Source organism: Pollutimonas bauzanensis, assembly GCF_040393045.1.
Taxonomy (GTDB): Bacteria; Pseudomonadota; Gammaproteobacteria; order Burkholderiales; family Burkholderiaceae_B; genus Pollutimonas; species Pollutimonas bauzanensis_A.
Genome location: NZ_JBEBUX010000012.1, coordinates 1 through 51,402 on the forward strand (window position 1 = coordinate 1; position 51,402 = coordinate 51,402).

Genomic DNA, 51,402 nt, shown 5'->3' on the forward strand with positions numbered 1-51,402 from the left:
GCAAACAGGCAGGCGGCGTGCTTCTTCCCATTGGCAGAGTCAAACTAAGCGCATTATTTAGTTGAATAGCCGCTTCACAATAGCGGCCGCTTTCTCTTCAGATGCCTTTTGCTGCTGAGCAATATCCGCCGGGCTGGCTGCCGCATTACTACATGCTTGCGCCAGTCTTGCAAATTTACGCTTACACTCCTCCGCCCGCTGCTTCGCAGCGCTCCATCCTCGCGTTTGACCATAGAAGCCAATAGCCTGCGGCCATGCATCGGGTGCATTTCCAAAATGGCTCAGACCCATATCGATGACTTTGGCAGCCTCGGATTTACGGTTCTGCGCCAGTAACTGCGTTGCATACTCCGCATAACTGAACCAGGAGCGATCAGGTTCGGCTACCATGTTTCGTTGCAGGACGTCGCCCACCCGACCTGACGCACGCCCGCCCTTTTTGCTTCCCGCCCGTGCCAGCTGAGCCTTGAACAACGCATGCAAGGGCAAAGTATGCCTTGCTGTGGGTCCAGATGCCGCTTTCGTGGCCAGGCCCATGGCGGCCGGGCTTTCCAAATTCTGAAGTGCCTGAATCGCCGATTGATAATTCTTCAGTGTCTGCGCCGTTCTGCGTTCTCCCTGCGCTTTCAGCCATGGTGTCGTGGTCGCGTCTTCCTTGACCTCTTCTGGAGGCAGCAAGTCGACGGCGGCGGTCAGACGATCCAGTCGCGCCAAGGTCTCGGGATGTTTGCTGGTCGTGCTCTTCCATATATCGCTCACTCCGTCACTTCCCAATTGCAGAGCACTGGTAAGAGCAAAATTCAGATGAATGACTGGCACCGACAACGCCGCATCCAGAGACGTCTTAGCTTTTTCTGCGGCGGCGGCGCCCCCTTGCTCGGCTTCCTGCTTCAATGCCTGGCGCATCTGTTCGCGCATAACGGCTGCCTGCTTTTCGTTTTCCTCTTCCCAGGTAGCTAGTCGTTCGAGCATGGTTTTGTAGCCAGCCCCATACGAATAACCGCGCTTAAGGCTAATAGAGAGTCCGAACAGGTCGGCCGCGGACTCTTGTGACCTGCCCCATGCCGCCGCGGCAAGTTCGCGACCCAGCATATATGCAGACGTAACACTATCGACGTGCGTCCAGCCACTAACGGCCGCCGCATTTGTGGCGATTCCGACGCCCATCGCAACCCAGGTTGCCACCTGATTGCTATGATCCAGAGCCGTATCGAGCTCATGATAGTGCAGGTAGATATGTCCGAACTCGTGGGACAACAGCGCCACAATTTCATCTTCGCTTTCCGCGGAGGACAGCCAACTTTGCGAAATGTAGATATTACCGGCAGCAGTGGCATAGGCATCCAGTCCGGACGAAGCCAGCACATGCACGGAACCCGGCCAATCAGGCACGCCCGCCTGTTTCTTGATTTGGGCTAACAGGCCGTCAAGATATCGCTGCATCGTCGGCATATGCACCAAGCCATAGCCTGTCGCACGTTGATTGATGATATCGTCCCGCCGATCTGCCCACTGACGGGGCTCGGGTGCCGCGTAATCAGATCGCAGTGTTTCAGCGTCGCCCTTGCTATTGCCCAGCAACGACCACGAAGAACCAGACATTGTCTGGCAGCCCGCCAATGACGCTGCGCATGCAATAAGCATGCAAAGACGAAAAAGAGTGCGAGCCGCCGGGCGCGCCAGAATAGTCGTTTGCATCATTGACCTATTTGCAAGAGCCAGAACCGATGCCAGGCATCGAGTTGGTAAGTTCGCTACGTACAGCCATGGCAACGCAGTCCGCGGTAGAGCCTTTCTTGACACGAACATGGATGTTGCGCACCCAATAGTTCTCACCCTTGATCTGCACAGCCAGGTATCCTGATTTTTTCTCTTTCACCGGCAAAGGCCAGCCAATTTCATTCACATTGATCTCGCGCACGGGTGCCGTCCCGCCTGCTTGACTGTATAGTTCCAGCGCCTTGCGCGACTTGCTGCTCGCGCCGACGATCTCGTCCTGCGCCGCGGCATACAAAGGCAGACACAGCACCAATGCGGTCGCTACTATTTTCGTGACAGATTTCATTCCCAAGTCCCCCTTCTGGTTTTTCCCATAAAAAACGTGCGTAGCTTTTCCGTGTAGTTCAAGCCTTCGGCCAGAATGGTCATACCGACCAGTTCTATCACCGGCAACATTCCGATTCGAAACCACATCTGCAGCAAGACGATCAAGATCATCGCGAGGACAGTCTGTGCCGCCGTGCGCGTCAGCCATACCACCACGCGCGCCGGCGCATTAAGAAGGCGCCAGCCTAAGCTTGTGTCCCGGCCATACCAGTGCTGGCGGTGTTTCCGCCTGAACAACCTCTGACGCAGCGCGGCGAAAGCCTCGTGCACAACAAAGACGGCAAAGATCGCGGCGAGACCAGATATGAATAGCTCCGATGAAGGCGGAATATCCCATTCGCTGTTTTGCTTGTATTCGCCCTTGAATGCCAATAGGTTATCCAGGGCCATGGCATGCACATAAGGCCCTGGAATCAACCCATGAACGGGAGATCTGGCCATGTCGTTGTAGCCCTCCACCGCTGCACCGACAATAAGATAGCGATTGCGGGCGTATTCGCCGAATGAGGCGTCGTCCATCGATGCAACTTGCGCCATGGACAGCGTCGGGTGATACGGACAAATCGGTTTTTGTTCAGAAATACCAAAAACCTGTCGTAGAACGTGCGGAACGGCGCGAGTCCATTCAACCTTGCCTCCATGGCAATATCGCAGCAATTGCGGTGGGTGCTCTATCGTGGGCGGAGTTGCTCCCCAAATCAGCGCAAGCGGTGAGGTCTCTTCACCCAGATCAATGCCTTCCACATCCTGCGCCATAGCCATGGCCGCACTGCGGAAAGCTGGCATATCGGGACTCGGTGGCGTTCCCGAGACCCAGCCTTGCCCATTCGCATACGTGGTCAAGGGGTAATTCCAAGTCATGTTATCGACGGAATCGGGAGTATGACGAACACCAACCAACTCGAAGCACGATGCGCCGTCCGGCGCCACGGTCTGTTCTAGATCTTTTCGTAGATGAAGCCGGCCATCTTCCCTAGAGTGCAGTCCAGCCAGAAACACGGGAATGCCACGCTCGTGCCGAATGGTGCACAACGCCTCCTGCAGCTCTGGCAAAGAGGGATCATCACGCTGTTGTCCAAAAGTGATGTCCAGAAATAACGCCCGGGGGCGCGCATCGGGATCCTCGGTAAGCCGCAATAGCCACCCAGCATGGTCGCTGTATGAAATCGGCCATGCGCTGTTTGCGTCTTTAAGGAATTCGTCGTCATACATGACGACCGTAATGGCGTCGCGCTGATCGTTTGGGTAAAACAGGCCGATCAACGGCGCCTGCCCGGTCGCCATGTAGCGAGTCAGCACCATGCCTTGCGTACTCAGCCGGTCGCCTAACCAAAGCATGGAAAAGGAGACGATCGCGAACAGCAGGAACGTTCGGAGAAAACGAAACATATAAATCTTGGCCACCGCACGAGTACTCAACAAAGACCGTTTAACGCTTAATGAAACTATAGGTAACTGAAGTTGCGTAATGTATCACGCTCCGTAGTTTGCATACGCATGTAATGAAAGAGACGGACCAGGCAAAGATTGCGTTGACACGGTTATGAGCCTTTATTAATATACGGAAAGCCAGATATCCGGACAATAAGAATCAAATCTACATTTAACACTAGGAGACAAGCATGGTGACGCAGGCTAGGGCTTTGCCCCCATTGGTCGCAAGAAATGAAGCGACCGAGCTTATTCAACATTTTCACCGCGAAGACGAACGTCGCTGGGTGCCGCTTATGGAAGGCGCCTCTTTTTACCCCTTCTCCTTTGACGTCCAGCATAGCGCCTGGCATGGAGTATTCCGAGTACAGCCGGGCGCAAATATACCGGCGCACTATCACGGCGGCAGAGTGGTGGGATGCACACTACGTGGACGCTGGCGTTATCGCGGACGGGACTGGGTTCATGCCCCCGGCTCCTATTTGCTGGAAGTGCCAGGCGACATGCATACTTTCGAGGTAGTAGGCGACGAAGTGGTTGAGCTCTTTGTCATGAACGAGGGTTCCCTGCTCGCTGTAGACGAGGCCGGTGCTGTCACCGCCATTGCCGATGTAATTGTCCGGCTGGAGCAGACCCGAAAGCATTACTCGGAACAGGGCTTCGAGCCGGAGGTAATCGAAGCATTGATTCGATAAATAATTTCTTCGTGTTATCAGGCTTAGCCTGCAAGGGAATCGGACATGACAAATTTAAAAAAGAAACTAAGCGAAGGGCACTGCATCACCATAATCGGGAATAGTGTCGCCAATAGCTATGCCTCAGAACTCGTCGCATCATCGGGTTTCGACGCTGTAATGATCGACCTCCAGCACTCCGCCATTGCACTCGCTGACGTCAATGACTTGGCAAGAGCGGTACGCGCCCAAGGTGCCACTCCCATTGTTAGGGTCACCAGCAATAATGCACCCGAGATCACCAAAGTGCTTGATGGCGGCGTGTCAGCTGTGATTGCGCCCATGGTCAACGATGCGCAGTCGTGCAGACAATTCGTCGAGTCGTGCCTTTATTCCCCGCTAGGGCAGCGCAGTTTTGGCCCCTATCTAGGTCAGGTGATTGAACAGAAAGGTATTGAGCAGTACTACAACGAAACCACAGAGCGTACGTTGCCGATCGCTATGATAGAAACCGACGAGGGCGTCGAAAATGCCGAAGGCATCTTCAGCGTCCCGCACTTGGGCGCGGTCTATGTCGGCGCTAGCGATTTATCCATTTCCCTCGGACTGGGCTGTATTCCTGACTACAGCAACCCTGCGCTGCTTGAACGTGTCGTCCATCTTTTCGAGATAGGCCGCAAGCATGGGGTAGCGGTAGGAGCCTATGCACCTACGCTGGAAGATACGATAAAGCTGAAAAAGCTGGGCGCCCGTCTTCTGTGGGTCGGCTCCGATCAAGGATTCATTAAAGAAGGTGTCATCAGGCGAACCGCCGCCTATCAAAAGGCACTCGAAGCATTCTAGCCCTGCTGCAAATCACTTCCTGGAGGTGTTCATGAGCAACCATCATCTTACTTATTCGGTGCACCGTAACCTGCCATGCAGAACCTGGATGACCGCAACCGCACTGCTGTTCAGCATCGTCCTTTTCTCGGCACATGCCACGGCAGTCGAATATCCTACCCGACCCATCACATTGGTGCTGCCAGCGACGGCCGGCGGCTCGACCGATATTGCGGGCCGCCTAATCGCAGAAGGATTAAGCAAGGAGCTAGGCCAACCTGTGGTAGCGGAGAACAAGGCAGGTGCTGGCGGGATCGTCGCTTCGTCGTATGTGTTGGACAAGCCTGCCGATGGATACACGCTGCTGCTGGCGATTTCCAGCAAAACGGTAATGAAGGCGCTTCAGGAAAAGCCGCTCTACGATGCCTTGAAAGACTTTCGTACAGTCTCCTTGATTGCCCAAGTACCCACTGTCCTTGTCGCACCAGCAAGCCTGGGAGTGAAAAACTTTGCAGATTTAAAAAACTATGTGCGTGATCACCCCGGCCAAGTGATGTGGGCCATTCCGGGAATTGGCACTGCCCCACATCTAACAGGGTATGTTCTCACTCGGGCAATGGGCGCCGACGTCACCGAGGTCCAATATCGCGGCAGTGCGCCCATGCATATTGACGTGATTGCCGGACGCGTCAACGTCACCACCGATAGTTATATCTCCCTTCAGCCTCACATCGATTCTGGCGCCGTTGTGCCACTGGCTGTCATCGGTCATACGCGCTTGCAACAGCTGCCCAACGTGCCGACGTTGACTGAGCTGGGCTACGCTGACTTCAGCGAAACCCTTTTTGACGGCTGGAATGCCATCGACGTTCGCGCCGGTACCCCAGAGCCGATCATCCAGCGTCTGAACGAGGCGCTGGGCAAGTTCATCGCCGACCCAGCAGTAAAGCAGCGAATAGAATCCATGGGCCTGGTTCTATTCGATCCCCAAACATCTGGTGAAGCGCAAAAATTCGTCGAAGAAACCTCCGCCAAGCTTGAACCATTGGCGCGCTCACTGAATCAAAAAGGCCGCTAACATGCCGAGCGACAAAGCGCTTGAGTGAAATGCGGTGGGTTACAATCGGGGCACCGTTCCTGTTTACGCGCTATAGCAGCGTTTCCTCTTTGATACGCCGACCATGAACCCAATCGCTGGAACGCTTGCGCTACCGCCGGAAGCGAGTGACGCGCCCGCTGAGGGCGCTCCCCCCCTGTTGTACTGGACTATCTATCAAACCTTGCTCAAGCAAATCCTGGGCGACCAGCACGCGATAGGCAAGGATCTGCCCATAGAGCGGTTGCTCGCCGAACATTTCGGCGTCAGCCGTTTTACCGTGCGACAAGCCCTCGATTTACTAGAGAAAGACGGGTATATCAGGAAGCAGCGCGCGAAACCAGCCCGGGTCGTCAGCCGTAGCGCCTCTATTCCTGCCGAACGGCCTTTGCGCTCACTGTCCGATATTCTGAGACCGCTTGCCATACAACAAACCCGGGTCGAGTCGTATGAAACCACTCATAATGCCCACGCAGCCCGCCTACTGGCACAATCCGAAGACGCGCCGCTCTATCTGCTACGCCTCTTTCACGGGAACAACGAGCGCCAAATCGGGTTCAGCGAAATCTACTTTCCTCAATCGATTGGTGCCCTACTCACGCGTGCAAATTTCGATGAAGCCGCCAGTGCGGGACCACTTTTCGTCTACCCCGTCGTTGAAGCGCGTAGCGGCTTAAAGATCGATCACGCCAAGGTCACCGTAGGGGCAGACCCGGCAAGCAAAGCACTGCACACCGGCTTGGCGCCCTTATTGGGCAACCATCCGCTTGTGCGTGTCCAGTATGTTTTCTTTTCCCAAGATAAGCCCATCCAGGTCAGCATCAACTGGCTGGATTCACGTGTATATAGCGTAGGCTACGAGCTGAGCATATAAACGCGCCCGGTAGTGGCGATAAAATTTAAGACTTCTGAATGACCTCAATGACGAATGATTCGTGGGCAACACTATTAAGTGGACGCAATGGTTTGCGCTCAATTGCTTTGGCTGGCGGTGTGTCGGTCCATGCTATCAATGTCTACTTAGTCACCACCATCTTGCCTTCCGTGGTCCAAGATATTGGTGGGCTGGAGTATTACGCGTGGAACATGACGTTATTTGTCATGGCTTCCATTCTCGGCTCTGCGCTTTCTCCTAAATTCATACAGTCTTTTGGCTTACGCAACGCCTTCATCATCGCTATGGTGGTGTTTATGGTGGGTACCGCCTGCTGCGCCATAGCGCCATCCATGCTTGCCATGTTGGTGGGCAGGACCATACAAGGGCTGGGAGGAGGCTTTCTGCTGGGCTTGAGCTATTCCGCCGTCCGAATTGTGTTCGAAAAAGCATTGTGGCCGCGAGCCATGGTGTTGATATCCAGTATGTGGGGGATTGCAACCCTAATTGGCCCCACAATTGGGGGCATTTTTGCACAGTCGGGTCACTGGCGACTGGCATTTTGGTCAGTGATACCTGTCGTTCTGCTTCTGATGCTATTAGTGTGCACACAAATCGAGCCGGCACAATCTGGCGGTGAAAAGAACGTAAAAGTACCGGCAGGGAAAATCGCTGTGTTGGGTTTGTCGGTATTCCTTCTGTCTTACGCGAGCCTATCGGATCAGTGGACAATTAACGCATTAGGATTAGCAGCGGCGCTGGTCCTGACCTTATTAGTCGGTCGTGCGGATAATGGTTCAACCGCCAACTTATTGCCGCACGGCACATATCGTTTCGGCGGTACCCTTGCCGTGCATTACTTATGTGTGGCTTTTTTAAGTTTGGCGATAGCCATTGAAATTTTTATCCCCTACTTTTTACAAACCATACATGAACAACGTCCTCTGGTTGCGGGATATTTCATGGCGTCGCTTTCTTTTGGCTGGACGACCGGTTCATTTATCAGTGCAGGCCGCTCGCCCAAGGCTACCCAGCGTTATGTGCAGTTCGGCCCTCTCGTTTCGGCGCTTGCACTGATCCTGTTAGCCGTACTCATGCCCCTGGATTTAAAGCAGTACGTTGGGGGGGCATATTGGTTGCTTGTGCCTCTGGTCTGCGTTGGCGGAGGTATAGGCGTATGTTGGTCTCATTTGTTAACACGCGTATTTCACGCGGCCCCTGCCGGCCAAGAGAATATTGCATCCGCCGCTATCATTACCGTGCAGTTGTATGCCCTCGCCCTTGGGGGCGCCTTGGCTGGAATGCTGACCAACCTTTCGGGGTTTGTTAGTCCTGGCGGCGCAGTGGGCGCCAAATCCGCATCGGCGGTGTTGTTTTTAGTGATGTCGACAGGACCATTTTTAGCAACATGGCTGATTTACAGCAAGAGAAAAGTAAGCCGTAATACCGTTGAGTAAATTGGCAACTTTCTGAGCAACGCTAAGAGCCTGTACCCTGAACCAGCTACAGTAAAATCAGTCCATGCTCAATACCGCACTAAAATACTTTCTTGCCGTCGTTAACGCGGGCTCTTTGACTGTGGCGGCGCAAAAGCTGCATGTCGCCCCCTCTGCGGTCAGCCGCATGATCAAAAAGCTCGAAGACAAGCATCAGACCTCGCTGTTTGATCGCCATGCACGCGGTATGGTGTTGACCGAGGCGGGCGAATTATTGGCCGCTTACGCCAGGCGCGCCTATCTGGAATCAGAACGCGCCCACGCCGAGATCCGGGATCTCAGCTATATCGGTCAAAAGTTGATCAAACTATCTGCTAATCAGGCATTTGGCCGTGAACTGCTGCCGCGTGCTATCGGTGAATTCCGGAAGATTGAACCGCAGGTAAGCTTTGAGCTCAACGTGTTGCAATCGTCCGAAATCAACCGCCGGGTCCGAAAAGGCGAAGACGACATCGGTTTGAGCTATAACCTGTCGCCACCGGAAGGCGTGCATATTCAGTATGCCCGCCGCATGCCAGTCTTCGCGGTGATGTCGCCCGACCATGCGCTGGCCACGAGGCCGACCTTATCCATGCGCGATATCGCCGATTGGCCGGTAGCGTTAATGGGGCCTGGCAGCACCATACGCTTCATTGTCGACCTGTGCTGCATGCATGAAAAAATCAAGCTGAATATTGCTTTGACAAGCAATAATCAGGGCGCCATTCAAAACTTCTGCCGCGATTGGGGCATCATCAGTTTTTCCGGCGACCTGACCGTGCTCGAGTCACTGGAAAGCGACAAATTAGTTGCCATCCCCATGACCAACGATGAACTACGCCAGCGCACTCTGCATATTCAGACGCTGTCAGGACGCGAACTCCCCTTGAGCGCCGAACGTTTCGTTCAGCGGGTCATTCATCACATCGATACTTCGTATGAAGGGAAAAGGCTGCAACAGCTAGCCTGGCCGCTAGCGAACGACCCCTCAAGTTAACCAGTGTTGACTGCCCAGTCGGGTTCCACCCAGACGGCTTCATCGTCAATGGGCCACACCGGCCGCGGCAAACGCTTGAACGCAATCTGTTTCAGGTTGGGCGTCGTCAGCCCCGAACTGTCGACGTCATAGATGGCGTCATCCGGGAAGAACTCATCGAAGCCAGCGCGATAGTGGCCGCGGCTCTTGACGATAACGCATCGGGCTTTCGAGATATCTATTCCATGCATTTCGAGCATCACAGGCTCGGCCAGTTGGCGACGCAAAGTGCCTACCACCACCTGTAGTCCCGAATCGACCATTTCCAGCAACGCACTGGCGCCCATGGAAAACTTGCGGCCGCTCATGATGCCGCGGCGTCCCACACCTTCGCCGTCAGAAATTTTCAGTACCCGCGCCCGTGCCGTGTATCGGCGTGAATAGTCACTTTCGACACGATTAAAAACCGCGTCGAACTCGGCGCCCACGCCCAGATCATGCGCTTGGGCAGCAAGATCTGGTGCGACAAACACCCCCAGCACCACGCCTGGAATACGCGCCTCGTTGAACGCTTGCAGCAACCAGGTGGTATTGCCTCGCCCACCTCCACCAGGATTATCAGCAACGTCGGCGAACAACAAGGGGCGGCTGGCATCCCGTGCCAGTTCAACTGCCTTGGCCGCATCAATGGTGTCGGCCACGTAGCGACCGCGATCAGCCCAGGCGGCACGCGCTACCTGCAAAGCGGTGCGCCGTGCAGCTGCCAGGTCGTCACGCGCCGTTACTGTAATCGTCATTCCACATTTTGGCAGGTCGGTAAACACGAATCCAGCCGCAACCGAAACATTCGCGATAGGACCCTCGCCCGGCGTTTGCATCAGCGAGGTACCCAGCTTTATCAGATCGGCATAAGGCCCCTTGGCGGATGACAACGTCACAGAGGGCGGCGTGATAGGTAGACGGATATAAGCCGTCACCGGTTTCATTCCTTGACGGATTTCATGTAATAAATCGGCGGCCTCGGCAGCCCTTTCGCGCTGGTCGATATGTGGATTGGTGCGATAAGCGATTAGCGCATCAACGGCGGCGACGGTTTCCGATGACACATTGCAATGCAAGTCGTGCGTCACAATCACCGGCACATTGGGTCCCACCAAAGAGCGCAGCAAAACCATCAACGCTCCTTCGGTGTCGTCCTCACCTTCCGCCGATGACGCTCCGTGATTAGCGACGTACACGGCGTCCACTGGCAGCACAGCACGCAGGCGTTGTTCAACCTGTGTCAGGAACTCAGTCCAGACTTCAGCGCTGGCTGGTCCGCCCGGCGGCGCGGCAACCACGATCAGCGGCGCCGGCTCCCAGTCGCCTATGGCATCCATGCGAGCGTAAAACCCGGGCACCTCGCTGGGTAAATGGCTCAGCCCTCGGGCCAGCGTAGTGATACGCTCGCCCTCTTCCCAGCACTGGGCCAGGAAGTCGTCCTTAACCGAGACGGGAGCAAAGGCATTCGCTTCTAAATGAAAACCCAGTATGGCTACTTTGGGAGCGGTGTCACTCATGTAAAACTCTCCTGAAGCCTAGGTTTTCCGTACTGTATAAAACAGTGAGATTTGTGGTTGAAAGTCTTCCCATTCTTTGCGCAGCGCGCTGACGGGATAGGTTGCGCCCAAGGGGATATAAGGCACATCTTCGAAGACCTGCAGCTGGATGTCGCGACAGATTTTTTGCTGTTCAGCCAGATCCGATGCGTTGAACCAATCCAGACGCAGCTGTTCCAGCTTCTCGCTGGTAGGCCAGCCGAACCAGGCCTGCTTCCCATTACCGCGCATCGCCAGATGGCCCGCGGGATCAAGATTGTTTGGCCCCGTATTGCCCGTGAAAGCAACGCTCCAGCCACCATTGGACGTGGGTTCCTGACTATTGCGGCGCTGTACCGCTGTGCCCCAATCCATAGTTTGCACGTCAACATTGAAACCTAGCTTCTTGAACAGATCAGCCGTCACCAGCGCGGCGGCATGCCAGGTTGGAAAGTCGGCAGGATCAAGCAATACAACGGTTTCACCGTTATAACCGGCATCTTTGATTTGTTGGCGAGCCTTATCCAGGTCGCGCTTACCCGTGAGTTTTTCCAGGCCCGCATCGCTGGCCATAGGCGAATCCGGCACAAAGACGCCACACTTGTCGCTCCAATACTCAGGAAAATCAGCGCCATTCATAGCAGTCATGTAGTCGGTCTGATTGACGACGCTAAGCACCGCACGGCGAATTTCAGGGTTGTTGAATGGGGCATGCAAATGGTTAAACCGCATGACGCCAATCGTGGGCAAACTGCGTTTTACCAGCTTGATGGCAGGGTCGTTGTGCAGTACAGGAAGGAAATCGCTATCGATCATTTCCACCCCGTCGACCTCGTTCGCCTGCAACGCGGCAATAGCGGTTGCGCGATCAGGAATGATATTCCAACGAACTTGATCAACGTGGGCGATTTTCGGGCCAGCTGTAAATACAGGTGCAAAATCGTCTTTTCTAGGCTGATAAGCTTCGAACTTTTCGTACACCACCCTGGAACCGGATACCCACTGATCAGCGATAAACTTGAAAGGCCCACTGCCTATCATTTGCTTGACTGCCACGTTGTCTGGCGTATTGGCCAGCGCCTCGGGCATGATGCAAGCCATATTTCCAGACTGCCGGCCTAAGGCATTCAGAATCAACGGGAATGGTTGCTTCAATGTGAACTGCACGGTTTTGTCGTCCAATGCACTGAGCGATTCAGTAGCCTGCATCAGGGAGCGTCCCATCAAGTCGCGCTTGGCCCAACGGTTCAGGCTGGCGATCACATCCTGCGCACGTACGGGCGAACCGTCATGAAACTGCAAGCCGTCGCGCAACGTAATCTTCCAGAGCAAGCCCTCGTTTTCTACGACATGGCCGGCAGCCATTTGCGGATGCGGCTGGTATTGCGCATCCAGCCCGTATAAGGTGTCGAACACCAACTGAGCGTGACCTTGGGTAATGGCCGCTGTAGTGAACATGGGATCGAGCAAAGTCAGATCGGCTTGCGGCACCCACCGGAATACGGTTTTGGTATTTTGCGCCCAAAGAGCGCCAGGCATAGCCATGGCCGCCACTGAGGCCGACGAGGTAATCAAGAATGTCCTGCGATCCATTACTGGCTCCTAAAAAAAGACATAATGACGATTAGTACAAACCGCCAATCCGGTGTTGCGCTACATAATGATCCCGCCCTACTTCGACCAGTTCACCAACATTGGGCTCATCGCCGAGTTTTCGAACTGGACTGGGAAGGTCGCTGACTTCCAGGGCTGTCGTACGCCGTACAGTCGGATCGGCGATCGGAACAGCCTGCATAAGTTTCTTTGTATAAGGGTGTTGCGGGTTCTCAAAAATTGCCTGACGTGGCCCGATTTCCGCAATCTGCCCCAGGTACATGACCGCTACCCGATGGCTGACGCGCTCGACCACGGCCATATCGTGAGAAATAAACAGATAAGCCACGCCCATGTCGTGCTGGAGGTCAATCAGTAAGTTGACAATCTGGGCTTGAATCGAGACGTCAAGCGCCGATACGGACTCATCTGCAATCAACACCTTGGGATCAACCGAGAGTGCGCGCGCAATACAAATGCGTTGGCGCTGACCGCCGGAGAATTCGTGCGGCCAACGCCGAGTCATCGACGCATCCAAACCAACACGCTCAAATAATTCGGCTACCCGGCGATCCGCTTGCGCGCCGTTGGCCAGGCCGTGGATCAGCATGGGTTCCTTCACGCACTCACCCACGCGCATACGAGGGTTGAGCGAGGCGAATGGATCCTGAAATACGAACTGTATGTTGCGACGCAAAGCCAATAGCGATGCGGGATCATTCTGCCGAACAGGAACGCCCTCAAATTCAATCACGCCGCTCGTAATTTTGGCTAAATTCAATAACGAACGCCCTGTCGTCGTCTTGCCGCAACCCGACTCCCCGACCAGAGACAGCGTTTCGCCGGCATGTAATTTGAAACTGACGTTTTCCACTGCATGCACGCGTTTTTTTACGCGCGAGAAAATGCCTTCGCGGACATCAAAACGGGTGACCAGGTTACTAACCTTTAACACCACCTCGCTTGATGGTGCACGACTAACGCGGGCGCCAGTCTCTGAAATGCTCGGGTTCGGGTCTTCTGCTTTATTGTTCGAGACGTCTGTGCCGTTAGCGGGCACAGCGTTCTCTTTTACGCCTTCAGGGGTTAGTAATGCAAAGCGTGCAGGCATGGTCGTTCCGTGCATGGCGCCCAGCCTGGGCACCGCCGCCATCAACGCTTGGGTATAGGGGTGCTGGGGTGCGGCAAACAGACCATTCACGTCGTTCTGCTCGACCACTTCACCCTTGCGCATGACCATTACCCGGTCGGCGACTTCGGCGACCACACCCATGTCATGGGTGATGAAGATAACGCCCATATCCATTTCGTGCTGAAGCTCGCGGATCAATTGCAGAATCTGGGCCTGTATCGTTACATCAAGCGCCGTGGTGGGCTCATCAGCGATCAACAACGCCGGCTTGCACGACAAGGCCATCGCAATCATCACCCGCTGCCGCATACCGCCGGACAGCTCATGGGGATAACGCTGCATGATGGCGGCTGAGTCAGGAATACGCACCTGATCCAGGATACGCCGGGCAGCCGCCGCAGCAGTTTGATTATCGCAATGCTGGTGCAGCAGTATCGCCTCGGTGATCTGAGATCCAATAGTAAACACCGGATTCAACGATGTCATGGGCTCTTGGAAAATCATGCCCATGTCGGCGCCACGCATCGCGCGCATCACGCCCTCGGGTGCCGAAACCAAATCGATAGGCGCCGCCCCCGCCCGGTGGAATTTCATGCTGCCGTGCGTGATGCGACCGCCGCCAAATTCGACCAGCCTCATTATGGTCAGCGAGGTGACCGATTTCCCCGAGCCTGACTCGCCAACGATCGCCAGCGTTTCACGCCGGTCAACATGTAAATTAAGCGACTTGACCGCCTGGAAAGCTTCAGCGCCATAGCCAAAGGCCACAGACAGATCGGCGACATCCAGGACGCGGCGGTCGTTGCTTGAAGACGCAGCATTCATGAATTAAATCCTTTTCGCCATTCGCGGATCGACCGCGTCGCGCAAGCCATCCCCAAACATATTGATCGCCAGAATGGTGATAGACAGGAAGATAGCGGGAAAGGCAATCAGATAAGGCTTGATCTGCCATAAGGCACGCCCTTCGGCCATGATGTTGCCCCACGAAGGTACTGATGGCGGCACGCCCGCCCCAATAAACGACAGGCTGGCTTCGGCAAGAATAGCCACGCCGCAAATATAGGTGGCCTGCACCATCAGTGCAGCCAAGGTATTCGGAAAAATATGCCGGACGATGATGCGGGTGCGGCTGGCGCCCGCCGCCACAGCCGCTTCGACATAAGGCTGTTCACGCAAGGACAGCACCAGCCCGCGCACTAACCGGACGACGCGAGGCATTTCAGCAATGGTGATTGCGATGATCACGTTCTGCAAAGAAGCGCGTGTAATGGCAATCAGCGCAATGGCAAGCAAAATGGTGGGAATGGACATGAAGCCATCCATGATGCGCATGACAATGGTATCAACCCAGCGTATGAAGCCAGCCGCCAACCCAATAACGACACCAATCAGTGTGGACAGCAGCGCGACCGAAAACCCGACGATGAGCGATACTCGCGCACCATAGATCACACGCGAATAGACATCTCTGCCCAACAAATCTGTTCCAAACCAGAACTGTGCGCTAGGCGCGCGGGTACGATGAATGGGAGAAATGGCGGAAGGGTCTGTTGTGCCCAGCCAAGGCGCCAGAATTGCCATCAAAGCGAGAACAAAAATAAGCAGGCCGCCTACCGCCACAGTGGGATGCTGCTTGAGCGTCTTAAGAAAATTGCGCATTAGTAGTTGATCCTTGGGTCGAAAACGCGATAGAGCAAATCGACTAACAAGTTGACGAGCACATAAAGCACGCTAAATAACAGAATGACGCCCTGTATGATCGGGTAGTCGCGCCGCAAAATGGCATCGACAGTCAGGCGGCCCAAGCCGGGAATGGAAAAAACGGTTTCAGTCACTACCGTTCCGCTGATCAGCAATGCAACCCCGCTACCAATGACCGTAATAATGGGCACGGCGGCATTTTTCAATGCATGCCGAAATAGAATATTTCGATTGCCGACGCCCTTGGCACGCGCTGTCCGTACATAGTCCTGCGACAAGGTTTCAAGCAAGGTTGCCCGGGTGATCCGCGTAATCAAGGCGACATATACGCTGCCCAGAGCCAACGCCGGCAGCACCAGGGAGTGCAAAGACAACCATAGTCCTGACGAAAACGGGACATAGCCCTGAACGGGAAACCAGCGTAACTGCAGGCCAAAAAACCATGCCAACAAGTAACCCACAGCGAAAGACGGTACAGAAAAACTGAACACAGCCAGTACCATGACCCCGCGGTCCTGCCAGCGGTTATGTCTCCAGGCTGCGAATGCCCCCATGGGAATGGCAATGGTGACCGACACAAGCAGGGTCATGACCATTAACGAAAAAGTCGGCGCCAGACGCTGCAAAATCATGTGGCTAACCGGCAACCCGGTAAATAGCGACGTGCCAAGATCTCCGTGCAGCGCGTTCCAGCACCAGTGAACAAAACGTGTGAAAAACGGTTCATCCAGCCCTAAGGTCATCCGGATATTTGCAATATCTTGCGGAGTGGCGTCTTCCCCCGCCAACAAGGCGGCAGGATCCCCCGGAGCAAAGTCCAGCAGCCCGAACACGAACAACGCTACGAACAGCATGACCGGAGCGGTCATCAGCAATCGGCGCAATATATAGGAAAGCATTCCACCCCTTATTCTTGAAACAAAAAAAGCAGGAGACAAAGCCCACCCGTTTCTATGCTCGCAATTCTAGGTAGTGTTATGAGTGCTAACAATATCAATATTAATAAGAATGCATTGCCTTTATTAGAACGATAGCTGGGAACCCGCATAGATAAACGATCTCTGCATCGCACGAGTTGCACGCACCACGGGATTACCCTTATGGGATGGCAGTGCTCTACAGTGCGCATTCGGCAGTCTGTCTTGATGACGCAAAAAGCCCATACGTTTCTCAACCTATGGAAAACTTGGCCAAATCCTTACTTACAAAAATAGCATTCTGACTATAAGCTTTTCATCCCCCCCCCGAAGCTTTCAATCTTTAGGCACAAAAAAGCTATCGCAATGGCGACGACCAGAACTACAGCGCAAGGTGAGCCAGATTGCCCCTGATGCCGTCAAAGATTGTGTCCGTTATATGAGCGGGAAATCCTTCCGGAATTTTCTCTTGTACAAGGGTGATTGCGCCTTCTGCTATACCGAATAACTCTTCTAGAATGGCCGTTGTAGACTCTACGCCGATATACCGTTCGCCCACAGCAAGCCAATGCCTCCGGTAGATTTCGCGCATACGGTAGTGAGCATTATTAGTGCGCAAAGCCATGGCCATTCTGACGTTTCGAAGGTGCACCTGATTTGCGCCGCCTCCTACCCAAGGCCAGGCAGACAGTACATCGTAGAGCGGTGCGAGCTTGAATGTACCTCCCGGAGCAATCGCTAAGCTGAAATTCTTGGCATGACCGTCGGTAGCCGCAAGAAGCCAAAAGTACAGCAGTGCCTTGAAAAAGGTCTGTCGGTCATCTCTCGCGTTAGCAGAACCGCGAAGAAGGTCCATCATGCCCGATACACCTGGTCCGCCATCCGACTCATACTTGAGATGCGATGGCAATCCTTGCGCCTGCAGCAGGTCCTCGTGAGGGATGCGAACAATCCAGCCGTCTGGATGAACACTGCGGTCAAATCGCTCAACGATGAGCACCCGCTGGTCTTCGAACTGAGCCATCTCCGTTTTCGCAATAGGCAACCCCATTGCCCTCAATAGCTCCATCGAGAGCCATTCGTTCTCTACGGAATGCTGCAGGTCATAGCGCGTGTTCCCAGCCAGGCCCAGCGGTAGCTTGAAGATGTGAGTAGTTGGCGTTGCACCGTGAGGTACATGCCAAGAACCTTTATGCCAAAGAAGGGCTGTTTTCTCTTGTGCGCCAGCTAATGAGAAGCGAAAGTCGTCACTGGAGTCATCTCCTGTCGACATTATCGCGCCTCTTAGGTGCTCTGCAACTTCCGCTTCAGTTAAGACTCTGCCGTAAATGGATTTCACATCCGGAGGCGGAGAACCCTCCGGAAGTAGCTGTACGGCGCCCGCAGCATCACGGCCAATGGTCTGTAGCAAGGTAAAGGCATCCAGGGATGAGGCTTTGAATCGGGCACCTATACGACGACGTATCGCCTCATTGTCAGGTAGGAGGTTGTCAAAGTAATTGTCGACTGGAGCATCACGCAGACCGTCACCAGCACCCGTCATCGGTAGTGAAAGTGAAAGAGGCCTACCTTGCGGATGGTCTACCCAGGATGGGTCGTACACCAGGCGGGAAGCTGTTCTGCCTTTTTGATGCCACTTTCCCACAAAGACACCATTCATCCAAATATCGAGAGCACTCATTACCAGCCCTCTATAGAATCTTTGAAGGGTCGTCGGGGCTCAGCGACCAACTGAGTATCGAGGACGGAAAGAACCTCATAAACTCTTGCGAAGGCAAGGCCGGAGGCGTCCTTTTCCATGCGAGAAACGGCTTGCTGAGTGATGTTCAGCTCACGAGCGAGCTTAGCCTGGTTCCATCCTTTTTCTTCTCTCAGAGAGCGGATGAGCGGTGAAAGTTGCTCCGCTTTTAATAAAAGTACCGATTTCATCGTCATGTCTCGCACCAAATAAGGATAAGCACATCATAAATGATGTATTTTCTAAATACATCAAATAAGGCGTAAATTCCCGATACAACAAATAAGGTGTAAATGCAAATTACATCATAAACGATGTAATTGTAGATTACAACAAATACGCTGTAAGCATGACTGTGTGTATTTGAGAGTGTCGACCGTCGACCAGCTCCAGGGATTCAATGTCCTAGTGAAACGTGCGCTTCGCATAAAAAAGCGGCCACTAAAAAGTAGGCCGCTTTTTTACGTCAAGAATAGTGGCCAACTTATCTCACAACTCTTGGCCAACTTTTCCGAATACCGACAAACATCAAATATCGATATTGCCCGCCTGCAGCGCATGCTCTTCAATGAACGCACGGCGAGGTTCCACGTTATCACCCATCAACGTTGTAAAGACTTCATCGGCCGCGATCGCATCTTCAACTTGTACACGCAACAACCGACGCACAGTCGGATCCATGGTGGTTTCCCATAGCTGGCTAGGATTCATTTCACCCAGACCTTTGTAGCGCTGCTTGCTGATGCTGCGATCGGCTTCGCTGCGCAGCCACTGCATGGCGTCGCGGAAGTCGGAAATGTACTTCTCGCGACGCCTTTCGCCTTCGCCACGCGCAACCAGCGCGCCTACGCCCATCAGGCCAAGGAAAGTCTTGGCTGCCTTGGACAAGATGGCATAGTCGGCTCCGCGTACAAAGGCGCGATCGAATATGCTGACACGCACGTTGCCGTGATGCATACGGTGCACGATAAGACGCCATGAATCGCCCTCTTCGTTTTCATCGACAGTCACCTTGACGCCATTGGGAACGGAAGGATCATCGATAGCATCGAACAAACGCTTGGCCGATGCTGCCGCCTGCTCGGCATCGTTCAGATTGATTTCTACACCCTCGGCCATGGCCGACAAAGACGGCATATCAATGTGACGCGCCAAACGGCTGATGACACCGTCGGCCATGATGTACTGGCGTGCCAGTTCACCCAGGGCGTCACCGGAAATAGGGGTGGCGCCGTCTTTGGGAATCAACACCGCATCTTTCAATGCCACCTGCAACATGAATTGGGCTTCTTCTTCGTCGTCTTTCAGATAGCGTTCTTCACGGCCAACCTTGACCTTATATAGCGGCGGCTGAGCGATGTAGATATGGCCGCGCGTCACCAGTTCTGGCATCTGACGGTATAGCAACGTCAATAGCAAAGTACGAATGTGTGCGCCGTCGACGTCGGCGTCAGTCATGATGATGATGCGGTGGTAGCGCAGCTTGTCGATATTGAAATCAGGCCCAATGCTGGTGCCCAGCGCGGTAATCAGTGTGGTGATTTGCTCACTGGTGATCAGGCGGTCGAAACGCGCTTTTTCCACGTTAAGCACTTTGCCGCGCAGGGGCAAAATAGCCTGGAACTTACGGTCGCGACCTTGCTTGGCTGAACCGCCGGCGGAGTCCCCTTCGACGATGTAAATTTCGCACAAGGCGGGGTCTTTTTCCTGGCAGTCGGCCAGCTTGCCTGGCAAGCCGGCGCCTTCCAGTACGCTTTTACGCCGGGTCATCTCGCGGGCTTTGCGGGCCGCATCGCGGGCACGGGCAGCGTCAATGATTTTGTTGCACAAGGCCTTGGCGTCGGCCGGGTTTTCAAGCAGCCATGTTTCCAGGGTACGAGCCACAGCTTCTTCAACTGCGGGGCGCACCTCGCTGGACACAAGCTTGTCCTTGGTCTGGCTGCTGAACTTCGGCTCAGGCACTTTTACCGATAGCACGCAAGCCAGGCCTTCGCGCATATCGTCGCCGGTCGTATCGACCTTGGCCTTCTTGGCCATGTCGTTATCGGCGATGTATTTGTTCAACACCCGCGTCATGGCTGCCCGCAAACCGGTCAGGTGGGAGCCGCCATCGCGCTGGGGAATATTGTTGGTAAAGCACAGAACGGTCTCGGTGTAGCTGTCGTTCCATTGCATGGCGACATCGACACCCACGGTTGTATCGCCTATGGTGGACTCGGTGCTGACCGAGAACACGTTGGCATGCAACACCGTTTTTGTACGGTTGATGTATTCGACAAAGCCTTTTACACCGCCCAGGAACGCGAAGTTTTCTTCTTTATTGTTGCGTTCGTCGATCAGGCGGATTTTTACGCCATTATTCAGGAAGGACAATTCACGCAAACGCTTGGCCAGAATATCGTAGTGGTATTCAATATTCTCGAAAATTTCGCTGTCAGCCAGGAACTGGACGCGCGTGCCCTTTTGATCGGTTTTGCCGGTGACCTTCAAGGGCTCGACCCGAGCGCCACGACGGAACTCCATTTCGTGCATTTCGCCATTGCGCGCAATGCTCAGGCGCAACCAGTCGGAAAGCGCGTTCACGCACGATACGCCGACGCCGTGCAAGCCGCCCGAAACCTTATATGAGTTGTGGTCGAACTTACCGCCCGCGTGCAGCTCGGTCATGACGATTTCAGCCGCGCTGCGGTGGAATTCGTCGTCTTTATGAATGCCCGTGGGAATGCCCCGGCCATTGTCGCTGACCGATATGCTGTTGTCGGCGTGGATGGTAACGACGATGTCGTCGCAATGCCCGGCCAGCGCTTCATCGATGGCATTGTCGACAACCTCGAAAACCATGTGATGCAGCCCGGTTCCGTCGGAAGTATCGCCAATGTACATGCCCGGACGCTTGCGAACGGCCTCCAGGCCCTTGAGCATTTTGATCGAGTCGGCGCCGTATCCGGCATTGGCGATAGTCGTGGTTTGATCTGACATTGTTTATAACCTTATATAAGCCTTGCGGCTGTTGAAACGTCCCCGGCCAGCTCGCCCGGGACGCTTCCTGCGGCGTAAGTCCAGCGAGCTTAAATGCGCATTGGCATAACGACGTACTTAAACTGATCATCATCGGGGGATGTAATCAGTGCCGAAGCATTCACATCGGGCTGTACCGACCATTGAATGGTTTCGGTTTTGACATTAGCCAATACATCAAGCAAGTAGCTGACGTTAAAGCCAACATCTAGCGACTCATGGCCATAGTCGATGTCGAGCTCTTCTTGCGCTTCTTCTTGCTCGGCATTGGAAGAAGAGATCTTCAACTGGTTGTTCGACAACTGCAGGCGCACGCCTTTCAGTTTGTCGGTAGTAAGAATAGCCGCGCGCTGCAAGCTGCCTTGCAAGATCTCGCGGTTGATCGAAAAGTGGCGCGTGTAATTGCTGGGTATCACGCGGGTGAAGTCGGGGAACTTGCCCTCTACCAGCTTGGAAACCAGTTCGACATCGCCAAAGCGGAAACGAATCTGGCCGGTGGCCACGTCGATCGACACGGGCTCGTCGGTATCGCTAAGCAGGCGCTGCATTTCAAGCACCGTCTTGCGCGGCACGATCACGTCGTGCTTGGTGTCAATGCCTTCAACCGCAGTGCCGCTGTGTGCCAGACGGTGGCCATCGGTAGCGACAGTACGCACAAAACCTGGCTCGAAAACAAACAACAGGCCGTTCAGGTAGTAACGGATGTCTTGTTGCGCCATCGCGAAGTGCACCATATTGAACAGGTGCTTAAGCGTTTTTTGCGGCAGCGAGAAAGAAATATCCCACTGTTCCGGCTGGGCCAAAGTTGGATATTCGCTGGCACCCATGGTTTGCAGGGCGAAACGGCTTTTACCGCTTTGCACCGACAACTTGGCGCTGGCCAGCCCAAGCTTGACGTCGCCCGTATCAGGCAGCGCGCGCAATATATCCAGCAGCTTGCGTGCTGCAACCGTAGTCGACTCGTTTTCATCGCCAATGCCGAACTGGGCGTGCGTGGTTATTTGAACCTCGAGGTCAGTGGCAATAAATGCGACGCTGTTACCTTCTTTACGCAGAAGAATATTTGCCAGGATAGGCAGGGTGTTTCTTCGTTCGACAATTCCTGCCACCGTCGATAACGGTTTGAGCAATGCATCACGAGTCGCTTGTACGAGTTGCATGGTTATCCTTTTAAGGTTTGTTCAAGTACGTGAAGAGCGTGGTTGAGCTCGGTCTGTTTGGACCTGGCATCGGCAATTTTACGCACCGCGTGAAGCACGGTCGTGTGATCCCGCCCGCCGAATAAATCACCAATTTCAGGCAGGCTTTTTTGGGTAAGTTCTTTAGCAAGATACATGGCTACCTGCCGCGGCATCGCAATATTGGCGGGGCGGCGCTTGGAATACATGTCGGCCACTTTTATTTTGTAGAAGTCGGCCACTGTCTTTTGTATGTTTTCGACGGTTATCTGCCCATTCGATACCGACAGCAAATCCTTGAGGGCGTCTTTGCAGACATCAACCGTAAGGACTTCGCGGCCATGGAAACGCGCATAGGCGGACACTTTACGCAATGCGCCTTCCAGCTCGCGCACGTTGCTGCGCAAATGCTTGGCAATAAAAAATGCGACCTCTTCAGGCATGGTGACGCCTTCGGTCTCGGCCTTGCGCAGCAAAATAGCCACGCGCATTTCAAGTTCGGGCGGCTCGATAGCTACGGTCAGGCCCGAATCAAAGCGGGAGATGAGCCGGCTATCGATATTGGCCAATTCCTTAGGGTAGGTATCGGACGTGATAATAATTTGCTTGCGCTGTGCAACCATGGCCTCGAAGGCATAGAAGAATTCTTCCTGGGTGCGATTTTTCCCGGCAAAAAACTGGATGTCGTCAATCAGCAACAGATCCAGCGAATGATAATAACGCTTGAATTCGTCGAACGCTTTGCGCTGATATGCCTTGACCACATCGGAAACGTATTGATCGGCATGCACATACCGTACACGGGTGCCCTTGCCGCTAGCCAGCAGCGCGTTGCCTATTGCGTGAATAAGGTGGGTCTTGCCCAGGCCGACGCCGCCATACAAAAACAGCGGGTTGTAAGACACCCCTGGGTTCTCGGCCACTTGCAAGGCAGCAGCGCGCGCCAACTGGTTGGCCTTCCCGGTAACGAAGTTATCGAAAGTGAGATCGGTATTCAAGCGCGAACGGTCATGCACCACTTCGGAGGCTGCCGCGGCGGCAGCCGACACAGCGGGAGCGGCGGCAGACGCCTCGGTCGCGACTGGCGACGACGAGGGTTGAGGCCCCGAGCCCAAACGGGATGCGGGGCCGCCACGGGGCGCGCCTACGGAGGCCACCGAACCTGCCAGCTCAAATACTATCTGCACCGGTCGTTCGTACCATTCCGACGCGAGCGTCTCGATTTGATGCGAAAAATTCTTGCGAACCCAATCCAGCTTGAACCGATTGGGCGCAGAAACCCGCAGCACCGCCTGCGCCTCGTCGAACGCAAGGGGAACTAATGGGCGAATCCAGGCACTTATTTGCTGCGGAGGTAGGTCCTGCTCCAGACGCTGGATGCAAGTCTGCCAAAAATCTTTCATGTCCACCACTTCTGTAAACCTCGATTCTACCCTGTTGAAGGGGTAGTTATCCACAAGCCATGTAAACTACTAGGCCTAGTATTTATGCTAACCATTTGACTAAACTATAAAAATTTGATGAAATGGTGGGCTTGACAAGAATTTTTAACGCCCGAAACCGCCACTGTAGATAAATTCTGCCAGGTATTCGGGTAGCTCTTTTATTTTGGATCTCCAATGAAACGCACTTTCCAACCTTCTGTCACCCGTCGCAAGCGTACCCATGGTTTTCGCGTCCGCATGAAAACGCGTGGCGGCCGTGCCGTTATCAATGCGCGCCGTGCCAAAGGCCGCAAGCGCCTGGCCGTATAAGCCTCAAAAGCTTTTTGCGCACAGCCGGTAGCTACGGCTGACGCTTGCTTTTATGCGCGCCACATTTCCTGCTGCGGCTCGCCTGCACCGCCCCTCAGAATATGCGTCTGCCCTAAAGGGTAAACGACTTGCCAGAGGGGCGTTGTTCGTTGTAACGACGCCACGCGATCTTCCTGTCGACACGGATATTACCTGTGCCAGGCTTGGCCTCGTCATTGCCAAGCGGTTTGCCGCGAAGTCCGTGACCAGAAATGCGATCAAGCGTGTCATACGTGAAGCCTTTCGGCAAAAGCGGCACGAACTTCCTGTTCGCGATCTCGTCTTTCGCCTGCATTCCAAAGTCGGGCCGTTTACCCTCACTGAACTTAAAGCGCGGGTACGCGGCGAAATTGATGTCTTGTTAAACCGCGCTATGTAATGATCAAGGCGCTGCTCATTGCTCCCATCCGGTTTTACCGGTATTTTCTTAGTCCTTGGGTTGGTAGAAGCTGTCGCTTTACACCCACTTGTTCCAGTTACACAATCGAAGCTATTGAAAAACGGGGTCCTTTGATCGGGCTCTGGCTGGGAATGCGGCGCATTGCGCGTTGCCATCCATGGTGTCCAGGCGGCTACGACCCGGTACCAGAACCAAAACGCAAGTCGCGGTAGCAGCGGAACACCTCCCAACGCTCCGAACTTGTTGCAGTTTTTTTGAATTATTTTCTGCTCATCTTTGATTCAGCTGAGCTACGTTAAACTGTTGGGCTTTTGGCTCAGCTTTAACTTGAAACAGGCGCTATGGATATCCGACGCACCATCCTCTGGATGATTTTCTCCTTCTCGCTCTTGCTGCTATGGAATAACTGGCAAGTGCATAACGGCAAGCCCTCGCTTTTCGGGTCCAGCCCAACGGCAACCCAAACGGCAAGCTCGACACAAACGCCTGCAGCGACTCCCGCTGATGCCAGCGTGCCGACAACAGCCCCTGGCACGCCGGCGCAAGTTGCGGCTAGCGACGCCGTACCTGGCGGAAACAATCAACCAGCGAATGCGTCAGAAAAGGTCAACATCAAAACCGATGTCTTTGACCTTACCTTTGACACGCTGGGCGCCCAGTTGGTCGAAGCCGAGCTGCTGAAATACGCTGCACCGGGGGACAGCAAACTGCCCATGGTGTTGCTGGACAACTCCGCCTCGTCGGTTTACCTGGCACAAACAGGTGTCATCGGCGCACCGGCCGGCGCAAGCTACCCCACGCACCTGACGCCCTTCAAACTGGTTTCATCGGAAAACAACCTTACGGGCGACTCGCTCAAAGTGGTTTTCGAATCGGAAACCGATGGCGTAAAAGTCGTCAAAACCTACACCCTGCACAAGGGCCGTTACGACATTCAAGTCCAGCACGATATTTACAACCTGGGCACGACGGCCGTCACGCCTTCGCTGTACCTGCAATTGACACGCGACGGTAACGACCCGTCCGACACGTCTTCCTTCTACAGCACGTTTACCGGGCCAGCGCTTTATTCCGCCCAGGACAAGTTCCAGAAGATCAAGTTTTCGGATATCGACAAAGGCAAGTCCAACTACATCAAAGAAGCCGATAACGGATGGATTGGCGTCGTCCAGCATTACTTCGCTACAGCCTGGGTGCCGACTGAAGGCGTAGTGCGCCACAACGAAGCCCTGCGCGTCTCGGACAACCTGTATGCCATCCGCAGCATTGAATCCGTGGGTGCTATCCAGCCCGGTGATCACAAGGTGGTTGAGTCCAACCTGTGGGTGGGTCCTCAAGATCAAAAAGCCATGAGCGAACTGGCCCCCGGCCTGGAACTCGTGGTCGATTACGGCTGGCTGACCATCATTGCCAAGCCGTTGTTCAAGATCATGACATGGCTGCACGCCATACTGGGTAACTGGGGCTGGACAATTGTCGCTCTGACTTTCCTGATCAAGCTGGTGTTTTACCCCTTGTCGGCAGCCAGCTACCGCTCAATGGCCAAAATGAAGCTGGTTACGCCGCGCATGCAAGCCTTGCGGGAAAAGTTCGGCGATGACAAGGCCAAGCTCAACGCCGCCATGATGGAAATGTATCGCACCGAAAAGATCAATCCGCTTGGGGGCTGCTTGCCCATGGTGGTGCAGATCCCCGTGTTCATTTCACTTTACTGGGTATTGCTGGGCAGCGTCGAAATGCGTGGCGCCCCCTGGATACTCTGGATTCACGATTTGGCCGCGCGCGACCCATGGTTCATTCTGCCCGCTTTCATGATGGCGACCATGTTCCTGCAGATCAAGCTTAACCCCACGCCTCCCGATCCTACCCAGGCCAAGATCATGATGATCATGCCTTTGGTTTTCGGCGGCATGATGTTCTTCTTCCCTGCCGGCCTGGTGCTGTACTGGTGCGTTAATAACTCCGTATCCATCGCCCAGCAACGCTACATCATGTACAAGCTGGACAAGGAAAACGCAGCCGCTTCCCGCTAAGCGCACTGCCAGGCAACACAACAAGGGCACCCCATGGGGTGCCCTTGTTGTTATATGCGGGCTAAACGATAGCCAATGCCAATTCTTTCTTTATAAGCTCAACAATAAAGCGCTGCCGCGCCAAAGGCATTCTATCTATAACACTGGATACGCTGATGGCGAATATAGGGTGGCCCGACCGATGCAATATAGGTACTCCGACCCCTAGCACGCCCGGTACTGCCGCATTTCCCACCGCAGACCAACCTCGTTCCAATGTCGATCTGATCAACTGTTCCATTTGCTCGCACGTCATACCCCCAAACGTGGGCAATATATTTTTATTGGCGTGCAAAATCTGCTCAATATCATTTTTGGGCAAATTGGCCAATAACGCCAGGCCGGCGGCGCCAACACCCAAAGGTTGCTTATGCCCGATAGTGACAGACAATACCTGGACAGGATAAGTACCCACTTCCCGATGCACACACAATGAGTCGCCATTCTCGCGGCGAACCAGGAAACTCGAATCCCCCGTCTGGGCACTGATACGGGCAAGTACCGGCTTTAAGCGGTCGATACTGTATGTGGCGGAAGGTCCCACCGCAAAGTGCGCATGATTGAAAATGAAAACACGATCCTCCGTCGCTGGCTGTACATAATCCTGATCGACCAATACGTCCAGAAACCGATAAACCGTTGTGCGCTGTATGCCAGTCAACGCGGCAATATCAGTAATTTTCAATCCGTCATCACCTGCTGCCCGTAGCGCTTCAATAATTTGAAGTCCTCGCCTGAATGTCTTAGGGCCGGATTCATCCATATACTTTCTCACAAATTAATTTGTCCAAATTATAGACAAGTTATGTTGTTTATTCGCGTGGTTCACATATAGGATCTATGTACATCCTTATTTTCGTCCAAATTATAGACATGTGGAGACAACATGACATTCAAAATTCAAAAATCCTTCCTCAAGGCTGCCATGTTCGGACTCGCCTTGCCTGCGCTATTGCTAAACAGCACAGTCGCTTCGGCTAAGGGCGACTATCCTGCGCGGCCAATCAGCATGGTGGTGGGATACGCGGCCGGGGGAGCAACAGACATACTGGCGCGCCTGATCGCCAAGGCGCTCTCCGACGAATTAAAACAATCGGTCATCGTCGAAAACAAGGCAGGCGCCAACAGTAATATCGGCGCCGAATATGTAGCCCGCGCCAAAAACGATGGTTACACCATATATGTAGGCACTATCGCCAACACCATCAACCGCGCGCTGTATAAAGACCTTCGCTATGATTTCGTGAAAGATTTCGAGCCGGTAGGAATGATGGCTTCGATCTCAAACGTCCTTGTCGTCAACCCAAAGCTGCCCTTTAAGACGGTCCAAGACTATATCCAGTATGCCAAAGAGAATCCTGGCAAATTAACTTGTGCGTCATCAGGTATCGGTTCATCCATAAACATGTCTTGCGAGTTGTTCAAGATTCGGACCGGCACCAATATTCTCCATGTTCCCTACCGCGGCAGCGGCCCTGCGGTTACGGACCTGTTAGGGGGCCAAGTCGACTCCATGTTCGATAACCTTCCTTCCTCACTCGCACATATCAAGGGGGGCACGTTACGCCCCATCGCCACTACGACCAGCTCGCGCGTCAACTCCCTGCCAGATACGCCTACCTTTGCTGAGGAAGGCGTGGAAGACTTCCTGGTCCAGTCCTGGTTTGGCCTTAACGTACCCGCCGGCACACCTGCCCCAATCGTCAACCGACTGAATCAAGCGCTGAACAAAGCCCTGCAAAAGCCTGAAGTGATCTCCACTTTCGAAAAAAATGGATTCATGGAGCCAGAGCAACCGAACTCCCCCGAGCGCTTCGGGCAATACGTCCAATCGGAAATTGACAAGTGGGACGTAGTCGTCAAGAAAGCCAATCTCACCGCCAACTAATCAAACCTGGCTAACCTAACTCTAGAAGGCACCCCAGCATCATGTTTCCCATCGACTTTTTATACCGCGCAGCGCAACTGCACGGTAGCCGAACCGCCATAGAAAGCCCCGCTGAGCAGATTACCTATGCCCAGCTGGTAACAGCAGTCAATGCATTGGCCGTAGTCTTGCAGGCGAAAGACCCTACCCCGGGATCACGAGTAGGTCTGTGCGCTGCAAACTCGCCAAACTACATTATTGGCATGCTGGCTATCCTTGCGGCAGGAAAGGTCTGGGTACCGTTGAATTACCGCAGCACGTCATCTGAAATTCGCCGAATACTGGATACGACCGCACCAACCGCCTTGATGGTGGACGACATTGGCAATGAACTGATTCATGGCGATGAAAGCCTCAAGATCCCATTCGCGCAATTTGCCAATCTGATCGCCACACACCAAGGCCAAGTACCCACACGCCATGCACTATCTCGGGACGGCACCCAGGCAATTAAATTCACTGGCGGCACGACCGGCATCCCCAAGGGAGTCATGCAACCATATCGAGCGTGGGTGGCGGGAATCATCAATCAAATCTTTGGATGGCAGATTACCCACCAGGACAAGTTTGTAATTTGTGCACCCATCAGCCATGGCACAGGCACCTACATCGTCCCACTGCTGGCGCAAGGCGGTACGCTGCTTCTTTGCGCCTCGAACTCGTCAGAAGACATTGTGCAGGCGTTCAAGCAGCAAGGCGGCACCATGACGTTCATGCCGCCGACGCTGATCTACAAGCTCATGGCATCACCTGGTGTCGACGCATTGAGCTTTCCCGCGCTACGCCTTCTGATATACGGCGGCGCTCCCATGCCCACCGAAAAAATCATCCATACACAGGCATTTTTTGGGCCAGTGGTAGCCACCACTTATGGCCAGACGGAAGCCCCACAGATTGCCACCCTATTGACGCCTGAAGAACTGGCAAATCCTGCCTACCGCGCCTCGGTGGGCAGGGCCACTTGGCTTTCCGAACTGGCTGTTGTGTCTCCTGACGGCGAGCAACTACCTACCGGCGAGATGGGCGAAATAGTAATCAAAGGCGACTTGGTCATGACAGGCTACTGGGAACTGCCAGAGAAGACCCGTGAGACCATCAAAAATGGCTGGCTACATACTGGCGACGTCGGATATCTGGACGAGCAAGGCTTCCTGTTTTTGAAAGAGCGGCTGCGCGACGTGATTATTACTGGCGGATTTAACGTCTATCCGGTCGATGTCGAAAATACGCTGTCTCTGCACACCGCTGTACACGAAGCATCTGTATTTGGCGTGCCCGACGACAAATGGGGAGAAACGGTTAACGCTGCGATTGAACTCAAACCATCCCATTCCGTAACAGTGGATGAGCTCAAGGCATTTGTGCGAGAAAAACTTGGGCCTGTGCTGACACCAAAGAACATTTACTTTTATGACAGCCTGCCACGCTCTTCCGTGGGCAAGGTTCTGAAAACAACAATCAAAGAAAACGTAATAAACGCCGAACATGCTTGCAACGGCGCCACCCAATAAACCTATATAAACCGGAGATTCCATGACACAAGCCCCTACTACCGAACTGTGCGCGCATAGCCTGACCGGCATGAATTACCGCGATAAAGATCTAGTGAATGACTTGATCGGCGAGCGTACTTTTACCGACGTCATGTTTACTCAGATTATCGGCCGTCGTCCACGACCGGTCGACCTGCGTATCGTCGACGCAGTCCTGATCACGCTAATGGAGCATGGCCTGACTCCTAGCGCTATTGCCACACGTTTGATCTACATGAGCGCCCCGGAAAATCTCCAGGGCGCCGTATCAGCCGGGATACTTGCCGTAGGAAGCCAGTTCGTTGGAACGATGGAAAATTGTTCCGAACTGCTTGTCCAGCTACTGAACTCAGACGATCAGGAACAAGCGGCGCTCGCTCTGGCCCGACAATACAAAACAACTAAACAACATCTGCCGGGCTTTGGCCATCATTTACATAAGCCGGACGATCCCCGTTCAATCAAGCTTATCGAGCTTGCACAAAAAGAATCGGAACTCTCCCAAAAACATGTAAACGCTTTACTGACACTGAGCAAGGCTGTCGATGAGGTTTACGGCAAACACATCACCATCAATGCGACCGGAGCCGTTGCCGCGCTTTTAGGTGAAATAGGCATACCCACCGAACTTATGCGAGGCTTTGCCGTGATATCCAGAGCGGCTGGCCTGGTATCGCACATTGCCGAAGAACAGCGCATACCGTCAGGTAGATTCATATGGGAAACCATTGATCATGCAGTCCCGTATGTGAAAAAAAACACCGACTGAAACCACTTTTCTTAAAAAATGCGAGCATCGACAATGCCACAATACGTTTTAGTTACCGGGGGCTCCAGCGGCATCGGAAAAGCAATTATTGAGCGCTTGGCAGCAGAAGGCTTCCACACTCTGAACCTTGATATGCGGGCGCCCCACTCGCTTTCTGATAACGAACGCCATATTTCCATCGACTTGCTGGACACCGACGCCCTAAGCGGTGTTCTGGCGCAATTGTCCCAAGAGCATGAGATCTTGCGCATCGTCAATAACGCCGGCATGGTCAAACCGGCGCTGTTGGAAAGCACCCAGATCGAAGACGTCAGAACAGTAGCGAAGCTCAACATCGAAGCTCCTATCTTGATAGTTCAACAGTTTTTACCTGCCATGCGAGCCAATAACTTCGGTCGCATCGTCAACATCAGCAGCCGGGCCGCGCTAGGCAAGGAAAAGCGCACCGCTTATGCCGCATCCAAAGCAGGTCTATTGGGAATGACACGAACATGGGCGCTAGAACTGGCCGGCAACGGCATTACGGTAAATGCAATCGGCCCAGGCCCTATCGCTACTGAACTCTTCACGGCAGTTAACCCCCCTGATGCGCCTCAAACACATCAAATCCTCAAGACAATTCCCATACAACGCTTGGGCGACCCTTCAGAAATCGCCCATGCGGCATACTTTTTTCTAGATGATCGTTCAGGTTTCACGACTGGCCAAGTGCTGTATGTGTGCGGTGGAATGACCGTGGGTTTAGGCAACGCAGCGTAATTTATCAGGTAACTAGATCCATGAAACTTGCCAATAAAATCGTATTCATGGCTGGCGCGGGTAGCAGCGCGCCTGGCTGGAGTATTGGAAAAGCAACATCCCTTACCCTGGCTCGGCAAGGCGCAACCATCGTTGCCCTGGATACCAGCATGGCTGCAGCACAGGAAGTCGTCGAAGAAATTCAAAAAATCGGCGGCAATGCTTTAGCGATACAAGCCGATGTTGCTGACCAGGCATCCATCGAACAGGCCGTAGCGCAAACTGTAGGTGAATTCGGCGGCATCGATATTTATGTGGCTAACGCAGGAATCGGAAAAATCGGCGGCATTAATGAAACACAAACCGCTGATCTGGATCGCATCTACCAAGTGAATGTCCAAAGCCTGCTTATGGCATCAAAATTGATCATACCCAACATGATCCAACGAGGCGGCGGCGCAATCGTAACGGTATCTTCCGTTGCCGGAATTCGCTATGTGGGATATCCACATCTTGCCTATAGCGTGACTAAGGCCGCCCTCATTCAATTTACCCGAATGATTGCGCAGGAATATGCCGCCGAGGGTATTCGCGCCAATACAGTAATACCGGGCCTGATCGATACACCCCGCATCAAGAAAAACGTATCTGCTGCCTTTTCTTCCGACGGCAACCAAGACGAAGTACGCGACAAGCGGAATCAGCAAGTTCCCATGCAACGCATGGGAACCGCCTGGGAGGTCGCAAACGCGATCGCGTTCCTTGCCTCTGATGACGCTTCTTATATTACTGGCACCGAATTAATTGTAGATGGAGGGCTGACCGGCAAGTTTTAAACGGCGACATGGTTTTCCTTTCACGGGAAAGTCTCCTCGTGGTTGCTCCGCTATTGGGTAATTCCCGATGGAAAAAGCTTTAGGCTTAATGTAAGTTGGCGATACACACAACCGCACACTACAACTACACTAAGAATATAAACATACAAAGCCCACAGGAGACGCTATGAATCATGTTACCCAACCCGCCCGGCTACGCCGGTTCCTGGGCTACAGCGCGGCCGCCACGCTGCTTTGCGGCACGCTAGGCGCGACGGCTACTCTGGCAGCCCAAGAGCCTCTTAAAATAGGCTTCATTGGTACGCTGTCGGGCCCCGGCGGCGCGCTTGGGCAAGACCAGTACGACGCATTCATGTTGGCGCTGGAACAAAAAGGCGGAAAACTGGGTGGTGTTCCTGTGGAAGTCATACGCGAAGACGACCAGCTCAAGCCCGACGTGGGCGTACAAGCCGCCACAAAGCTGCTGAAAAGCGAGAAAGTGTCCATCATTACCGGCGTGACGTTTTCCAATGTCATGATGGCCATCCACAAATCCATTACTGACGCCGAAGTCTTTTTGATCGGTTCCAATGCCGGGCCCGCCCCCATCGCTGGCAAATCCTGCTCGCCCTATTTTTTCTCGACCTCATGGGATAACGACCAGTTGCACGAAGCCGGCGGTCAACTGGCATCCGATCTAGGCTATAAAAACATGTACGTCATGGCGGCCAACTACCAGGCTGGCCGTGATGCTGTTTCCGGCTTCAAACGCGACTACACCGGCAAGATCATCGACGAAGTCTATACCCAGGTTAACCAACCCGACTATTCTGCTGAAATCGCGCAGTTGCAGGCGGCGTCACCTGATGCCGTCTATGTGTTCTACCCAGGCGGGATGGGCATCAACTTTGTCAAACAGTATCGCCAAGCGGGCCTGCTGGGCAAAGTGCCCCTTATTTCTGTCTCGACCATTGACGGCACCACCTTGCCCGCGCTCAAATCGCTGGCAGTGGGCGCAATTACCAGCGCCCCTTACGCCCCCAATATCGACAACCCGCAAAACAAGCAGTTTGTAGAGGCCTTTGAAAAAGCCTACAAGCGCCCACCATCAATGTATGCCGCCCAGTCTTACGATGCGGCCAACCTGCTGGACTCGGCCATCTCCAAGGTGAAAGGCGACATCAGCAACAAAGAAGCGTTCCGCAGCGCCTTGAAGGCATCGGATTTCGCATCTGTACGCGGCAACTTCAAACTCGATACCAACCAGATCGCTGATGGGGCCTTCTATCGGGTCGACGTAGTCGAGGGCGCTAATGGCGCCGAACTGAAAGCCGTCAGCCCCATCGCAATCAAGACACGGGCCAACTTCGCCGCGCAGTGCCCAATGAAGTAGACCTTGATCACGGCCAGCCGCAAAGCTGGCCGTGGCGCTAGCCCTGGAGGCCCTCTTGAGCCCGGCATTATTTGTAATTCAATCCCTGAACGGCCTCCAATTGGGGGTTCTGCTGTTTCTGATGGCCGCTGGCCTGACGCTGGTTTTCGGCATCATGAACTTCGTCAATCTGGCGCACGGCTCGATGTATATGATGGGCGCTTTTTTTGCGGCGTCAATCTATGGCTATACCAATTCATTCGTGCTGACGGCAATCCTGCTGGTTCCCGCCATGCTGGCGCTGGGCCTTGCTGTCGAATGGATAGCCCTAAAAAAGCTCTACCAGCGCGATCACCTGGACCAAGTCCTGGCCACCTTCGGATTGATCCTGTTTTTCAATGAGCTTGCCAGAATGATTTGGGGGCCATCGCCCTTTTACATGGAAGTTCCTGAATTCCTGACCGGCGCGGTCAATATCTTCGGCATTCGCTATCCGGCCTATCGCTTCGTCATCATTGCGACCGGTCTGCTGGTGGCCGTGGGCTGTTATCTGCTTATCCATCGCACCCGGGTCGGTATGCTCATCCGCGCCGGCGCCACGAACCGTACTATGGTCGGCGTACTGGGCGTGAATATCGTATTGCTGAATTCCTTGTTGTTTGCGCTGGGCGCCGTACTGGCGGGACTTGCCGGCTTGTTGGCCGGCCCCATCATGTCAGTGCAGGCGGGCATGGGCGAGCCTATTCTCATTCTGACCATGGTGGTCATTGTGATTGGCGGCATAGGGTCCATCCGCGGCGCCTTTTATGCCGCGCTTATCGTGGGCGTCGTCGATACGCTGGGACGCACAGTGCTGCCCAGTCTATTGCGCAGCTTTCTTGAACGCAGCAGCGCCGATATCGCGGGTCCGGCGCTGGCATCAATGATGATTTATCTGTTGATGGCGTTCGTGCTGGCCATCAAGCCCAAGGGGTTGTTTCCTGTGCATAACACTTAAAAGCGACACCCTATGAGCTTGCTCCTTCTAACACGTCCAAAACGGTCCAGCAGCGCCTTGCTAAGCACCCTCTTGCTGGTGCTGCTGGCTCTGGTACCGCTCTATGCGTATAGTTTTGCCGATTCCTTTATCGTCACCTTAATTACCCGAATACTGATATTCGCGATAGCAGCCACCTCGCTGAACCTGATACTGGGCTATGGCGGGCTGGTCAGTTTCGGCCATGCCTTGTTTTTGGGCTTGGGCGTTTACGCCGCCGCCATCATGGGATTCCACGGTATCACCAACGGCTGGCTGCAATTGCTGGTGACACTTGCCGTATGCGCCAGCGTGGGGCTGATAACCGGCAGCATCGCACTGCGCACTACCGGTATTTCATTCATCATGATTACGCTGGCCTTTGCACAAATGTTTTATTTCCTGTTTGTCAGCCTGAGCCAGTATGGCGGCGACGATGGCCTGAGAATGGCCAGTGGCAGCGACTTCAGCGGCATCATTCTTACCGAATCGTTGACCTTGTACTTTACGTCTTTCGCCGTACTTTGCCTGAGCCTGTATGCCTGTCATCGCCTGGTCCATTCGCGTTTCGGAATAGTCGTGCGCGCCAGCAAAATCAATGATCAGCGCATGAAGGCCCTGGGCTATTCCACCTTTCGCTATCGCTTAACGGTATATGTCATTTCCGCCGCCTTGTGCGGCGTCGCCGGACTCTTGTATGGCAACCTCACGCAGTTTGCTTCACCTTCCTACATGTCATGGACAACCTCTGGCGAACTGATCGTCATGGTAATGCTGGGCGGCATGGGCACCTTGTTTGGCCCATTGTTCGGCGCACTAGCCATGATACTGACCGAGGAATGGCTTAAATCCATCACTGAGCACTGGATGATCATTTTCGGGCCTTTGATTGTTGTTGTAGTGACCACCAGCCGCCTGGGTTTGATGGGCATGTTGACGGCCCTGGACGACCGTCGTAATCGGCAGCCAGCCCGTGCATCAAGCCAGGAGGCGTCATGAGCCTGCTGTCCGTGCGCAAACTGGTAAAACGGTATGGCGGGCTAACGGCCACCGACCATTTCGATTTCGATGTCATGCCCGGTGAAACCCACGCTGTCATCGGCCCTAACGGCGCCGGGAAAAGCACGCTTATTGCCCAATTGGCCGGGGAAATCAAACCCGATTCAGGACAGATATTTTTCAACGGCGAAGACATCACGAAAGAACGTGTAGAAACTCGCGCCCTTCGCGGTGTGGCACGTTCGTATCAAATTACCTCCATATTTCCCCAATTCACGGCATTGCAAAACGTGATGCTTACCGTCCAGGCGCATCAAGGCCATAGTTTTCGTTTCTGGTCCCCCGCCCAGACCCAGGCATCGCTGACCGGACCGGCGCAAGAAGCTCTCGAACGCGTCGGACTGGCCCAACATTTGCATAGACCGGTATCGGACATGGCCCACGGCGAGCAACGCCAGTTGGAACTAGCCATGGTCCTGGCTGGCAAACCCAGGCTCTTGCTGTTGGACGAGCCTATGGCCGGAATGAGTCAAACCGAATCCATGCAGATGACGGAATTGCTGCTCAGCCTGAAAGGCCAGTATGGGATAGTCCTGGTCGAACACGATATGGATGCCGTATTCAAACTCGCTGATCGCATCACTGTCCTGGTGTATGGACGCAGCATTGCCTGCGGCACAGCCGGCGAAATCCGGGCCAACCCCGACGTCAGAAATGCCTATCTGGGAGACGATGACTAATGTCTGCACCCTTGCTTGAAGTAAAACAAGTCGATGCCTACTACGGCGCGAGCCAGGCCTTGTTTGGCATGGACTTCCTGGTGCACGCCGGCCAATTCGTCACGCTGCTGGGTCGTAATGGCATGGGGAAGTCAACCAGCATCAAGTCCATCGTCGGATTGATGGCGCCAGCGCGTGGATCCATTCGCTTTTCCGGACAAGACATCCATGGCTTGCCCACCTACAAAATTGCCCGTGCCGGCATCGGCCTAGTGCCTGAAGGCCGCCAAATATTTCCCAACTTAAGCGTGCAGGAAAACCTGGTCGCTACCGCCCATAACCGGCAAAACCTGGCAAATCCCTGGGTCTTGGAAAAGATTTATGGACTTTTTCCACGCCTGTCCGAGCGTGCTGGCAATCTTGGATCCAACCTGTCGGGCGGCGAACAACAAATGCTGGCCATAGGCCGCGCATTAATGACCAATCCCAGACTATTGATACTGGACGAAGCTACCGAAGGACTTGCCCCCATCATTCGCACAGAGATCTGGCAATGCCTGACGGAACTCAAAAAAACCGGCCTGACGATTATTTGCATAGACAAGAATCTGAATTCTTTACTGCCCCTGGCCGATCAACACTACATCGTAGAAAAAGGGCGCGTCGTGTGGGCGGGCACCTCGGATGCGCTCAGCAGCCAGCGTGAGCAATTGCAAAGCTATATGGGAATTTAAGCCTTCATTGGTTTGATTGGGCCTTACATAGGTGAAAAGCCGTGCAAGGCAGTCATTTTTTAATAGCCAATAGCTATCACTTCATTGATATCAATCAATTTCCTTTTGTCATCTGAAGTATATAAACTATGAACTGAAGCTACAGAGTAAGGGAGTAGACTTACCTACGCTTCCATGGCAATACCTGCTTGCTTTATTCGCATCACTATATTCTTGTAAGGATTTACATGAAAAAGCTAACAACCGCTGCTGGCGCACCTGTCGTCGACAATCAAAACATTCAAACTGCAGGCCCTCGCGGCCCAGCTTTATTGCAAGACGTCTGGTTGCTGGAAAAGTTGGCGCACTTTGATCGTGAAGTTATCCCCGAACGCCGCATGCATGCAAAAGGCGCCGGCGCTTACGGTACCTTCACCGTCACTCACGACATTAGCCAATACACTCGCGCCAAGATTTTTTCCCAAGTTGGAAAGAAAACTGAAGTGTTCATGCGCTTTTCCACAGTTGCCGGTGAACGCGGCGCCGCTGATGCCGAACGCGATATCCGCGGCGTAGCCATGAAGTTCTATACCGAAGAAGGAAACTGGGATCTGGTAGGCAACAACACCCCTGTTTTCTTTTTCCGCGACCCGCTTAAATTCCCCGACTTGAACCACGCCGTTAAACGCGATCCCCGCACCGGCATGCGCAGTGCCCAGAATAACTGGGAATTCTGGACTGGCTTGCCTGAAGCCTTGCACCAAGTCACCATCGTCATGAGCGATCGCGGCATTCCCGTCGGCTTTCGCAACATGCATTTATTCGGCAGCCACACCTTCAGCTTCCTGAACGCCGACAACGAACGTTATTGGGTCAAGTTCACTTTCAAAACCCAGCAAGGCATTAAAAACCTGACCGATGATCAGGCTAGCGTAACGGTTGGCAAAGACCGCGAAAGTTCGCAACGCGACCTGTTTGACGCCATTGAAAACAATGATTTTCCGCGTTGGACCATGTTCGTTCAAATCATGCCCGAAAAAGACGCGTCGACCTATCACCTGAACCCATTCGACTTGACCAAAGTCTGGCCACATGGCGATTATCCGTTGATCGAAGTCGGTGTCCTGGAACTGAACCGCAACCCTGAAAACTTTTTCGCTGAAGTGGAGCAAGCCGCATTTACACCCGCCAACGTCGTTCCTGGCATCAGCTTCTCGCCCGACAAAATGCTGCAAGCCCGTCTTTTTTCTTATGGCGATGCGCAGCGCTATCGTTTAGGCGTGAACCACCACCAGATCCCGGTGAATGCACCCAAGTGTCCTTTCCATAGCTACCATCGCGATGGCGCTATGCGAGTCGATGGCAACTATGGCCGGATCACAGCCAACGAGCCCAACACCCAAGGGGAATGGCAAGAGCAGCCCGATTTCCGCGAACCGCCGCTCGCCATTGAAGGCGCTGCCGACCATTGGAATCATCGTGAAGATACCGACTACTTCTCACAACCCGGCAACCTGTTCCGCTTGATGAATGATCAGCAAAAACAAGCCTTGTTCGATAATACGGCTCGGGCGATTTCTGGCGCATCCGACGACCTGAAGGAACGTCATATCTACCACTGTACCCAAGCCGATCCGGCCTATGGCGCCGGCGTTGCCGCCGCCATCAAGGCACTAGCTTGATGTTGTAAATGAATGTCGGATTACGCCCCTGCGAGGGGCTAATCCGACATTACAGGTAGCACTTACCGTCCAGGTAGGCCTTGCGCCAACGTGTAATGACGGTACGTTCAAACAAGCCGCCTACCGCAAATGGATCCGCATTAACAAAGTCTTCTGCTTCGGCACGCGTTTCCAGGTCCACGATATAGACGCTTCCCGTACCACCCGTGCCATCGTCTTCCAGTTTAGCGCCGCAAGCCAGAAGCAAGTCCTTGTTCTCTTCAAGAAAATCCAGGTGTTTGTCACGTAACGCCTGGCGCAAAGCTTGTGTATGCGGCTTATCAAAGGTTTCAATCAGATATGGCATGCAATGTCCTTATTGTGTGTTTTATATACGGCTATTTACAAACAAAAGCTAAGCGGCCGCTAACCTGGCCCGCGCAGCAAAATAAAGCGTGAACGTTCAAGATAAACTGTCTGCTGGACAGTTTCAATAGCCGTTCCTCTTTTTCCTCTCTTAGCTATAAGTTTGCCATGATTCTGCGCGCTCACGAACCCATCATCGCCATCGCCACTGCTCCCGGACGCGGCGGCATAGGCGTTGTACGTATTTCAGGGGCCGATTTGGCGCCTCTGTTAGGCCGCCTGTTCAATGTGCCGCTTAAGCCGCGCCACGCTCACTACCTACCTTTTAATGACCGGGACGGTAACGCCATTGACGCGGGCATCGCCTTGTTTTTTCAAGGCCCCCACTCCTATACCGGCGAAGACGTACTCGAGCTCCAAGGCCATGGCGGGCCTGCCGTGTTGCGACGCGTACTGGAGCACTGCCTTGAGGCAGGTAAGGAATACGGTCTGCGCCACGCCGAACCCGGTGAATTTACCCACCGCGCCTTTCTTAACGAACGCCTGGACCTGGCACAGGCAGAAGCCGTTGCCGACCTGATTGACGCTTCATCAGAAGCCGCTGCGCGCAGCGCCATGGCCTCGTTAAGCGGCGCCTTCTCCGCACACGTCAATACCCTCAGCGACCGCATCATTCGTCTGCGCATGCTGGTCGAAGCGACGCTGGACTTCCCCGAAGAGGAAATCGACTTTCTGGAAAAATACCAGGCTCGTGCCGCCCTGCAAGATATCCAGAATGACTTGGCCGCACTGACCGCCCAGGCAAAACAAGGGATGATCCTGCGTGAAGGCCTGCACGTCGTATTGGCAGGCCAACCCAATGTCGGAAAATCCAGCCTGCTCAACGCGCTGGCCGGCGACGACATCGCTATCGTGACCCCCATAGCAGGCACCACGCGCGATAAAGTCATTCAGCAAATTCATATCGAAGGCGTACCGCTGCATATCGTCGACACGGCTGGCCTGCGCGAAACCGATGACACAGTGGAAAGCATAGGCATAGCCAGAACATGGGCCGAAATAGAAAAAGCCAATGTGATTATTCATCTGCAGGATGCACGAGCCCAAAGCGATGAGCTCGACACAGCCATTACCCGGCGACTTCCTGCGCGTACCCCTGTGCTTAAAGTTTTCAACAAAATTGATTTGTTACCTGCTGCGGAACAAGAAAAATTGGCCGATTCCACAGCCGCTTCCCTAGGTTCAACGCAGTCCACAGAAGTTGCTCTTGGCATTTCCGCCAAAACGGGCGCTGGTCTGGATTCCTTGCGCCAGAAGTTATTGGAAATTGCTGGGTGGAACCCCAGCAATGAATCCCCCTGGCTGGCCCGAGAACGTCATCTGCAGGCTTTAAACGACGCCGGCACCCATCTGGACCTTGCTGCGGGCCACGCCAGCCAGAACGACCGCGTACTGGATTTGTTCGCTGAAGAACTAAGGCTGGCTCACGACGACTTATGCGCAATTACCGGGCAATTCACCAGCGACGACTTGTTAGGCGAGATTTTTTCCAGTTTTTGCATCGGAAAATAGGCCAAAAAACGTCAAATCCTGGCGTTTTTCATCTGAATTTCAACTAAATAAAAAAAATTTGCTTGTGGATAACCACTAGAAGGCCTGCTTGTGCACAGGCTGTGGATTACACAGGCACAACTTGACGATTTCCGAGCGGGGAAAAAGTTGTTCCCATTTCATCCTCTAACCACACAGAGGTTATGCTTGTAAAAAAAGTAGCTCAAGCCGTTGAATTTTAAAGATGTATTGAGGTTGTTCGAGTTATCCACAGACACCCATTAGTATTAGTCTTTATAAATATAAAAGATAATAAACAAAACAACGAAACCAACTTTCACTTGAAAAACAGCCTTCCAAAAAAAAGCAAAACAACGGCTATACTGCGTCCAGCTTGATGTTTTGAACTGACGCAGATAAACCCGATCCTGCTTCGTTTTTCAAAACAATTAATCGGGCTGTTAGTGCTTACGTTTGCCCGATTGCGGTTTATCATCAGATAAACCTGATAATCGTAAATTTATGCACCTAGTCCAACGCCTCCCCGACGCACCCCTTGATATCATCGGTGACATTCACGGTGAGTATTCAGCGTTGTTAGCGTTGCTTCAGCAATTGGGCTACAACCAGCACGGTCAGCATAGTAAAAACCGCAAGTTGGTTTTTGTGGGCGATTTATGTGATCGAGGCCCCGATAGCCACAGCGTCATACAACTGGTGCAGCACCTGGTGTTGCAAGGTAATGCCCAAGCCGTGCTGGGCAACCACGAAATCAATTTACTGATTGACGATGTCAAAGACGGGTCCGGCTGGTTTTTCGACGAGCGCTACGAACGCGATCTGAAAAACTATGCGCCATTTATTCGAACGCCGCTAAACGAACGCCAGGCAGTCAAAGACTTCTTGCGCAGCTTGCCAGTGGCGTTGTGGCGCGACGATATCAGGGTTGTACATGCCGCATGGACCACGCCTGCTATTGAAGCCATTGCCTCGATACCCGTAGGCAGTGTTGTGGAGCAGTTCCAGGCCTGGAATTGCATTGCGAAGTCCACCGCCAAAGCGTCAGGCTTGTTCCAGCGCTACAAAGATGAAAAAAAACAGTGGTCCAAAGAGCTGGAGGATGAACAATGCCCTCCTCCTTTTCTGCACTCTATCGCCGAATATGAAGCGATGCAGCAAATGTTCAACCCGTTGAAAGTACTCACTTCCGGCGTTGAACAAAAGGCAGACACAGCTTTTTTCGCTGGCAACCGATGGCGTTTTTCCGATCGGGTTAGCTGGTGGAATGACTATAACGATACGGTACCCGTGGTCATTGGCCATTATTGGCGTATGTATCGAACCCAAATAGGCAAGGTTTCACCTCGCTATAGCCAGCTTTTTAACGATATCCCGCCATTTGCCTGGCATGGAAAAAAACGTAATGTATTTTGCGTAGATTTTTCAGTCGGCGCACGTTGGCGCGATCGTAAAGCCAACCGATCTCTCGAACAATCCCGTTTTAAACTTGCCGCCTTGCAATGGCCCGAAAACCAGGTGGTTTTCGATACTGGCGAGGTATTTTCCACCTCTTGAAATCTCGCCGGTGCTATTTACGTCTCCAATGCATTTGCACTTACAGAATTCGCGTCATTACCTGACGGAACTGCTGTGCTGGCTATATTTCAGGACCTTCATGCGTACATATCCCCTTCTTGGCACCTCACAAAGGCCAGTACGGGGGCAAGGCGGTGCCTACGTGGAATTACGTGACGGGGTGCATGTCCATAGGTTCCTTTTCATCAGGAACGACGCTGAGTGGCTTCTAGGGCATCTGGAACGTCCAACCAATCGTTATGAACAAAGGTGCCCAGAGTCCTGGAGGCTGAAAGATGCGCCGACCGGCTGCCTGAAAACCCTGTTGGCTCGATCAGCAAGGCGTTATTTTCGGGCTCACTGACCCAGAACAACCTAAAACAGAGTCGGTATTCAATCTGAAAATCGCTCGCCTGATGCAAGAAAAACAGAAAATATGATGAGACTCTGGCGTAAATCCTCGTTAATTTACAATTAGTAACTATCTATTGGGGGTAAAAAGCGGGCCAGCAAAAATTTTTACCTGTGGATAACTACTAAGGCAGCTAATTGTGAATACCCTGTGGATGAGACAGGCATAACTTGCCTTTTAGTACCCCCCCATAAAGTTGTGCCCTTTTCATCCACTCGCTACACATAACTTATGCCCCTAAAAAATGTCTCGCAAGTTGCTGTATTGATAGCCAATATTGGAGTTATGCCAGTTATCCACAGACACCCATTAGTATTAGTCTTTATAAATATAAAAAGAAAGAACAACTGAAAACAGCAGCAATTTCCCGGCCTGTTCAAGCCTGTTTTAAAAGCCAAATCCGCATGTATACTTCTGGCATTCGATGGACATTGCAATTGATGCGGTAAGGATTCGGGCCCTTGTCGCAGCAAAAATGCCTTTAGCCATCGAAAGCTGGGCTACGCCGATTTGGCTAATCCGCCAAGAAATAAAAAACCCTGCTTTCGCAGGGTGTCGAAGTTCAAATCCGGAAAAAACGGTCGATTAAACTAGCGCTAGTTTCTCGATTGCCGAATCCAGGGTGTGATCTTGTTTGGCAAAGCAGAAACGAGCTAATTGGTGATTAGATTCGGCTGCGCCGGGTTTTTGGTAGAAAGCCGAAATGGGGATTACGCCTACCCCATGTTCGATGGTTAGCCATCTTGCAAACTCCGCTTCAGGAAGGTCGGATATTGCGCTGTAATCGGCCAGCAAAAAGAACGTGCCCTGGCTAGGCATGGGCTTGAAACGCGTTTTGGCCAAGCCTTGGGCTAAACGGTCGCGTTTTGTTTGGTAGAAACCCGACAGCTCCGTATAGGGTTTTGGGTCTTTCATGTACTGAGCCAAAGCCACTTGCATGGGAGAGCTAACGGTAAATACCATGAACTGGTGCACTTTCCGTATTTCAGTAGATAGTGCTTTAGGCGCGCAGCAGTAACCTATTTTCCAGCCAGTCGTATGGTAGGTTTTTCCAAATGAAGATATGACAATGGCATGGGCTGCCAACGTTTCGCGTCTTGCCAGGCTTTGGTGTTGTTGACCATCGAAAACGATATGTTCGTAGACCTCGTCAGATAGCAATAAGACACCGGTTTCGGTGACAATGCGTTCCAGCCAGTCCAGATCACTTTCTTGCAGATTGATACCCGTTGGATTATGAGGGAAATTGATAATAAGCATACGTGTTTTAGGCGTTATGGCGTCGCGAACTTGTTGCCAGTCGACACTGTATTGCGGCTTATTTTCAGTTGGCGCTTGCATGGCAACGATAACCGGAGTTCCGCCAGCTAATTGAATCGCGGGAATATACAGGTCGTAAAACGGTTCAATCACGACGACTTCGTCAGCCGGCTTCACAAAGGCCAGGATACTCGCCATGAGTGCTTCACTTGCCCCGCTGGTTACCGTGATCTCTGTATCGGGATCGTAGCTGTATCCATACAAGGCCTTTGCTTTGGCGGCAATTTCCTGGCGCAACGCCGGGATCCCTGCCATGGGCGGGTATTGATTATGGCCATCTGTCATGGCTTGGGTCACGAAGTTCAACAACGATGCTGCGGGGTTGAAGTCGGGAAAGCCTTGGCCTAAATTAATGGCCTTGTGATCGGTGGCCAACTGGCTCATGACTGTGAAAATAGTAGTGCCCACATCAGGCAGTTTGGATTCAAATTTCATCTTGGGCAGTATTTTTCAAATTAAAGAATTCAAGGATTTCAGCTACCTTACTGGTAAAGATAAGGGCTGGGCGCTGCTATGCAGGAAAAATACCACATTGGGGTAAACAAGTATTTGAGAAAGCTTTAACGCGTGGTTATGCTCATGACTGCTTTGTAAGGGGCAATGCGCCAGTATCGCGTGTAGTAGTCAATCTATATCTGGATACCACGTAAATAGGTATCGATGATTTGATGAAATCGTTGGGGTTAGCGTTCTTATTACATAGCTTTTTGTTTAATTTTAGGACGCTACGCATCATGGTTCAAAAGGGCAAAGTTAAGTGGTTCAACGCCGATAAAGGCTTTGGTTTTATTACTCCAGACGAAGGCGGCACTGACGTGTTTGCACATTTTTCGGCTATCGAGGGTCGCGGTTATCGCAGCCTGAATGAAGGCCAAGATGTCGAATTCGAAGTTAAAGAAGGCCCTAAAGGCCCTCAGGCAGCAGAAATTCGCCCTCTGTGATTTTTGAGTTTGCACATTAGTTAGTGCAAACCAGTTAAACGCCCCGCTTTACTGCGTGGGCGTTTTTTATTGCCCTTATTAGTGGGTTTAGCCCTTCGGTCAGGCATTTCTACTGTACTTATCCACAGGAAAACCATAGTTTTTCATTCAACGCTTCGGCAGGTAGCTATGGTGTAACACCCACGCTATGACTGGCTCACCTACTCGGTTGGGAGAAAGATATCCACGGCTTGTTCACCTTGTTACCCACAAAGTTATCCACAGGGGCTGACTGTCTTGTATATCGCTGAGTGTTTCACGTGGAACATTCCATTGTGATGGTTTTAGATACAAGCAAATCGAAAATTGTGATCAAGTGGTAGATAAGATATATTGAAATTGGAGTTGTTTGAAGTTGCTCACTGATTGTTATTCTACTAATTCTATTTATTCAGATTAGCCTAGTTGGCTTTGAATAATATGCTACTGATTCACTACTAAAATTAAAGAGACATCAACAATAAGACGGAAAGAAGTTGTTTTTTTACTGAATCCTCCGGTTATTGTTCCGATATTAATAGTGCTGGAACTGTCATGTTCCACGTGGATTCGTCTAGCATAGACCCTTCCCTGGAAAAACCTGTCTGGATATTTTATAAATATTGTGGTCAAGGTAGGAAGTGCCTACCTTGTTTGATTGCTTTATCATCTATCCCTGGTCACCCTCCCCTATCTGAGGATAGATACCTTCTGCTGAGATAACGTTCGCGGCATGCATATATTCATGTTTTCTTGAACAGTCACCTATAGCAGTGCTTAATGTTGAACCGGCAGCCCTAGGGTTCCAATCAACGTTACACATTGAATTATTGGGAGTATCCGTATCAGCATGCTTGGTTCTTATGGTCGGTAGTTTGAGCTCGTAGCCCGCACCGTATAGCAATGCAACTCAGAACAGTCATATGCGGCTCAATATTCTAGTTATTGTTTAACGCCCTGCTTCCGGTGAAACCACCGCAATGGTTTATTTTTTCAATTATTCCATTGCTCAATTTAGTACCCTCAATATATTCACTATATGGCTTGAGTAATTCCATATGCATTGATACCCCTCCCGCTAGTGCTAGATAAAAAGATCGCTTTATCTAAATAAAACGTTTGATAACAATGTTTGATAAGCCATACGTTAGTTAATCGTTGGTGGTAAGCAATAGCTGTCTTTTGGCAGCCCGGCCTATGTAGGCGAAGAAATTTTAACTACAGTCTTTAATGTGCTGCGGCTCTGATGTTCTTATGTTTCACGTGGAACATAAAATTAATTTATTGGGTATGACAGGCCATGTAGAAACATACTGTTCCACGTGAAACATAACGCGGTTTATATAATATATAGCTAAGTGTTTCACGTGGAACAGCATGTTTTATTCCTGTGTAGATAATTCTTTGTGTTTCACGTGGAACATAATCGTGCGCGGCAGTATAATGGGAAGTTAATGTTCTATCTCGCTTGAGCGAAAAATGATTTATCCAGATGAATTCGATGTAATTGTGGTCGGCGGCGGCCATGCGGGTACCGAGGCGGCCCTTGCTGCGGCGCGTACTGGCGCCTCTACGCTATTGCTAACCCATAACATGGAAACGCTGGGCCAGATGTCATGCAATCCTTCTATAGGAGGGATTGGTAAGGGGCATTTGGTAAAGGAAATCGATGCTTTGGGTGGGGCTATGGCTTATGCTACCGACCTCGCGGGTATTCAATTTCGTATATTAAATAGATCTAAAGGGCCAGCTGTACGGGCAACTCGGGCACAGGCCGATCGGTCTTTATACCGTCGTGCCATTAGAACGACTTTGCAGAATCAACCTAATTTAATGATTTTCCAGCAGGCCGTGGATGATCTTATTCTAGAGGGCGATCGCGTCGTTGGAGCAGTCACGCAGATTGGATTGAGATTCAAAGCGCGTACCGTGGTGTTGACTGCTGGCACGTTTCTGAATGGATTGATTCACGTGGGCCTGGATCATTACTCTGCCGGTAGGGCAGGGGATCCTTCTTCTATTTCTCTCGGTGAGCGACTGAAAGAACTGAAACTGCCTCAGGGGCGGTTGAAAACGGGCACGCCGCCCCGTATTGATGCAGGAAGTATAGACTTTTCAAAACTGGAAGTTCAGGCTGGCGATAGCGACCCCGTACCCGTGTTTTCCTATATGGGGTCGGCGGATATGCATCCAGAGCAACTCCCTTGCTGGATCACCCATACCAACGAAAAAACGCATGATATCGTGCGGTCCGGTCTTGATCGTTCTCCTATGTATAGCGACAGCGGAACCATAGAAGGAATAGGGCCACGCTATTGCCCTTCGATCGAAGATAAAATTCATCGTTTCGCCGATAAGGCAAGTCATCAGATATTTTTGGAGCCTGAAGGCTTAAGCACACGCGAGATATATCCTAATGGTGTGTCGACTAGCCTGCCTTTTGATATTCAACTGGCGTTGGTTCGCTCCCTGCCTGGCTTGGAAAACGCCATTATCATGCGTCCTGGCTACGCCATTGAGTATGACTATTTTGATCCACGTGAACTCAAAGGGACATTGGAAACACGCGCCATTAAGGGGCTGTTTTTCGCAGGGCAGATCAATGGTACGACAGGGTATGAAGAGGCTGCGGCCCAGGGCTTGCTTGCCGGTGTGAATGCGGCCCTGCAGGCGAAGGGCCGGGAAGGCTGGTGTCCCAAGCGCAGTGAAGCTTATTTGGGCGTGCTGGTTGACGACTTGATTACCAGTGGGGTCACCGAACCCTATCGCATGTTTACGTCACGAGCTGAATATCGTTTAAGCCTGCGCGAAGATAATGCTGATATGCGTCTTACAGAGGAAGGTCGTCGACTAGGTCTGGTAGACGATGCTCGATGGGATTTTTTCAGTCGCAAGCGTGATTCGGTGGCTTCGGAAATTGAGCGCCTTCGCGGTAGCTGGATCAACCCTAGAACGCTGGCAGTACATACGGCAGAGGCATTGTTGGGAAAGCAGGTTGAAAGAGAGTATTCGCTCTACGATCTGCTAAAGAGGCCCCAGGTTTCCTACCAGGCGCTAATGGACTTGGAAAAGGAAAGCGGCGAACGTTTGGCAGGGCCGGGGCTTGATGACCCCGTCGCTGCAGAACAGGTCGAAATCCAAGTGAAGTACTCCGGTTATGTTGCAAAGCAGCAAGAAGAAGTCGAAAAGCAGGCTGCCCAGGAATCCCAGAGTATTCCAGCGGATATTGATTACGATGCCATCACGAGTATGTCGATAGAAGTACGTCATCGCCTGAAAGCCAGCCGGCCTGAAACGGTGGGGCAGGCAGGTCGCATTTCGGGCGTAACGCCAGCTGCTATCTCTTTGCTGCTGATACACCTTAAACGCATGCAGTATCGGAAGAAAGCAGCCTGATGGTAGACCAAGTTAACTACAGGCAGCGCCTTGACGCTGCCGCGCAAACACTGAGCCTCGAACTGCATGACGACCAGGCCGAGTCGCTGCTTAGCTACATAGATCAGTTGCAGAGGTGGAATCGGACCTACAACCTTACTGCCTTGCGGGAACCCGAACAGATGCTGGTCCAGCATCTGTTCGATAGTCTTTCCGTTGTGAAGCCCCTGGTCGATATACTGGATAAAAACACAGTACCAAGCCCTCGCATTGTCGATGTCGGATCCGGGGCTGGCTTGCCCGGCATAGTGCTTGCCATTATGCAGCCACAGTGGCAAGTGCATTGCATTGATGCCGTAGAAAAGAAAATGGCCTTTGTAAGGCAAATGGCTGGCGTATTGCGATTGCCCAACTTGCATGCCATGCATGCGCGCGTAGAAGCCTTGCAGCCTCTTGATGCCCATATTGTCATTTCCCGAGCCTTTGCATCGTTAACCGACTTTGCTACGCTTGCCGGGCCCCATGTGGCCAAGGATGGGTATCTTGCAGCGATGAAAGGGCGTGAGCCACAAGAAGAAATCGAAACCCTCGAGCAGCAGACTGGCTGGCGCCCTTGCCAGATCCAGGCGTTGCTTGTTCCTGAACTGAATGCCCAGCGTTGCCTGGTCTGGTTGAGCCGTCAAGGAAACTTATGAATTACAACTCTACAGCCATTGCCAACGTCTTTTGCATCGCAAACCAGAAAGGCGGGGTGGGGAAGACCACTACCGCTATCAACCTTGCCGCCGCGCTTGCCGCCACGCGCAAGCGCGTCCTATTGATAGATCTGGATCCCCAGGGAAACGCCACCATGGGTAGTGGTATCGACAAGAACAATGTCGAACAAAACCTTTACCAAGTGCTTATTGGCGACGCGACCATAGCGCAGGCTCGGGTCAGGTCCGAAGCAGGGGGCTACGACGTATTGCCCGCGAACCGTGAATTGTCCGGTGCTGAAATCGACCTGATCCAAATGGACGAGCGTGAACAACAGCTTAAGCAGGCTATTGCGCTTGTGCTGGAAGATTATGACTTTATCCTTGTGGATTGCCCGCCGACCTTGTCTTTGCTGACCTTGAACGGCCTGGCGTCGGCGCATGGGGTGATTATTCCCATGCAATGTGAGTACTTTGCGTTAGAAGGCTTGTCGGATCTGGTCAATACCATTAAACGTGTGCATCGCAATATCAATCCCGAATTGCAACTCATCGGTTTGCTGCGAGTCATGTTTGACAGCCGCGTTACGCTGCAGCAACAAGTCTCGGCCCAAATTGAAACCCACTTTGGTGACAAGGTCTTCAAGACGGTGGTGCCCCGCAACGTACGCCTTGCCGAAGCACCAAGCCATGGCTTGCCAGGCATCGTCTACGACAAGAATTCCCGCGGCGCCAAGGCTTATCTTGAGTTTGGCAAAGAACTTATCAAGCGCGTAAAAAAAGAAGCATTACGGCAGCAAGCCCGTCCGCGCGTTTAAACGAATCTGAGAAAGGAAAACACAATGGCAACGAGAAAACCTAAAGGGTTAGGCCGTGGTCTGGACGCTTTGCTTGGCGAAGATGCTCCCGCAATAGAAAACTTTGGCAAGGAAGATCGGCTTCCGTCAGTGCTGAACGTTGGACTTATGCGCGCAGGCAAGTATCAGCCGCGCACGCGGATGGACGAGGGCGCCTTGAACGAGCTCGCCGAGTCCATTCGTACCCAGGGCATCATGCAGCCGATTCTCGTGCGTCCTCTGGCCGGTAAAGACGTCGGGAAGTATGAAATCATCGCCGGGGAGCGTCGCTTCCGGGCCGCCCAGTTGGCCGGGCTTGCCGAGGTTCCGGTTCTGGTGCGGGAAGTACCCGATGAAAGCGCTGCGGTCATGGCCTTGATCGAAAATATCCAGCGTGAAGACCTCAATCCCCTGGAAGAGGCGCATGGCGTACGCCGTCTGCTCGACGAGTTCGGGCTGACCCACGAACAGGCCGCGCAAGCGATAGGGCGATCCCGTTCAGCCACCAGCAATCTGATGCGTCTTCTGAATCTGACGGGGCCGGTGCAAACCATGTTGTTGGCCGGCGATATCGACATGGGTCATGCCCGGGCCTTGTTGGCCACCGATTCGGCAACGCAAATTCTTCTGGCCAATGAAGTCATTGCCAAACGCCTGTCTGTTCGTGAAACCGAAAAGCTGGTCGGGCGCAGCATACGCGAGGCCGAGGAAAAGACGCCCAAGGCAGGCCGTAAGTCGGTTGGCCAATCGGGGGATGTGAAACGTATGGAAGAAGCCTTGTCGGATCATCTGGGGACCCGGGTGACCCTAAAGGTAGGCGCCAAGAACCGGGGCCAACTGATGATCGACTTCCATGGCTGGGAGCACCTGAATTCGCTGCTGGAACTCCAGGGCTTGTCGGCGGTCATCGAGTCTTAAGCCTGGCATTTGTCTCGCAATTGTTGCTTTGCATTCGGTTGTGGCGTTATTACAGCGAGTTTCGTGTCATTGTGCGCCGCAACGTTTGACAACGCTTTAAAAAGCCTGCATAATTCGCAATTCGCTTTTGGTGGGATGCCCGAGTGGTTAAAGGGGGCAGACTGTAAATCTGTTGACCTTGCGTCTACGTTGGTTCGAATCCAACTCCCACCACCAAAGCCTCTTTTGCTGCGGGCGCTTTTTAAAAGCAAAGCGTTAGCAAAAAAAGCAGTTACCAGAATAAAAATGAAAACGCAGCAGTTGGCGGTTTCATGCAGGCGGTTGTAAAAGTTTGTGGCTGTTGACTTGTTTTCCGGTCACGGACGATCAGGTGGATTGAATCTCCTCGCGGGTGTAGCTCAATGGTAGAGCAACAGCCTTCCAAGCTGATGATGAGGGTTCGATTCCCTTCACCCGCTCCAGTTTAAGTTTTTTGATTTCTGCTTGAAAAGGCAGATAGCAACGAAGTAGTTGCCCATGTGGCTCAGTGGTAGAGCACTCCCTTGGTAAGGGAGAGGTC

Annotated in this window: 45 protein-coding genes and 2 tRNA genes; 31 read left to right on the forward strand and 16 right to left on the reverse strand. The window is 52.9% G+C overall.

Translation table 11 applies throughout. The features are described 5' to 3' along the window. Nucleotides 1–57 precede the first annotated feature (57 nt). The 3 genes from ABWO67_RS03330 to ABWO67_RS03340 all read right to left on the reverse strand — a co-directional run bounded on the left by ABWO67_RS03330 (nt 58) and on the right by ABWO67_RS03340 (nt 3,495). The gene (locus ABWO67_RS03330; protein ID WP_353147487.1) at nt 58–1,602 is read right to left on the reverse strand and encodes a M48 family metalloprotease; all 1,545 of its coding nucleotides are present in this window, start codon (nt 1,600–1,602) and stop codon (nt 58–60) included. A 103-nt stretch (nt 1,603–1,705) separates the two neighbouring features. Further along, nucleotides 1,706–2,065 (reverse strand): hypothetical protein, encoded by a 360-nt coding sequence (locus ABWO67_RS03335; protein ID WP_353147490.1) that lies wholly within the window; start codon nt 2,063–2,065, stop codon nt 1,706–1,708. Then, nucleotides 2,062–3,495 carry a CHASE2 domain-containing protein gene (locus ABWO67_RS03340; protein WP_353147493.1) on the reverse strand — a complete coding sequence of 478 codons (1,434 nt, stop codon included), beginning with the start codon at nt 3,493–3,495 and terminating at the stop codon, nt 2,062–2,064. Before ABWO67_RS03340 ends, ABWO67_RS03335 begins: the two co-directional genes overlap by 4 nt. 233 nt (nt 3,496–3,728) lie before the next feature. Between ABWO67_RS03340 and ABWO67_RS03345 the strand changes: the two genes are divergently transcribed. The 6 genes from ABWO67_RS03345 (at nt 3,729) to ABWO67_RS03370 (ending at nt 9,475) form a co-directional block, all read left to right on the forward strand. Beyond that, entirely contained in the window at nt 3,729–4,232 is a 504-nt protein-coding gene (locus ABWO67_RS03345) for a 2,4'-dihydroxyacetophenone dioxygenase family protein (protein ID WP_353147496.1), read from the forward strand. 45 nt (nt 4,233–4,277) lie between these two features. Continuing rightward, the gene (locus ABWO67_RS03350; protein WP_353147499.1) at nt 4,278–5,054 is read left to right on the forward strand and encodes an HpcH/HpaI aldolase family protein; all 777 of its coding nucleotides are present in this window, start codon (nt 4,278–4,280) and stop codon (nt 5,052–5,054) included. Nucleotides 5,055–5,085: 31 nt separating this feature from the next. After that, nucleotides 5,086–6,111: a Bug family tripartite tricarboxylate transporter substrate binding protein gene (locus ABWO67_RS03355; RefSeq protein WP_353147501.1), complete on the forward strand. Its 1,026-nt coding sequence runs from the start codon at nt 5,086–5,088 to the stop codon at nt 6,109–6,111. Nucleotides 6,112–6,214: 103 nt separating this feature from the next. Beyond that, nucleotides 6,215–7,003, forward strand: coding sequence for a GntR family transcriptional regulator (locus tag ABWO67_RS03360; protein WP_353147503.1), 789 nt, complete (start codon nt 6,215–6,217; stop codon nt 7,001–7,003). Between the two features lie 38 nt (nt 7,004–7,041). Next, the gene (locus ABWO67_RS03365) at nt 7,042–8,460 is read left to right on the forward strand and encodes an MFS transporter (protein ID WP_353147506.1); all 1,419 of its coding nucleotides are present in this window, start codon (nt 7,042–7,044) and stop codon (nt 8,458–8,460) included. Between the two features lie 64 nt (nt 8,461–8,524). Beyond that, entirely contained in the window at nt 8,525–9,475 is a 951-nt protein-coding gene (locus tag ABWO67_RS03370; RefSeq protein ID WP_353147508.1) for a LysR family transcriptional regulator, read from the forward strand. Here the strand turns inward: ABWO67_RS03370 and ABWO67_RS03375 are convergent. The 10 genes from ABWO67_RS03375 to dnaA all read right to left on the reverse strand — a co-directional run bounded on the left by ABWO67_RS03375 (nt 9,472) and on the right by dnaA (nt 23,714). After that, the gene (locus ABWO67_RS03375; RefSeq protein ID WP_353147511.1) at nt 9,472–11,013 is read right to left on the reverse strand and encodes a M81 family metallopeptidase; all 1,542 of its coding nucleotides are present in this window, start codon (nt 11,011–11,013) and stop codon (nt 9,472–9,474) included. The two genes, ABWO67_RS03370 and ABWO67_RS03375, sit on opposite strands and share 4 nt — an antisense overlap. 18 nt (nt 11,014–11,031) lie before the next feature. Further along, the gene (locus ABWO67_RS03380) at nt 11,032–12,624 is read right to left on the reverse strand and encodes an ABC transporter substrate-binding protein (protein WP_353147514.1); all 1,593 of its coding nucleotides are present in this window, start codon (nt 12,622–12,624) and stop codon (nt 11,032–11,034) included. A 31-nt stretch (nt 12,625–12,655) separates the two neighbouring features. Further along, nucleotides 12,656–14,581, reverse strand: coding sequence for a dipeptide ABC transporter ATP-binding protein (locus tag ABWO67_RS03385; protein ID WP_353147517.1), 1,926 nt, complete (start codon nt 14,579–14,581; stop codon nt 12,656–12,658). 3 nt (nt 14,582–14,584) lie between these two features. After that, nucleotides 14,585–15,418, reverse strand: a complete 834-nt coding sequence (locus tag ABWO67_RS03390; RefSeq protein ID WP_353147520.1) for an ABC transporter permease — start codon at nt 15,416–15,418, stop codon at nt 14,585–14,587. Further along, nucleotides 15,418–16,359: an ABC transporter permease gene (locus ABWO67_RS03395; RefSeq protein WP_353147523.1), complete on the reverse strand. Its 942-nt coding sequence runs from the start codon at nt 16,357–16,359 to the stop codon at nt 15,418–15,420. The genes ABWO67_RS03390 and ABWO67_RS03395 overlap by 1 nt, the downstream gene beginning before the upstream one ends. Before the next feature lie 400 nt (nt 16,360–16,759). Continuing rightward, nucleotides 16,760–18,058 carry a type II toxin-antitoxin system HipA family toxin gene (locus ABWO67_RS03400; protein WP_353147526.1) on the reverse strand — a complete coding sequence of 433 codons (1,299 nt, stop codon included), beginning with the start codon at nt 18,056–18,058 and terminating at the stop codon, nt 16,760–16,762. After that, entirely contained in the window at nt 18,058–18,312 is a 255-nt protein-coding gene (locus tag ABWO67_RS03405) for a helix-turn-helix domain-containing protein (RefSeq protein ID WP_353147528.1), read from the reverse strand. Before ABWO67_RS03405 ends, ABWO67_RS03400 begins: the two co-directional genes overlap by 1 nt. Before the next feature lie 331 nt (nt 18,313–18,643). Further along, nucleotides 18,644–21,094 (reverse strand): DNA topoisomerase (ATP-hydrolyzing) subunit B, encoded by a 2,451-nt coding sequence (gyrB, locus tag ABWO67_RS03410; protein ID WP_353147531.1) that lies wholly within the window; start codon nt 21,092–21,094, stop codon nt 18,644–18,646. Between the two features lie 89 nt (nt 21,095–21,183). Beyond that, a complete protein-coding gene (dnaN, locus tag ABWO67_RS03415) occupies nt 21,184–22,293 on the reverse strand; it encodes a DNA polymerase III subunit beta (RefSeq protein WP_353147534.1) in 1,110 nt (369 codons plus the stop codon). Nucleotides 22,294–22,295: 2 nt separating this feature from the next. After that, entirely contained in the window at nt 22,296–23,714 is a 1,419-nt protein-coding gene (dnaA, locus tag ABWO67_RS03420; protein ID WP_353147536.1) for a chromosomal replication initiator protein DnaA, read from the reverse strand. A 216-nt stretch (nt 23,715–23,930) separates the two neighbouring features. Here dnaA and rpmH point away from each other — a divergent pair, with 216 nt between their 5' ends. The 4 genes from rpmH (at nt 23,931) to yidC (ending at nt 26,537) form a co-directional block, all read left to right on the forward strand. After that, entirely contained in the window at nt 23,931–24,065 is a 135-nt protein-coding gene (rpmH, locus tag ABWO67_RS03425; RefSeq protein ID WP_023951589.1) for a 50S ribosomal protein L34, read from the forward strand. A 52-nt stretch (nt 24,066–24,117) separates the two neighbouring features. Beyond that, entirely contained in the window at nt 24,118–24,483 is a 366-nt protein-coding gene (gene rnpA / locus ABWO67_RS03430) for a ribonuclease P protein component (protein WP_353147539.1), read from the forward strand. Beyond that, complete coding sequence (gene yidD, locus ABWO67_RS03435) at nt 24,483–24,716, forward strand: membrane protein insertion efficiency factor YidD (protein ID WP_353147542.1); 234 nt, start codon at nt 24,483–24,485, stop codon at nt 24,714–24,716. Before rnpA ends, yidD begins: the two co-directional genes overlap by 1 nt. Nucleotides 24,717–24,845: 129 nt before the next feature. After that, a complete protein-coding gene (yidC, locus tag ABWO67_RS03440; RefSeq protein ID WP_353147545.1) occupies nt 24,846–26,537 on the forward strand; it encodes a membrane protein insertase YidC in 1,692 nt (563 codons plus the stop codon). A 61-nt stretch (nt 26,538–26,598) separates the two neighbouring features. On the opposite strand, the gene ABWO67_RS03445 is transcribed toward yidC, so the two are convergent. Next, nucleotides 26,599–27,339, reverse strand: a complete 741-nt coding sequence (locus ABWO67_RS03445; protein WP_353147547.1) for an IclR family transcriptional regulator — start codon at nt 27,337–27,339, stop codon at nt 26,599–26,601. Between the two features lie 123 nt (nt 27,340–27,462). On the opposite strand from ABWO67_RS03445, the gene ABWO67_RS03450 reads away from it, so the two are divergent. The 11 genes from ABWO67_RS03450 (at nt 27,463) to ABWO67_RS03500 (ending at nt 38,857) form a co-directional block, all read left to right on the forward strand. Continuing rightward, the gene (locus ABWO67_RS03450; RefSeq protein WP_353147549.1) at nt 27,463–28,464 is read left to right on the forward strand and encodes a Bug family tripartite tricarboxylate transporter substrate binding protein; all 1,002 of its coding nucleotides are present in this window, start codon (nt 27,463–27,465) and stop codon (nt 28,462–28,464) included. A gap of 41 nt (nt 28,465–28,505) precedes the next feature. Beyond that, the gene (locus ABWO67_RS03455; RefSeq protein WP_353147552.1) at nt 28,506–30,014 is read left to right on the forward strand and encodes a class I adenylate-forming enzyme family protein; all 1,509 of its coding nucleotides are present in this window, start codon (nt 28,506–28,508) and stop codon (nt 30,012–30,014) included. A gap of 22 nt (nt 30,015–30,036) precedes the next feature. Further along, complete coding sequence (locus ABWO67_RS03460; protein WP_353147554.1) at nt 30,037–30,804, forward strand: citryl-CoA lyase; 768 nt, start codon at nt 30,037–30,039, stop codon at nt 30,802–30,804. A 33-nt stretch (nt 30,805–30,837) separates the two neighbouring features. Further along, nucleotides 30,838–31,563 carry an SDR family oxidoreductase gene (locus tag ABWO67_RS03465; RefSeq protein WP_353147556.1) on the forward strand — a complete coding sequence of 242 codons (726 nt, stop codon included), beginning with the start codon at nt 30,838–30,840 and terminating at the stop codon, nt 31,561–31,563. Nucleotides 31,564–31,583: 20 nt separating this feature from the next. Next, entirely contained in the window at nt 31,584–32,378 is a 795-nt protein-coding gene (locus ABWO67_RS03470) for an SDR family NAD(P)-dependent oxidoreductase (protein ID WP_353147559.1), read from the forward strand. Nucleotides 32,379–32,544: 166 nt separating this feature from the next. Further along, entirely contained in the window at nt 32,545–33,750 is a 1,206-nt protein-coding gene (locus ABWO67_RS03475) for an ABC transporter substrate-binding protein (RefSeq protein WP_353147562.1), read from the forward strand. A 55-nt stretch (nt 33,751–33,805) separates the two neighbouring features. Then, entirely contained in the window at nt 33,806–34,726 is a 921-nt protein-coding gene (locus tag ABWO67_RS03480) for a branched-chain amino acid ABC transporter permease (protein ID WP_353147565.1), read from the forward strand. A 12-nt stretch (nt 34,727–34,738) separates the two neighbouring features. Continuing rightward, nucleotides 34,739–35,743: a branched-chain amino acid ABC transporter permease gene (locus ABWO67_RS03485; protein ID WP_353147568.1), complete on the forward strand. Its 1,005-nt coding sequence runs from the start codon at nt 34,739–34,741 to the stop codon at nt 35,741–35,743. Continuing rightward, on the forward strand, nt 35,740–36,483 hold the full coding sequence (locus ABWO67_RS03490; RefSeq protein WP_353147570.1) for an ABC transporter ATP-binding protein: 744 nt from the start codon (nt 35,740–35,742) through the stop codon (nt 36,481–36,483). The genes ABWO67_RS03485 and ABWO67_RS03490 overlap by 4 nt, the downstream gene beginning before the upstream one ends. Then, nucleotides 36,483–37,196 (forward strand): ABC transporter ATP-binding protein, encoded by a 714-nt coding sequence (locus ABWO67_RS03495; RefSeq protein WP_353147573.1) that lies wholly within the window; start codon nt 36,483–36,485, stop codon nt 37,194–37,196. The genes ABWO67_RS03490 and ABWO67_RS03495 overlap by 1 nt, the downstream gene beginning before the upstream one ends. A 227-nt stretch (nt 37,197–37,423) precedes the next feature. Beyond that, complete coding sequence (locus ABWO67_RS03500) at nt 37,424–38,857, forward strand: catalase (protein ID WP_353147576.1); 1,434 nt, start codon at nt 37,424–37,426, stop codon at nt 38,855–38,857. Between the two features lie 49 nt (nt 38,858–38,906). Here the strand turns inward: ABWO67_RS03500 and ABWO67_RS03505 are convergent, their stop codons facing one another. Further along, nucleotides 38,907–39,203 carry a YciI family protein gene (locus tag ABWO67_RS03505; protein WP_353147579.1) on the reverse strand — a complete coding sequence of 99 codons (297 nt, stop codon included), beginning with the start codon at nt 39,201–39,203 and terminating at the stop codon, nt 38,907–38,909. Between the two features lie 173 nt (nt 39,204–39,376). Between ABWO67_RS03505 and mnmE the strand changes: the two genes are divergently transcribed. From mnmE to ABWO67_RS03520, 3 genes are all read left to right on the forward strand, one after another. Continuing rightward, nucleotides 39,377–40,774, forward strand: coding sequence for a tRNA uridine-5-carboxymethylaminomethyl(34) synthesis GTPase MnmE (gene mnmE / locus ABWO67_RS03510; protein WP_353147598.1), 1,398 nt, complete (start codon nt 39,377–39,379; stop codon nt 40,772–40,774). Nucleotides 40,775–41,275: 501 nt separating this feature from the next. After that, complete coding sequence (locus tag ABWO67_RS03515) at nt 41,276–42,328, forward strand: metallophosphoesterase (protein WP_353147582.1); 1,053 nt, start codon at nt 41,276–41,278, stop codon at nt 42,326–42,328. A gap of 15 nt (nt 42,329–42,343) precedes the next feature. Next, nucleotides 42,344–42,505, forward strand: a complete 162-nt coding sequence (locus tag ABWO67_RS03520) for an FMN-binding negative transcriptional regulator (RefSeq protein WP_353147601.1) — start codon at nt 42,344–42,346, stop codon at nt 42,503–42,505. Nucleotides 42,506–43,325: 820 nt separating this feature from the next. Here the strand turns inward: ABWO67_RS03520 and ABWO67_RS03525 are convergent. Continuing rightward, nucleotides 43,326–44,495, reverse strand: coding sequence for a methionine aminotransferase (locus ABWO67_RS03525; RefSeq protein WP_353147584.1), 1,170 nt, complete (start codon nt 44,493–44,495; stop codon nt 43,326–43,328). A 299-nt stretch (nt 44,496–44,794) separates the two neighbouring features. Here ABWO67_RS03525 and ABWO67_RS03530 point away from each other — a divergent pair, with 299 nt between their 5' ends. The 7 genes from ABWO67_RS03530 to ABWO67_RS03560 all read left to right on the forward strand — a co-directional run bounded on the left by ABWO67_RS03530 (nt 44,795) and on the right by ABWO67_RS03560 (nt 51,304). Beyond that, nucleotides 44,795–45,001: a cold-shock protein gene (locus tag ABWO67_RS03530; RefSeq protein ID WP_353147604.1), complete on the forward strand. Its 207-nt coding sequence runs from the start codon at nt 44,795–44,797 to the stop codon at nt 44,999–45,001. Nucleotides 45,002–46,498: 1,497 nt separating this feature from the next. After that, the gene (mnmG, locus tag ABWO67_RS03535) at nt 46,499–48,415 is read left to right on the forward strand and encodes a tRNA uridine-5-carboxymethylaminomethyl(34) synthesis enzyme MnmG (protein ID WP_353147587.1); all 1,917 of its coding nucleotides are present in this window, start codon (nt 46,499–46,501) and stop codon (nt 48,413–48,415) included. Continuing rightward, the gene (gene rsmG / locus ABWO67_RS03540; protein WP_353147590.1) at nt 48,415–49,089 is read left to right on the forward strand and encodes a 16S rRNA (guanine(527)-N(7))-methyltransferase RsmG; all 675 of its coding nucleotides are present in this window, start codon (nt 48,415–48,417) and stop codon (nt 49,087–49,089) included. Before mnmG ends, rsmG begins: the two co-directional genes overlap by 1 nt. Continuing rightward, a complete protein-coding gene (locus tag ABWO67_RS03545) occupies nt 49,086–49,907 on the forward strand; it encodes a ParA family protein (protein WP_353147593.1) in 822 nt (273 codons plus the stop codon). The genes rsmG and ABWO67_RS03545 overlap by 4 nt, the downstream gene beginning before the upstream one ends. A 24-nt stretch (nt 49,908–49,931) precedes the next feature. Next, on the forward strand, nt 49,932–50,843 hold the full coding sequence (locus tag ABWO67_RS03550; protein ID WP_353147595.1) for a ParB/RepB/Spo0J family partition protein: 912 nt from the start codon (nt 49,932–49,934) through the stop codon (nt 50,841–50,843). A gap of 129 nt (nt 50,844–50,972) precedes the next feature. Further along, nucleotides 50,973–51,059, forward strand: a tRNA-Tyr gene (locus tag ABWO67_RS03555). Between the two features lie 171 nt (nt 51,060–51,230). Next, nucleotides 51,231–51,304, forward strand: a tRNA-Gly gene (locus tag ABWO67_RS03560). Nucleotides 51,305–51,402: the final 98 nt, after the last annotated feature.

Coding starts and splice junctions, on each gene's coding strand:
- ABWO67_RS03495 (WP_353147573.1), top strand. CDS start 36,483: ATGTCTGCACCCTTGCTTGAAGTAAAACAAGTCGATGCCTACTACGGC.
- gyrB (WP_353147531.1), bottom strand. CDS start 21,094: ATGTCAGATCAAACCACGACTATCGCCAATGCCGGATACGGCGCCGAC.
- ABWO67_RS03525 (WP_353147584.1), bottom strand. CDS start 44,495: ATGAAATTTGAATCCAAACTGCCTGATGTGGGCACTACTATTTTCACA.
- ABWO67_RS03405 (WP_353147528.1), bottom strand. CDS start 18,312: ATGACGATGAAATCGGTACTTTTATTAAAAGCGGAGCAACTTTCACCG.
- ABWO67_RS03470 (WP_353147559.1), top strand. CDS start 31,584: ATGAAACTTGCCAATAAAATCGTATTCATGGCTGGCGCGGGTAGCAGC.
- ABWO67_RS03375 (WP_353147511.1), bottom strand. CDS start 11,013: ATGAGTGACACCGCTCCCAAAGTAGCCATACTGGGTTTTCATTTAGAA.
- rnpA (WP_353147539.1), top strand. CDS start 24,118: ATGCGCGCCACATTTCCTGCTGCGGCTCGCCTGCACCGCCCCTCAGAA.
- dnaN (WP_353147534.1), bottom strand. CDS start 22,293: ATGCAACTCGTACAAGCGACTCGTGATGCATTGCTCAAACCGTTATCG.
- ABWO67_RS03485 (WP_353147568.1), top strand. CDS start 34,739: ATGAGCTTGCTCCTTCTAACACGTCCAAAACGGTCCAGCAGCGCCTTG.
- ABWO67_RS03390 (WP_353147520.1), bottom strand. CDS start 15,418: ATGCGCAATTTTCTTAAGACGCTCAAGCAGCATCCCACTGTGGCGGTA.
- mnmG (WP_353147587.1), top strand. CDS start 46,499: ATGATTTATCCAGATGAATTCGATGTAATTGTGGTCGGCGGCGGCCAT.
- rpmH (WP_023951589.1), top strand. CDS start 23,931: ATGAAACGCACTTTCCAACCTTCTGTCACCCGTCGCAAGCGTACCCAT.
- ABWO67_RS03500 (WP_353147576.1), top strand. CDS start 37,424: ATGAAAAAGCTAACAACCGCTGCTGGCGCACCTGTCGTCGACAATCAA.
- ABWO67_RS03490 (WP_353147570.1), top strand. CDS start 35,740: ATGAGCCTGCTGTCCGTGCGCAAACTGGTAAAACGGTATGGCGGGCTA.
- ABWO67_RS03355 (WP_353147501.1), top strand. CDS start 5,086: ATGAGCAACCATCATCTTACTTATTCGGTGCACCGTAACCTGCCATGC.
- ABWO67_RS03350 (WP_353147499.1), top strand. CDS start 4,278: ATGACAAATTTAAAAAAGAAACTAAGCGAAGGGCACTGCATCACCATA.
- ABWO67_RS03465 (WP_353147556.1), top strand. CDS start 30,838: ATGCCACAATACGTTTTAGTTACCGGGGGCTCCAGCGGCATCGGAAAA.
- ABWO67_RS03385 (WP_353147517.1), bottom strand. CDS start 14,581: ATGAATGCTGCGTCTTCAAGCAACGACCGCCGCGTCCTGGATGTCGCC.
- ABWO67_RS03335 (WP_353147490.1), bottom strand. CDS start 2,065: ATGAAATCTGTCACGAAAATAGTAGCGACCGCATTGGTGCTGTGTCTG.
- ABWO67_RS03460 (WP_353147554.1), top strand. CDS start 30,037: ATGACACAAGCCCCTACTACCGAACTGTGCGCGCATAGCCTGACCGGC.
- ABWO67_RS03455 (WP_353147552.1), top strand. CDS start 28,506: ATGTTTCCCATCGACTTTTTATACCGCGCAGCGCAACTGCACGGTAGC.
- ABWO67_RS03445 (WP_353147547.1), bottom strand. CDS start 27,339: ATGGATGAATCCGGCCCTAAGACATTCAGGCGAGGACTTCAAATTATT.
- ABWO67_RS03370 (WP_353147508.1), top strand. CDS start 8,525: ATGCTCAATACCGCACTAAAATACTTTCTTGCCGTCGTTAACGCGGGC.
- ABWO67_RS03395 (WP_353147523.1), bottom strand. CDS start 16,359: ATGCTTTCCTATATATTGCGCCGATTGCTGATGACCGCTCCGGTCATG.
- ABWO67_RS03450 (WP_353147549.1), top strand. CDS start 27,463: ATGACATTCAAAATTCAAAAATCCTTCCTCAAGGCTGCCATGTTCGGA.
- ABWO67_RS03400 (WP_353147526.1), bottom strand. CDS start 18,058: ATGAGTGCTCTCGATATTTGGATGAATGGTGTCTTTGTGGGAAAGTGG.
- ABWO67_RS03530 (WP_353147604.1), top strand. CDS start 44,795: ATGGTTCAAAAGGGCAAAGTTAAGTGGTTCAACGCCGATAAAGGCTTT.
- ABWO67_RS03505 (WP_353147579.1), bottom strand. CDS start 39,203: ATGCCATATCTGATTGAAACCTTTGATAAGCCGCATACACAAGCTTTG.
- ABWO67_RS03545 (WP_353147593.1), top strand. CDS start 49,086: ATGAATTACAACTCTACAGCCATTGCCAACGTCTTTTGCATCGCAAAC.
- ABWO67_RS03340 (WP_353147493.1), bottom strand. CDS start 3,495: ATGTTTCGTTTTCTCCGAACGTTCCTGCTGTTCGCGATCGTCTCCTTT.
- yidC (WP_353147545.1), top strand. CDS start 24,846: ATGGATATCCGACGCACCATCCTCTGGATGATTTTCTCCTTCTCGCTC.
- yidD (WP_353147542.1), top strand. CDS start 24,483: ATGATCAAGGCGCTGCTCATTGCTCCCATCCGGTTTTACCGGTATTTT.
- ABWO67_RS03515 (WP_353147582.1), top strand. CDS start 41,276: ATGCACCTAGTCCAACGCCTCCCCGACGCACCCCTTGATATCATCGGT.
- dnaA (WP_353147536.1), bottom strand. CDS start 23,714: ATGAAAGATTTTTGGCAGACTTGCATCCAGCGTCTGGAGCAGGACCTA.
- ABWO67_RS03550 (WP_353147595.1), top strand. CDS start 49,932: ATGGCAACGAGAAAACCTAAAGGGTTAGGCCGTGGTCTGGACGCTTTG.
- ABWO67_RS03365 (WP_353147506.1), top strand. CDS start 7,042: ATGACCTCAATGACGAATGATTCGTGGGCAACACTATTAAGTGGACGC.
- ABWO67_RS03475 (WP_353147562.1), top strand. CDS start 32,545: ATGAATCATGTTACCCAACCCGCCCGGCTACGCCGGTTCCTGGGCTAC.
- ABWO67_RS03380 (WP_353147514.1), bottom strand. CDS start 12,624: ATGGATCGCAGGACATTCTTGATTACCTCGTCGGCCTCAGTGGCGGCC.
- ABWO67_RS03330 (WP_353147487.1), bottom strand. CDS start 1,602: ATGTCTGGTTCTTCGTGGTCGTTGCTGGGCAATAGCAAGGGCGACGCT.
- ABWO67_RS03345 (WP_353147496.1), top strand. CDS start 3,729: ATGGTGACGCAGGCTAGGGCTTTGCCCCCATTGGTCGCAAGAAATGAA.
- rsmG (WP_353147590.1), top strand. CDS start 48,415: ATGGTAGACCAAGTTAACTACAGGCAGCGCCTTGACGCTGCCGCGCAA.
- ABWO67_RS03360 (WP_353147503.1), top strand. CDS start 6,215: ATGAACCCAATCGCTGGAACGCTTGCGCTACCGCCGGAAGCGAGTGAC.